Annotated in this window: 48 protein-coding genes, 1 other RNA gene and 2 pseudogenes (1 of these 51 cut by a window edge); 34 read left to right on the plus strand and 17 right to left on the minus strand. The window is 66.3% G+C overall.

What is annotated here, in order from left to right:
* The 3 genes in view from ACFPU0_RS00290 to ACFPU0_RS00300 are tightly spaced (at most 28 nt apart) and all read right to left on the minus strand, a layout consistent with a single transcriptional unit that may run on beyond the window.
* A protein-coding gene (locus ACFPU0_RS00290; protein ID WP_377690799.1) for a phosphoheptose isomerase crosses the window boundary here: on the minus strand, nt 1–366 show its 5' portion. Its footprint begins 228 nt before the window's first position; the window shows 366 of its 594 coding nt (coding positions 1–366); the start codon lies at nt 364–366; its stop codon lies off the left edge, out of view.
* Between the two features lie 28 nt (nt 367–394).
* A complete protein-coding gene (locus ACFPU0_RS00295) occupies nt 395–763 on the minus strand; it encodes a YraN family protein (RefSeq protein ID WP_377690800.1) in 369 nt (122 codons plus the stop codon).
* Entirely contained in the window at nt 760–2,571 is a 1,812-nt protein-coding gene (locus tag ACFPU0_RS00300; RefSeq protein WP_377690801.1) for a penicillin-binding protein activator, read from the minus strand. Before ACFPU0_RS00300 ends, ACFPU0_RS00295 begins: the two co-directional genes overlap by 4 nt.
* A 120-nt stretch (nt 2,572–2,691) precedes the next feature.
* On the opposite strand from ACFPU0_RS00300, the gene rsmI reads away from it, so the two are divergent.
* From rsmI to lpxC, 18 genes are all read left to right on the plus strand, one after another.
* Nucleotides 2,692–3,585, plus strand: a complete 894-nt coding sequence (rsmI, locus tag ACFPU0_RS00305; protein WP_377690802.1) for a 16S rRNA (cytidine(1402)-2'-O)-methyltransferase — start codon at nt 2,692–2,694, stop codon at nt 3,583–3,585.
* Between the two features lie 54 nt (nt 3,586–3,639).
* Nucleotides 3,640–3,998, plus strand: an RNA gene (rnpB, locus tag ACFPU0_RS00310) — RNase P RNA component class A.
* 319 nt (nt 3,999–4,317) lie between these two features.
* On the plus strand, nt 4,318–4,773 hold the full coding sequence (gene mraZ / locus ACFPU0_RS00315; protein ID WP_377690803.1) for a division/cell wall cluster transcriptional repressor MraZ: 456 nt from the start codon (nt 4,318–4,320) through the stop codon (nt 4,771–4,773).
* Nucleotides 4,770–5,717: a 16S rRNA (cytosine(1402)-N(4))-methyltransferase RsmH gene (gene rsmH, locus ACFPU0_RS00320; protein WP_377690804.1), complete on the plus strand. Its 948-nt coding sequence runs from the start codon at nt 4,770–4,772 to the stop codon at nt 5,715–5,717. The genes mraZ and rsmH overlap by 4 nt, the downstream gene beginning before the upstream one ends.
* Complete coding sequence (gene ftsL / locus ACFPU0_RS00325; protein WP_377690805.1) at nt 5,714–6,007, plus strand: cell division protein FtsL; 294 nt, start codon at nt 5,714–5,716, stop codon at nt 6,005–6,007. The genes rsmH and ftsL overlap by 4 nt, the downstream gene beginning before the upstream one ends.
* On the plus strand, nt 6,004–7,734 hold the full coding sequence (locus ACFPU0_RS00330) for a peptidoglycan D,D-transpeptidase FtsI family protein (protein ID WP_377690806.1): 1,731 nt from the start codon (nt 6,004–6,006) through the stop codon (nt 7,732–7,734). The genes ftsL and ACFPU0_RS00330 overlap by 4 nt, the downstream gene beginning before the upstream one ends.
* Nucleotides 7,734–9,197 carry a UDP-N-acetylmuramoyl-L-alanyl-D-glutamate--2,6-diaminopimelate ligase gene (gene murE / locus ACFPU0_RS00335; RefSeq protein WP_377690807.1) on the plus strand — a complete coding sequence of 488 codons (1,464 nt, stop codon included), beginning with the start codon at nt 7,734–7,736 and terminating at the stop codon, nt 9,195–9,197. The genes ACFPU0_RS00330 and murE overlap by 1 nt, the downstream gene beginning before the upstream one ends.
* Nucleotides 9,190–10,554: a UDP-N-acetylmuramoyl-tripeptide--D-alanyl-D-alanine ligase gene (locus ACFPU0_RS00340; protein WP_377690808.1), complete on the plus strand. Its 1,365-nt coding sequence runs from the start codon at nt 9,190–9,192 to the stop codon at nt 10,552–10,554. The genes murE and ACFPU0_RS00340 overlap by 8 nt, the downstream gene beginning before the upstream one ends.
* A 2-nt stretch (nt 10,555–10,556) precedes the next feature.
* Nucleotides 10,557–11,639 carry a phospho-N-acetylmuramoyl-pentapeptide-transferase gene (mraY, locus tag ACFPU0_RS00345; protein WP_377690809.1) on the plus strand — a complete coding sequence of 361 codons (1,083 nt, stop codon included), beginning with the start codon at nt 10,557–10,559 and terminating at the stop codon, nt 11,637–11,639.
* A 6-nt stretch (nt 11,640–11,645) separates the two neighbouring features.
* Complete coding sequence (gene murD, locus ACFPU0_RS00350) at nt 11,646–12,992, plus strand: UDP-N-acetylmuramoyl-L-alanine--D-glutamate ligase (protein WP_377690810.1); 1,347 nt, start codon at nt 11,646–11,648, stop codon at nt 12,990–12,992.
* On the plus strand, nt 12,992–14,200 hold the full coding sequence (gene ftsW, locus ACFPU0_RS00355; protein WP_377690811.1) for a putative lipid II flippase FtsW: 1,209 nt from the start codon (nt 12,992–12,994) through the stop codon (nt 14,198–14,200). Before murD ends, ftsW begins: the two co-directional genes overlap by 1 nt.
* The gene (gene murG, locus ACFPU0_RS00360; RefSeq protein ID WP_377690812.1) at nt 14,197–15,267 is read left to right on the plus strand and encodes an undecaprenyldiphospho-muramoylpentapeptide beta-N-acetylglucosaminyltransferase; all 1,071 of its coding nucleotides are present in this window, start codon (nt 14,197–14,199) and stop codon (nt 15,265–15,267) included. Before ftsW ends, murG begins: the two co-directional genes overlap by 4 nt.
* A gap of 13 nt (nt 15,268–15,280) precedes the next feature.
* The gene (murC, locus tag ACFPU0_RS00365) at nt 15,281–16,720 is read left to right on the plus strand and encodes a UDP-N-acetylmuramate--L-alanine ligase (protein WP_377690889.1); all 1,440 of its coding nucleotides are present in this window, start codon (nt 15,281–15,283) and stop codon (nt 16,718–16,720) included.
* Nucleotides 16,717–17,664 (plus strand): D-alanine--D-alanine ligase, encoded by a 948-nt coding sequence (locus ACFPU0_RS00370; RefSeq protein WP_377690813.1) that lies wholly within the window; start codon nt 16,717–16,719, stop codon nt 17,662–17,664. The genes murC and ACFPU0_RS00370 overlap by 4 nt, the downstream gene beginning before the upstream one ends.
* Nucleotides 17,665–17,668: 4 nt before the next feature.
* On the plus strand, nt 17,669–18,532 hold the full coding sequence (locus tag ACFPU0_RS00375; RefSeq protein ID WP_377690814.1) for a cell division protein FtsQ/DivIB: 864 nt from the start codon (nt 17,669–17,671) through the stop codon (nt 18,530–18,532).
* 21 nt (nt 18,533–18,553) lie between these two features.
* The gene (ftsA, locus tag ACFPU0_RS00380) at nt 18,554–19,804 is read left to right on the plus strand and encodes a cell division protein FtsA (protein ID WP_377690815.1); all 1,251 of its coding nucleotides are present in this window, start codon (nt 18,554–18,556) and stop codon (nt 19,802–19,804) included.
* Between the two features lie 47 nt (nt 19,805–19,851).
* The gene (gene ftsZ / locus ACFPU0_RS00385; protein ID WP_377690816.1) at nt 19,852–21,039 is read left to right on the plus strand and encodes a cell division protein FtsZ; all 1,188 of its coding nucleotides are present in this window, start codon (nt 19,852–19,854) and stop codon (nt 21,037–21,039) included.
* Nucleotides 21,040–21,151: 112 nt separating this feature from the next.
* Entirely contained in the window at nt 21,152–22,063 is a 912-nt protein-coding gene (lpxC, locus tag ACFPU0_RS00390; protein ID WP_377690817.1) for a UDP-3-O-acyl-N-acetylglucosamine deacetylase, read from the plus strand.
* Nucleotides 22,064–22,136: 73 nt separating this feature from the next.
* Here lpxC and ACFPU0_RS00395 read toward each other — a convergent pair whose 3' ends face one another.
* Entirely contained in the window at nt 22,137–22,592 is a 456-nt protein-coding gene (locus ACFPU0_RS00395; RefSeq protein ID WP_377690818.1) for a DUF721 domain-containing protein, read from the minus strand.
* 285 nt (nt 22,593–22,877) lie between these two features.
* On the opposite strand from ACFPU0_RS00395, the gene secA reads away from it, so the two are divergent.
* From secA to ACFPU0_RS00415, 4 genes are all read left to right on the plus strand, one after another.
* Nucleotides 22,878–25,619, plus strand: coding sequence for a preprotein translocase subunit SecA (gene secA, locus ACFPU0_RS00400; RefSeq protein ID WP_377690819.1), 2,742 nt, complete (start codon nt 22,878–22,880; stop codon nt 25,617–25,619).
* 261 nt (nt 25,620–25,880) lie between these two features.
* A complete protein-coding gene (argJ, locus tag ACFPU0_RS00405) occupies nt 25,881–27,098 on the plus strand; it encodes a bifunctional glutamate N-acetyltransferase/amino-acid acetyltransferase ArgJ (protein WP_377690820.1) in 1,218 nt (405 codons plus the stop codon).
* A 118-nt stretch (nt 27,099–27,216) separates the two neighbouring features.
* On the plus strand, nt 27,217–27,855 hold the full coding sequence (locus tag ACFPU0_RS00410; RefSeq protein WP_377690821.1) for a glutathione S-transferase family protein: 639 nt from the start codon (nt 27,217–27,219) through the stop codon (nt 27,853–27,855).
* Nucleotides 27,852–28,796, plus strand: coding sequence for a Nudix family hydrolase (locus ACFPU0_RS00415; RefSeq protein WP_377690822.1), 945 nt, complete (start codon nt 27,852–27,854; stop codon nt 28,794–28,796). Before ACFPU0_RS00410 ends, ACFPU0_RS00415 begins: the two co-directional genes overlap by 4 nt.
* Before the next feature lie 39 nt (nt 28,797–28,835).
* Here ACFPU0_RS00415 and ACFPU0_RS00420 read toward each other — a convergent pair.
* From ACFPU0_RS00420 to ACFPU0_RS00440, 5 genes and pseudogenes are all read right to left on the minus strand, one after another.
* Nucleotides 28,836–29,290, minus strand: a pseudogene (locus tag ACFPU0_RS00420) (REP-associated tyrosine transposase).
* A 67-nt stretch (nt 29,291–29,357) separates the two neighbouring features.
* On the minus strand, nt 29,358–29,933 hold the full coding sequence (locus ACFPU0_RS00425) for a cob(I)yrinic acid a,c-diamide adenosyltransferase (RefSeq protein ID WP_377690823.1): 576 nt from the start codon (nt 29,931–29,933) through the stop codon (nt 29,358–29,360).
* Nucleotide 29,934: 1 nt separating this feature from the next.
* Entirely contained in the window at nt 29,935–31,950 is a 2,016-nt protein-coding gene (locus tag ACFPU0_RS00430; protein ID WP_377690890.1) for a sensor histidine kinase, read from the minus strand.
* Between the two features lie 48 nt (nt 31,951–31,998).
* The gene (locus ACFPU0_RS00435; RefSeq protein WP_377690824.1) at nt 31,999–32,910 is read right to left on the minus strand and encodes a putative 2-dehydropantoate 2-reductase; all 912 of its coding nucleotides are present in this window, start codon (nt 32,908–32,910) and stop codon (nt 31,999–32,001) included.
* Nucleotides 32,907–33,872, minus strand: a pseudogene (locus ACFPU0_RS00440) (response regulator); the annotation flags it as partial. The pseudogene ACFPU0_RS00440 and the gene ACFPU0_RS00435, both read right to left, overlap by 4 nt.
* Before the next feature lie 222 nt (nt 33,873–34,094).
* Here ACFPU0_RS00440 and ACFPU0_RS00445 point away from each other — a divergent pair.
* Nucleotides 34,095–34,574 carry a YajQ family cyclic di-GMP-binding protein gene (locus ACFPU0_RS00445; RefSeq protein WP_377690825.1) on the plus strand — a complete coding sequence of 160 codons (480 nt, stop codon included), beginning with the start codon at nt 34,095–34,097 and terminating at the stop codon, nt 34,572–34,574.
* Between the two features lie 115 nt (nt 34,575–34,689).
* On the plus strand, nt 34,690–35,514 hold the full coding sequence (locus ACFPU0_RS00450) for a mechanosensitive ion channel family protein (RefSeq protein ID WP_377690826.1): 825 nt from the start codon (nt 34,690–34,692) through the stop codon (nt 35,512–35,514).
* A 61-nt stretch (nt 35,515–35,575) separates the two neighbouring features.
* Here the strand turns inward: ACFPU0_RS00450 and ACFPU0_RS00455 are convergent, their stop codons facing one another.
* Together ACFPU0_RS00455 and ACFPU0_RS00460 are read right to left on the minus strand one after the other, a co-directional pair.
* Nucleotides 35,576–37,315: an AmpG family muropeptide MFS transporter gene (locus ACFPU0_RS00455; protein WP_377690827.1), complete on the minus strand. Its 1,740-nt coding sequence runs from the start codon at nt 37,313–37,315 to the stop codon at nt 35,576–35,578.
* Between the two features lie 86 nt (nt 37,316–37,401).
* Nucleotides 37,402–37,788 (minus strand): MGMT family protein, encoded by a 387-nt coding sequence (locus ACFPU0_RS00460; RefSeq protein WP_377690828.1) that lies wholly within the window; start codon nt 37,786–37,788, stop codon nt 37,402–37,404.
* Between ACFPU0_RS00460 and ACFPU0_RS00465 the strand changes: the two genes are divergently transcribed.
* The 8 genes from ACFPU0_RS00465 to ACFPU0_RS00500 all read left to right on the plus strand — a co-directional run bounded on the left by ACFPU0_RS00465 (nt 37,787) and on the right by ACFPU0_RS00500 (nt 44,941).
* On the plus strand, nt 37,787–38,785 hold the full coding sequence (locus ACFPU0_RS00465; RefSeq protein WP_377690829.1) for a DUF481 domain-containing protein: 999 nt from the start codon (nt 37,787–37,789) through the stop codon (nt 38,783–38,785). The two genes, ACFPU0_RS00460 and ACFPU0_RS00465, sit on opposite strands and share 2 nt — an antisense overlap.
* A 131-nt stretch (nt 38,786–38,916) precedes the next feature.
* Complete coding sequence (locus ACFPU0_RS00470) at nt 38,917–39,921, plus strand: DUF481 domain-containing protein (RefSeq protein ID WP_377690830.1); 1,005 nt, start codon at nt 38,917–38,919, stop codon at nt 39,919–39,921.
* 291 nt (nt 39,922–40,212) lie between these two features.
* Nucleotides 40,213–41,169, plus strand: a complete 957-nt coding sequence (locus ACFPU0_RS00475) for an ornithine cyclodeaminase family protein (RefSeq protein WP_377690831.1) — start codon at nt 40,213–40,215, stop codon at nt 41,167–41,169.
* Between the two features lie 10 nt (nt 41,170–41,179).
* Complete coding sequence (locus ACFPU0_RS00480) at nt 41,180–42,304, plus strand: NAD(P)/FAD-dependent oxidoreductase (RefSeq protein WP_377690832.1); 1,125 nt, start codon at nt 41,180–41,182, stop codon at nt 42,302–42,304.
* 79 nt (nt 42,305–42,383) lie between these two features.
* A complete protein-coding gene (locus ACFPU0_RS00485) occupies nt 42,384–43,016 on the plus strand; it encodes a helix-turn-helix transcriptional regulator (RefSeq protein WP_377690833.1) in 633 nt (210 codons plus the stop codon).
* Nucleotides 43,017–43,124: 108 nt separating this feature from the next.
* Complete coding sequence (locus tag ACFPU0_RS00490) at nt 43,125–43,610, plus strand: nuclear transport factor 2 family protein (protein WP_377690834.1); 486 nt, start codon at nt 43,125–43,127, stop codon at nt 43,608–43,610.
* A gap of 44 nt (nt 43,611–43,654) precedes the next feature.
* A complete protein-coding gene (locus ACFPU0_RS00495) occupies nt 43,655–43,969 on the plus strand; it encodes a GIY-YIG nuclease family protein (protein ID WP_377690835.1) in 315 nt (104 codons plus the stop codon).
* A gap of 36 nt (nt 43,970–44,005) precedes the next feature.
* Nucleotides 44,006–44,941, plus strand: coding sequence for a glutathione S-transferase family protein (locus ACFPU0_RS00500; RefSeq protein WP_377690836.1), 936 nt, complete (start codon nt 44,006–44,008; stop codon nt 44,939–44,941).
* A 181-nt stretch (nt 44,942–45,122) separates the two neighbouring features.
* Here the strand turns inward: ACFPU0_RS00500 and yejK are convergent, their stop codons facing one another.
* Together yejK and ACFPU0_RS00510 are read right to left on the minus strand one after the other, a co-directional pair.
* Nucleotides 45,123–46,130: a nucleoid-associated protein YejK gene (yejK, locus tag ACFPU0_RS00505; protein ID WP_377690891.1), complete on the minus strand. Its 1,008-nt coding sequence runs from the start codon at nt 46,128–46,130 to the stop codon at nt 45,123–45,125.
* A 62-nt stretch (nt 46,131–46,192) separates the two neighbouring features.
* Entirely contained in the window at nt 46,193–47,527 is a 1,335-nt protein-coding gene (locus ACFPU0_RS00510) for a TAXI family TRAP transporter solute-binding subunit (RefSeq protein WP_377690837.1), read from the minus strand.
* A gap of 111 nt (nt 47,528–47,638) precedes the next feature.
* Between ACFPU0_RS00510 and sbcD the strand changes: the two genes are divergently transcribed.
* Together sbcD and ACFPU0_RS00520 are read left to right on the plus strand one after the other, a co-directional pair.
* Nucleotides 47,639–48,859 (plus strand): exonuclease subunit SbcD, encoded by a 1,221-nt coding sequence (gene sbcD, locus ACFPU0_RS00515; protein WP_377690838.1) that lies wholly within the window; start codon nt 47,639–47,641, stop codon nt 48,857–48,859.
* A complete protein-coding gene (locus ACFPU0_RS00520) occupies nt 48,856–52,281 on the plus strand; it encodes an AAA family ATPase (protein WP_377690839.1) in 3,426 nt (1,141 codons plus the stop codon). Before sbcD ends, ACFPU0_RS00520 begins: the two co-directional genes overlap by 4 nt.
* A 150-nt stretch (nt 52,282–52,431) precedes the next feature.
* Here ACFPU0_RS00520 and rlmF read toward each other — a convergent pair whose 3' ends face one another.
* From rlmF to ACFPU0_RS00540, 4 genes are all read right to left on the minus strand, one after another.
* Nucleotides 52,432–53,424, minus strand: coding sequence for a 23S rRNA (adenine(1618)-N(6))-methyltransferase RlmF (gene rlmF, locus ACFPU0_RS00525; RefSeq protein ID WP_377690892.1), 993 nt, complete (start codon nt 53,422–53,424; stop codon nt 52,432–52,434).
* 123 nt (nt 53,425–53,547) lie between these two features.
* Nucleotides 53,548–54,108, minus strand: coding sequence for a TVP38/TMEM64 family protein (locus ACFPU0_RS00530; RefSeq protein WP_377690840.1), 561 nt, complete (start codon nt 54,106–54,108; stop codon nt 53,548–53,550).
* 112 nt (nt 54,109–54,220) lie between these two features.
* Nucleotides 54,221–56,047 carry an SLC13 family permease gene (locus tag ACFPU0_RS00535; RefSeq protein ID WP_377690841.1) on the minus strand — a complete coding sequence of 609 codons (1,827 nt, stop codon included), beginning with the start codon at nt 56,045–56,047 and terminating at the stop codon, nt 54,221–54,223.
* Nucleotides 56,048–56,088: 41 nt separating this feature from the next.
* A complete protein-coding gene (locus tag ACFPU0_RS00540) occupies nt 56,089–56,385 on the minus strand; it encodes a winged helix-turn-helix domain-containing protein (protein WP_377690842.1) in 297 nt (98 codons plus the stop codon).
* Nucleotides 56,386–56,464: the final 79 nt, after the last annotated feature.

Raw genomic sequence — 56,464 nt, forward strand, 5'->3', positions numbered from 1 at the left:
GCCGCTGGTGGAAATGGCCAGCAGCACGTCGCCCGGCTGGCCGAGGGCGCGGATCTGCTTGGAAAAGACTTCGTTGTAGCTGTAGTCGTTGGCGATGGAGGTGATGGTCGAGCTGTCGGTGGTCAGTGCGATCGCCGGCAGGCTCGGGCGCTCACGTTCGAAGCGGTTGAGCAATTCCGAGGAGAAGTGCTGGGCGTCGCCGGCCGAGCCGCCGTTGCCGCAGGACAGGATCTTGCCCTCATTGAGCAGCGCGTGGACCATCACCATGCTGCCGTGCTCGATGTGCGGAGCCAGCACTTCCATGGCCTGCAGCTTGGTGTCGATGCTGGCCTGGAAGAGTTGGCGGATACGGGGTTGCATGTCCATCGGGTAAGACCTTCAGTGGGGCGACCGATCAGGTATCGAAGGCGTTCTTCAGCCAGGTCAGTCGCGGGGGCGAAGCGCCGTCCATTGCATCGACGGCGATCACATCAAATCGACAAGGGTATTTTGCCCAGCGCGATTCCTGCTGCAGGAACTGCTGGGCGGCGTATGCCAGTTTTTCGCGCTTGCGGGCGTCGACGCTCTCGAGGGCGCCGCCCCATCCGGCGTGACGCCGGTAGCGGACTTCGGCGAATACTACTGTATCGCCGTCAAGCATGACCAGATCGAGCTCGCCATGCCGGCACAGCCAGTTCTGGGACAGCAGGCGCAGTCCGTGTGCCTCGAGGTGGGCGCGGGCAATGGCTTCCGCCGCCTGCCCGCAGGCGCGTCTGTCGGTCAAGAGCCGCTGTCTTGCAGGCGCTGCACCTGGCCATTGCGGAACTCCGCCCAGGGCAGCTGGCGCTCGATGCGGCGAGCGGGGTTGAGGCTCAGGCGGCCGGACAGGCCGTCCACCTGGGTTTCCGGCAGGGCTTTCAGTTGCGCCAGGCGCGGCGCCAGGCGGTAGGCGTCGGCGCCCATGGCGTAGAGGCGGCCGAGGCTGCCGCCGGCCTGCGGCCATTGGTTGCCCACCTGCTGGCGCAGCGGATCGTTGCTGTCCAGCAGCCAGGGGGTTTCACAGAAGCGGATGCCATTCAGGTCCTGGTACTGGGACGGGTCGTTGCTCGCCGAGTAGAGGTGCGAGGTGGCGTAGACCGGTACGTCGCCCGCGTACTGGAAGGCCAGGGTCGGCTTGATCTGCTGGGCCTGCTGCGGCGTGGCGGCAAGGAAGATGAAGTCGACGTCCTGGCGACGCGCGGGTTGCGCGGCCACCGGTACGCCCAGGGTGTTCTGCAGGCGCTTGGCGCGGGACTCGCTCTGGCGGAGCTGGAAGAGATCGGCGATCTGCTGGGCCAGGGCGACCGGCTGGTCGACATGCTCGGCGGCGATCAGGCGGCCGCCTTCGGCTTGCCAGCTCTGCTGGAATGCGCGCAGGACGCGGTCACCCCACTCGCCGCGCGGCACCAGCGCAACGGCGCTGCGCATGCCGTCGGCCCAGGCGCGACGGGCCACTTCGCGGGCTTCGTCCTCGGCGGCGAGGCCGAACTGGAAGAGTTGCGCCGGCGCTTCCTGGCCGGATTCGCTGTAGTTCAGGGCCAGGGTGGTGATGGGCAGTTGCTCGCGGGCGCTGAGCTGTTTCACCAGCGGCTTCTCCAGCGGGCCGACCACCAGTTGCACACCGTCGGCCTGGGCCTTGCGGTAGAAGTCGTCGATGGAGGTCAGCCTGGAGCTGTCGTAGATCTCGATGGTCGGTTGCGGCTGGCCGGATTGCTTGGCCTGGTAGTGGGCGGCGAGGAAACCGTCACGCAGGGCGCGGGATACCGAGGCCAACTGGCCTTCCTGGGGCAGCAGCAGGGCGATCTTGGTCAGCGGCTGGCCGGCGATTTCCTTGAGCTTGGTCAGCGCGTCCGGCAGTTGCCTGGCGGCCGGGTGGTCCGGATTCTGCGCGCGCCAGTTGTCGATGGCGGCCTGCTGTTGCTCCAGGGTGGAGGCGGTCTTGGTCAGGCGGGCCAGTTCCAGCCAGCCGACCAGGTCCTTGTCGCCGCCGTCATGCAGTTGGTCCAGTGGCAGGCTGGAAACCAGGGCCCAGATGGCTTCGTGGTTGGCCTTGGCGGATTCGTCGCTGAGCAGGGGGGCGATGTACACCCGTTCACGGGCGGCAGCAAGGGTCTGGCCGTCGGCCTCCAGGGCGCGGGCGCGGACAAGCTGGGTGCGCACCTGCTGCTCCACCGGCAGTTCGGCGAGGCGCTCGAAGCTCGGATGATTCAGGGCCTTGAGGGCGCTCTTGGGCTGGTTGCGGGCCATCGCCAGCTCGGCGGTGAGGGTGCTGGCGAAGATCTGTTGCGCAGGTTTCAGGCCGTCCAGCGGAATCTGCTCGAGGATGCGCGCCGAGCGGCCGACGTCCTTCTGCTGGTAGGCGAGGTCGGCGGCGGACAGGCGCAGCAGGACAGCCTCTTCCGGCTCGGCTTCGCTGGCTTGTTGCAGCAATTGCTCGATGCTGGCCTGGGGTGTGCGGGGCAGTTCGCCAAGGCTGGACGAGGGCGAGCTGGCGCAGGCGGCCAGCAAGCCGGCGAGGCAGAGGGCGGAGAGCGGACGCAGGCAAGCGATCATTTATCGGTCCCGATACTCGTTAAAGAAAGTGGCGATTGTACCCAAGCCCTGGTTGGGGCGCGATGTCGGTCCGGTGAATCGGGATACAATGCGCGCTTTCAGCCGTTTCCGAGGTGCCTTGTGACTCTTTCTTCCGCCGCTGGCAGTGCCCCGGGCACGCTTTACGTGGTCGCAACGCCGATCGGCAATCTGGACGACATCAGCGCCAGGGCGCTGCGGGTACTGCGTGAAGCGGCGCTGATCGCGGCCGAGGACACACGGCATTCGGCTCGCCTGTTGCAGCATTTCGGCATAGGAACACCCCTGGCGGCCTGCCACGAGCACAACGAGCGCGACCAGGGGGGGCGTTTCCTCGCGCGCCTGCAGGCGGGCGAGGATGTGGCGCTGATCTCCGATGCCGGTACGCCACTGATCTCCGATCCCGGCTTCCATCTGGTGCGCCAGGCGCGCGCCGCCGGCTTTACCGTGGTGCCGGTGCCCGGTGCCTGCGCATTGATCGCGGCGCTGTCCGCCGCCGGGTTGCCATCGGACCGCTTCATCTTCGAAGGCTTCCTGCCGGCCAAGGCCAATGCCCGTCGTGCGCGCCTGGAGGAAATAAAGGAAGAGCCGCGAACCCTCATTTTCTATGAGGCGCCCCATCGCCTGCTGGAGTCCCTGGAGGATATGCGCGGGGTGTTTGGTGACGACCGCCCAGCGGTGCTGGCTCGGGAGTTGACCAAGACCTTCGAGACCCTGAAGGGTGCTCCCCTGCAGGAGCTGTGCGGCTGGGTCGCGGCCGATGCCAATCAGCAGCGTGGCGAGTGCGTGGTGCTGGTGGGTGGCTGGCAGGCGCCGGAAGGCGAGAGCGCCCTTAGCGCGGAAGCCTTGCGCGTGCTCGACCTGTTGCTGGGCGAAATGCCGGTCAAGCGCGCCGCCGCGCTGGCGGCGGAGATCACCGGTGTGCGCAAGAACCTCCTCTACCAGGCCGCGCTGGACAGGCAGCCGAAAACGGACAGGAACGGAAAGGGCGAGTAACAGCGCTTGAGGCAGCTTGCAGCTTGCAGTCGCCGCCGGTAACCTTGGCGGCGGAGAGTCGATCGGACAGTCGCTGTCTCATATCGTTCAACGATTATGAGAGGGAGGAAAGTCCGGGCTCCACAGGGCGGAGTGCCAGGTAACGCCTGGGAGGCGCGAGCCTACGGAAAGTGCCACAGAAAACAACCGCCTAAGCGCGCAAGCGCCGGTAAGGGTGAAAAGGTGCGGTAAGAGCGCACCGCACGACTGGTAACAGTTCGTGGCTAGGCAAACCCCACTCGGAGCAAGACCAAATAGGAATCCATGGCGTGGCCCGCGTCGGATTCGGGTAGGTTGCTAAAGGCTGTCAGTGATGGCAGCCGTAGATGAATGACTGTCCTCGACAGAACCCGGCTTACAGATCGACTCTCTGCTTTTCCCTTCTCTTCGATATAGCTCTGCTATCCCTTCTTTCCTTACGTCGAAATACCGAAAAGATCTTAATCTTAACAATCCACTTTAAGTTCGAAGTTCAGCTTCCCGTAAGTGCTGGATTTTATTCCTTCTTTATCCCGTCAAAACCGCCCGAAACCCTTCTGAACCCTCGCTAAATTGCCGTCCTGTAAGGAATTTTCCCCTTTTGCCTGCCTTGACGGTGGGGCAGGGCCATTTCTATAGTGTGCGCAAGTGGAGCGAAGTGGGTAGAAGTGGGATTTACTGGCAGGGAAGGCCAATCAAAGGGGAAGCGCAGCCGTGTTTCGCGGAGCCAACGCCATCAGTCTCGACGCAAAGGGGCGACTCGCGATGCCTAGCCGGTATCGTGATGAGCTCATGTCGCGTTGTGGTGGGCAGCTCATCGTCACGATCGATGCCGTGGATCCCTGTCTGACTGTCTACCCCCTGCCTGAATGGGAGCTCATCGAGGCCAAGCTGCGCGAGCTGCCGTCCCTGCGTGAGGAGACTCGCCGCCTGCAACGGCTGTTGATCGGCAATGCCGTGGATCTGGAGCTGGACAGTGCCGGGCGATTCCTGGTCCCGCCGCGTCTGCGCGAACACGCCGGCCTGGACAAGCGGGCGATGCTGGTTGGCCAACTGAACAAATTTCAACTGTGGGATGAGGATGCCTGGAACGCGATTTCCGAGGCCGACCTCATGGCAATCAAACAACCCGGCGGCCTGCCGGACGAACTACGTGACCTTATCCTGTGAGCGCCATCAGCAGCTTCCGCCATATCACCGTACTGCTCGAAGAGGCTGTGGAGGGACTCGCCCTGCGCGCGGACGGCTGTTACCTGGACGGGACCTTCGGGCGCGGCGGGCACAGCCGGCTCGTCCTCGAGCGGCTCGGGCCCGGTGGGCGCTTGCTGGGGTTCGACAAAGACCCGCAAGCGATTGCGGCGGGGCAAGCTCTGGCGGCCGAAGACGGCCGCTTTGTCATTGTGCAGCGCAGCTTTGCCGAGCTCGGGGACGAGGTGCGCCAGCGCAGCCTGGAGGGCAAGGTCGACGGCGTGCTGCTCGACCTGGGGGTGTCGTCGCCGCAGCTGGATGATCCGGAGCGTGGCTTCAGCTTTCTCAATGATGGCCCGCTGGACATGCGCATGAATCCGGACCGCGGCCAGAGCGCGGCGCAGTGGATCGCCAGTGCCAGCGAAGAGGAGATCGCCCGGGTATTCAAGGACTATGGCGAAGAGCGATTCGCCAAGCGCATGGCGCGCGCCGTGGTGCAGCGCCGTGCCGAGAAGCCCTTCGAGCGCACCGCCGACCTGGCCGCCGTGCTGAGCGCCGCCAACCCGGCCTGGGAAAAGGGCAAGAATCCCGCGACCCGCGCCTTCCAGGGCATTCGCATCCATGTGAACAACGAGCTGGGCGACCTGGAGCTGGGGCTGGATGCCGCGCTCGAAGCCCTGGCGGTCGGCGGCCGCCTGGTAGTGATCAGCTTCCATTCCCTGGAAGACCGCATCGTCAAGCAGTTCATGCGCAAGCACGCCAAGGGCGAAGCCGACAAACTGCCCCGCGACCTGCCGGTGCGCCAGGCGGCCTTCGTGCCGCGCCTGAAGCTGCTGGGCAAGCCGCAGTACGCCTCCGAAGCGGAGCTCAAGGCCAACCCGCGCTCGCGCAGTGCGGTCATGCGCGTGGCGGAGAAGCTGCGATGAGCCGCGTCTACGCCAAGCCGCTCCCCCCCGGCAGCACGGTGATGCTGCTGCTGTTCGTGGCGGTGCTGCTGTCCGCTATCGCGGTGTCCTATAGCGCGCACTGGAATCGCAAGTTGCTCAACGAGCTCTATGCCGAGCTCAGCGTGCGCGACAAGGCACAGGCCGAATGGGGGCGACTGATTCTCGAACAGAGCACCTGGACCGCCCATAACCGCATCGAGTCGCTGGCCAGCGAGCAACTGAGGATGCGCATCCCCGATCCGGCGGAAGTACGGATGGTGGCGCCATGATGAAGCTCGAAGGCGCCCTCTATCCCTGGCGCTTCCGCCTTGTGCTGGGGCTGCTCGCCATCATGGTCGGCGCCATTTCCTGGCGCATCGTCGACCTGCATGTGATCGACCATGACTTCCTCAAGGCCCATGGCGATGCGCGCAGCGTCCGCCACATTCCGATTCCCGCCCATCGTGGCCTGATCACGGACCGCAATGGCGAGCCCCTGGCCGTGAGCACCCCGGTGACCACGCTCTGGGCCAACCCCAAGGACCTGATGGGGCTGCGCGACCAGTGGCCGCGCATCGCCCAGGCCCTGGCCCAGGACCCGAAAGCCTTCGCCCAGCGCATCGAGCAGAACGCCAATCGCGAATTCCTCTACCTGGTTCGTGGCCTCACTCCGGAGCAGGGCCAGGCCATCCTCGCCAACAAGCTCCCCGGCGTGTACGGCATCGAGGAGTTCCGCCGCTTCTACCCGGCTGGCGAGGTGACGGCCCATGTGGTGGGTTTCACCGACGTCGACGACCGTGGTCGCGAAGGCGTGGAGCTGTCCTTCGACGAGTGGCTGGCCGGCGTTCCCGGCAAGCGCCAGGTGCTCAAGGACCGTCGCGGCCGCCTGATCAAGGACGTGCAGGTCGCCCGCAATGCCAAGCCCGGCAAGACCCTGGCCCTGTCCATCGACCTGCGCCTGCAGTACCTGGCCCATCGCGAGTTGCGCAACGCCCTGGTGGAGAACGGCGCCAAGGCCGGCAGCCTGGTGATCATGGACGTGAAGACCGGCGAAGTGCTGGCCATGGCCAACCAGCCCACCTACAACCCGAACAACCGCCGCAGCCTGCAGCCGGCGGCCATGCGCAACCGCGCCATGATCGACGTGTTCGAGCCCGGCTCGACGGTCAAGCCGTTCTCCATGAGCGCCGCCCTGGAAAGCGGGCGTTGGAAACCGACGGATGTGGTCGATGTGTACCCCGGCACCCTGCAGATCGGCCGCTACACCATTCGCGACGTCTCGCGCAGCAGCGCCGCGCTTGACCTGACCGGGATCCTGATCAAGTCCAGTAACGTCGGCATCAGCAAGATCGCCTTCGATATCGGGGCCGAGTCCATCTACCGCGTCATGCAGCAGGTGGGCCTGGGCCAGGACACCGGCCTCGGCTTTCCCGGCGAGCGCGTCGGCAATCTGCCCAACCATCGCAAATGGCCCAAGGCCGAAACCGCCACCCTGGCTTATGGCTACGGCCTTTCGGTGACCGCCATCCAGCTGGCCCATGCCTATTCGGTGATCGCCAACAACGGCAAGAGCGTGCCGTTGTCCCTGACCCGTACCGATAGCCGGGTCGACGGTGTCCAGGTGATCGACGAACAAGTCGCCAAGACCCTGCAGGGGATGCTCCAGCAAGTGGTCGAGGCACCCGGCGGCGTCTTCCGCGCCCAGGTACCCGGATACCACGTGTCCGGCAAGAGTGGCACCGCGCGTAAAGCCAGCGTAGGAACCAAGGGCTACACCCAGAACGCCTACCGCTCGCTGTTCGCCGGCTTCGCCCCCTCCACCAACCCGCGCATCGCGATGGTGGTGGTGATCGATGAACCCAGCAAGGCGGGCTATTTCGGCGGCCTGGTCTCGGCCCCGGTATTCGGCAAGGTCATGGCCGGCGCGCTGCGGCTGATGAACATCGCGCCGGACAACCTGCCCACCGAGGAACAACAGACCGCGAACGCGGCCACCGGCAAAGGAGGGCGGATCTGATGCCCATGCCACTGAACCAGCTATTGCCCCAGGCGCAAGGCGCCACCCTGATTCGTGAACTAACCCTGGACAGCCGCAAGGTGCGTCCGGGCGACCTGTTTCTGGCCGTTCCCGGCGCCCAGCAGGACGGCCGCGCCCATATCGCCGATGCCGTCGCCCGTGGCGCCGTCGCCGTGGCCTATGAGGCCGCCGGTGCCGAAGTGGCTGTTGCCGCCGGCGCTGAACTGATTGCCATCAAGGGCCTGGCCGGCCAGCTGTCGGCCATCGCTGGCCGCTTCTATGGCGAGCCGAGCCGCGCCCTGAACCTGGTCGGCGTCACGGGCACCAATGGCAAGACCAGCGTCAGCCAGCTGCTGGCCCAGGCCCTCGACCTGCTCGGCGAGCGCTGCGGCATCGTCGGCACCCTCGGCACCGGGTTCTATGGCGAGCTGGAAAGCGGCCGTCATACCACGCCCGATCCCCTGGCCGTGCAGGCGACCCTGGCGAACCTGAAGCAGGCCGGTGCCCGCGCCGTGGCCATGGAGGTCTCCTCCCATGGCCTGGAGCAGGGTCGTGTCGCCGCGCTGGCGTTCGACGTGGCGGTGTTCACCAACCTGTCCCGCGACCACCTGGACTATCACGGCTCCATGGAGTCCTACGCGCAGGCCAAGGCCCGTCTGTTCCGCTGGCCGGACCTGCGCGCGCGGGTGATCAACCTGGACGACGAGTTCGGTCGCCAGCTCGCAGCCGAGCCGGCCGAATCGCGCCTGCTCAGCTACAGCCTGGAAGATGCCGGTGCCTTCCTTTATTGCCGCGAAGCGCAGTTCGACGACCACGGCGTGCGCGCCCAACTGGTCACCCCGCAAGGCGAGGGCCTGCTGCGCAGCCCGCTGCTGGGCCGCTTCAACCTGAGCAACCTGCTGGCCGTGGTCGGCGCGCTGCTGGCCATGGATTACCCGCTGGATGAAGTGCTGCACGTCCTGCCGTCGCTGCAAGGGCCGGTCGGCCGCATGCAGCGCCTGGGCGGCGGTGAGAAGCCCCTGGTGGTGGTCGACTACGCGCACACCCCGGATGCCCTTGAGAAGGTTCTGCAGGCCCTGCGTCCCCATGTGCGTGGCCGTCTGCTCTGCCTGTTCGGCTGTGGCGGCGACCGCGATCGTGGCAAGCGCCCGCTGATGGCCGAAGTGGCCGAGCGCCTGGCCGACCACGTCCTGGTCACCGATGACAACCCGCGCAGCGAAGAGCCCGGGCAGATCTTCGACGACATCCGCCCGGGTTTCGCCGATGCCGCGGGAGTGGAGTTCGTCGCCGGTCGCGGCCAGGCCATCGCCCGGCTGATCGGTTCCGCCGGCATCGACGATGTGGTGCTGCTGGCTGGCAAGGGCCACGAGGATTACCAGGAGATCTCCGGCGTGCGCCATCCGTTTTCCGATCTGGACGAAGCCGCCAATGCGCTGGACGCCTGGGAGGTGCCCCATGCTTAAGCCCTTCCGCCTGTCCGAACTCCTCGGGCCGCTGCAGGCCGAATTGGTGGGCGCGGACGTCGACTTCACCGGCGTTTCCAGCGACAGCCGCAAGATCGAGCCGGGCCAGCTGTTCATTGCCCTGGTCGGTCCGCGTTTCGACGGTCATGACTACCTGGCCGACGTCGCCGCCAAGGGCGCCGTCGCCGCCCTGGTACAGCGCAAGGTGGCCGATGCGCCGATCCCGCAGCTGCTGGTGGCCGATACCCGCGAAGGCCTGGGCTGCCTGGGCGCCTATAACCGCGACGGTTTCAGCGGCCGCGTGGCGGCGGTCACCGGTTCCAGCGGCAAGACCACGGTCAAGGAAATGCTCGCCAGCATCCTGCGTACCCAGGGTTCGGTGCTGGCCACCCGTGGCAACCTGAACAACGACCTCGGCGTGCCCCTGACCCTGCTGGAACTGGGCGCCGAACACGACAGCGCGGTGATCGAACTGGGCGCCTCGCGGGTCGGCGAGATTCTCTATACCGTCGGCCTGACCCGGCCGCAGGTGGTCATCATCAACAACGCCGGTACCGCCCACGTGGGCGAGTTCGGTGGCCCGGAGAAGATAGTCGAGGCCAAGGGCGAGATTCTCGAGGGCCTGCCCGCCGACGGCGTGGCGGTGCTCAATCGTGACGACCGCGCCTTCGCCGCCTGGCACAAGCGCGCAGCCGGGCGCAAGGTGCTGAGCTTCGCCCTGAGCGATGCCGACGCCGACCTGCGTGCCGAGAACCTGACCCGCGATGCCCGCGGCTGCATGGCCTTCAGCCTACGTGGCGTGGCCGGCGACGCGGACATCCAGCTCAACCTGTTGGGGGCGCACAACGTCGCCAATGCCCTGGCTGCCGCCGCCGCCGCCCATGCCCTGGGTGTGCCGCTGGTCGGGATCAAGGCAGGCCTGGAAAACCTGCAGCCCGTGAAGGGCCGCGCCGTAGCGCAGCTCGCCACCAGCGGCATGCGCGTGATCGACGACAGCTACAACGCCAACCCCGCGTCGATGCTCGCCGCCGTTGATATACTCGCCGGCTTTTCCGGTCGCACCGTCCTGGTGCTCGGGGATATGGGCGAACTCGGCGAATGGGCCGAGCAGGGCCACCGCGAAGTCGGCGAATACGCTCGCGGCAAGGTCAGCGCCTTGTACGCCGTCGGTCCGCTGATGGCGCACGCGGTCGCTGCCTTCGGTGCCCAGGGTCGCCACTTCGCCGACCAGGCCAGCCTGATCGAGGCGCTGGCCGGCGAGCAGGACACAAACACCACAATTCTGATCAAAGGCTCCCGTAGCGCGGCGATGGACAAAGTCGTCGCGGCATTCTGCGGGACGGGGGAGGCTCACTAATCATGCTGCTGCTGCTCGCTGAGTACCTGCAACAGTTCTACAAAGGGTTCGGCGTATTCCAGTACCTGACCCTGCGCGGGATTCTCGGCGTCCTGACAGCCCTGTCGCTGTCGCTCTGGCTCGGTCCCTGGATGATCCGCACCCTGCAGATCCGCCAGATCGGCCAGGCCGTGCGTAATGACGGCCCGCAATCGCACCTGTCGAAGTCCGGCACGCCGACCATGGGCGGCGCGCTGATCCTGACCGCCATCGCCATCAGCACCCTGCTCTGGGCGGACCTGTCCAACCGCTACGTCTGGGTGGTGCTCGCCGTGACCCTGGCCTTCGGCGCCATCGGCTGGGTGGACGACTACCGCAAGGTGATCGAGAAGAACTCCCGCGGCCTGCCGAGCCGCTGGAAGTATTTCTGGCAATCGGTGTTCGGCATCGCCGCGGCGGTCTTCCTTTATATGACCGCCAGCACTCCCGCCGAGACCACCCTGATCCTGCCGCTGGTGAAGAACATCGAGATCCCCCTGGGGATCGGCTTCGTGGTGCTGACCTACTTCGTGATCGTCGGCTCCAGCAACGCGGTGAACCTGACCGACGGCCTCGACGGCCTGGCCATCATGCCCACCGTGATGGTCGGCGGCGCGCTGGGGATCTTCTGCTACCTGTCGGGCAACATCAAATTCGCCGAATACCTGCTGATCCCCTACGTGGCGGGCTCCGGCGAGCTGATCGTGTTCTGCGCCGCCCTGGTGGGCGCCGGCCTCGGCTTCCTCTGGTTCAACACCTACCCGGCCCAGGTCTTCATGGGCGACGTCGGTGCCCTGGCCCTGGGCGCCGCCCTCGGCACCATCGCCGTGATCGTCCGTCAGGAAGTGGTGCTGTTCATCATGGGGGGCGTGTTCGTCATGGAGACCCTGTCGGTGATGATCCAGGTCGCCTCCTTCAAGCTGACCGGCCGTCGTGTTTTCCGCATGGCCCCTATTCACCACCACTTCGAGCTGAAAGGCTGGCCCGAACCCCGGGTGATCGTACGGTTCTGGATCATCACCGTGATCCTGGTACTGATCGGCCTGGCAACCCTGAAATTGAGGTAACCGAGAGTGACGCTGATCGCTTCCGACCAGTTCCGCATCGTTGTCGGCCTCGGCAAGAGCGGCATGTCCCTGGTGCGCTTCCTGGCGCGCCAGGGCGTTCCGTTTGCCGTGGCCGATACCCGCGCGAACCCGCCGGAACTGGCGACGCTCCGCAGCCAGTACCCACAGGTGGACGTGCGTTGTGGTGAGCTCGATCCGGACTTCCTCTGCCGCGCCAGCGAGCTCTATGTGAGCCCCGGCCTCGCCCTGGCCACGCCCGCCCTGCAGGAAGCCGCGCGGCGCGGGACCCGGTTGTCCGGCGATATCGAACTGTTCACCCGCCACGCCAAGGCACCGATAGTCGCCATCACCGGTTCCAACGCCAAGAGCACCGTCACCACCCTGGTGGGCGACATGGCCAAGGCCGCCGGCAAACGTGTCGCCGTAGGCGGTAATCTCGGCACCCCGGCCCTGGACCTGCTGGCCGACGACGTCGAACTCTATGTACTGGAGCTGTCCAGCTTCCAACTCGAAACCACCGATCGGCTGAACGCCGAGGTGGCCACCGTGCTCAATGTCAGCGAAGACCACATGGACCGCTACGCCGACATGCAGGCCTACCACCTGGCCAAGCACCGCATCTTCCGAGGCGCCCGCCAGGTGGTGGTCAACCGTGGCGACGCCCTGTCGCGTCCGCTGGTGGCCGACCAGCTGCCCTGCTGGACCTTCGGCCTGAACAAGCCCGACTTCAAGTCCTTCGGCCTGATCGAGGAGGAGGGCGAGAAGTACCTGGCCTACCAGTTCGACAAGCTGATGCCGGTGCGCGAACTGAGGGTGCGCGGGGCTCACAACCAGGCCAACGCGCTGGCCGCGCTGGCCCTGGGGCATGCCGTGGGCCTGCCGTTCCAGCCCATGCTGGACACCCTGCGGACCTTCGCCGGCCTGGCCCATCGTTGCCAGTGGGTGCGCGAGCTGCGTGGCGTGTCCTACTACGACGATTCCAAGGCCACCAACGTCGGCGCGGCCCTGGCAGCCATCGAAGGCCTCGGTGCCGATATCGACGGCAAGCTGGTGCTGATCGCCGGTGGTGACGGCAAGGGCGCGGATTTTTCCGGCCTCCAGGCGCCGGTGGCGCGCTTCTGCCGCGCGGTGGTGCTGCTGGGGCGCGATGCCGAACTGATCGCCGGAGCCCTGGGCGATGCCGTGCCGCTGGTGCGGGTCGGGACCCTGGACGAAGCGGTGCAGCGCTGTGCCGAACTGGCCGAGGCCGGCGATGCGGTGTTGCTGTCGCCTGCCTGCGCCAGCCTGGACATGTTCAAGAACTTCGAAGAACGCGGGCGCCTGTTCGCCCAGGCCGTGGAGGGGCTCGCCTGATGCTGGCCCGTCTGCTCGACTCCCCGTCGCCGCTGCGCAGTCGCCGCGGCATCGACATCGACTTCCCGCTGCTGGCCGGCTGCCTGACGCTGCTCGGCCTGGGCCTGGTGATGATCACCTCGGCTTCGTCGGAAGTCGCCGCGGCGCAGTCCGGCAATCCGATGTACCACATGATCCGCCACCTGGTTTACCTGGTCATCGGCCTCAGCGCGGGCCTGCTCACCCTGCAGGTGCCCATGGCCTTCTGGCAGCGCCACGGCGCGCGCCTGATGCTGGCCGCTACCGTCCTGCTGATCATGGTGCTGCTGCCCGGCATCGGCCGAGAGATCAATGGCGCCAAGCGCTGGATCGGCTTCGGCCTGTTCAACCTGCAGCCGTCCGAACTGGCCAAGCTGTTCACCGTGATGTTCATCGCCGGCTACATGGTTCGCCGTCAGGACGAAGTGCGCGAGAAACTCACCGGCTTCATCAAGCCGATGCTGGTGCTGGGCCCCATCGCCGTGCTGCTCCTGGCCGAGCCGGACTTCGGCGCCACCGTGGTGCTGGTCGGCTCCTGCATCGCCATGCTGTTCCTCGGCGGCATCAACCTGGTGCGCTTCATCCCGCTGGCCGGCGGGGTCCTCGCCGCCGGCGTGCTGGTGATGACCAGCCAGAGCTACCGGATGCAGCGCCTGACCAACTTCATCGATCCCTGGGCGGACCAGTACGGTGCCGGCTACCAGCTGAGCCAGGCGCTGATCGCCTTCGGCCGTGGCGAATGGTTCGGCGTGGGGCTGGGCAACAGTGTCCAGAAGCAGTTCTACCTGCCGGAAGCGCACACCGACTTCGTCTTCGCCGTGCTGGCCGAAGAGCTGGGCATGATCGGTGCCCTGGCCACCGTCGGCCTGTTCGTCTTCGTCAGCGTCCGTGCCCTGTATATCGGCCTCTGGGCCGAGAAGGCACGCCAGTACTTCGCGGCCTATGTCGCCTATGGCCTGGCCTTCCTCTGGATCGGCCAGGTGCTGATCAACATCGGCGTGAACGTCGGCCTGCTGCCGACCAAGGGCCTGACCCTGCCGTTCCTCAGCTACGGCGGCAGTTCCCTGGTGATCTGCTGCGTCAGCCTCGCGCTGCTGCTGCGTATCGAGTGGGAGCGGCGCACCCAACTGGGCAACGAGGAAGTGGAGTTCGTCGAGAGCGATTTCTTCGACGAGGAGGTGCGCCCATGAGCGGCAATGTGCTGATCATGGCCGGCGGCACCGGCGGCCACGTGTTCCCCGCCCTGGCCTGCGCCCGCGAGTTCCAGGCCCGCGGCTTCAAGGTGCACTGGCTGGGCACGCCGAAAGGCATCGAGAACGAACTGGTACCCCAGGCCGGCCTGCCGCTGCACCTGATCCAGGTCAGTGGCTTGCGCGGCAAGGGCCTGATGTCGTTGCTCAAGGCGCCCTTCGTACTGCTCAAGTCGCTGTTCCAGGCGCGTCGCATCCTGCGCGAACTCAAGCCGGTCTGCGTGCTGGGCATGGGCGGCTACGTCACCGGCCCGGGTGGCCTCGCCGCGCGCCTGTCCGGCGTACCGCTGGTCATCCACGAACAGAACGCCGTGGCCGGTACCGCCAACCGCAGCCTGGTGCCGTTCGCCAGTCGCGTGTGCGAAGCCTTCCCCGACACCTTCGGCAAAAGCGACAAGCGGCGTACCACCGGCAATCCGGTACGCGAGGAACTGTTCCTGGAGACACCGCGGGATGCGTTGGGCGGGCGCAAGCCGCGCCTGCTGGTGCTGGGCGGCAGCCTGGGCGCCGAACCGCTGAACAAGCTGCTGCCGGAAGCCCTGGCCAAGGTGCCCGCGGACCTGCGTCCGGAGGTGTTCCACCAGGCCGGCCGCAAACATGACGAGATCACCGCGGAGCGTTATCGCGAAGCTGCGGTCGAAGCCCAGGTCGCGCCCTTCATCAAGGACATGGCTCGTGCCTATGCCTGGGCCGATCTGGTCATCTGCCGTGCCGGAGCCCTGACCGTGAGCGAACTGGCCGCCGCCGGCCTGCCCTCGTTCCTGGTGCCGCTGCCCCATGCGATCGACGACCACCAGTCGCGCAATGCCCAATACCTGGCGAAGGAGGGCGCGGCTGTCCTTCTTCCGCAACATTCCACTGATGCGGCCAAGCTGGCCGCTCAGCTGACCGAGGTCCTGATGCAGCCCGAAAAACTCAAGGCCATGGGCGCCACCGCCCGCCGTCTGGCCAAGCCCGCCGCTACCCGTACCGTGGTCGAGATCTGCCTGGAGGTGGCCCGTGGTTGAGAGCCAGAAAGCCATGCCCCAGCCCGAAATGCGCCGGATCCGCCGCATCCATTTCGTCGGCATCGGCGGCGTGGGCATGTGCGGGATCGCCGAAGTGCTGCTGAACCTGGGCTACCGGGTGTCCGGTTCCGACCTCAAGACTTCGGCAGTCACCGAGCGCCTGGAAAAGTTCGGTGCGCAGATCTTCATCGGTCACCGTGCCGAGAACGCCGAGCACGCTGATGTGCTGGTGGTATCCAGCGCCGTGAACAAGTCCAATCCCGAGGTGGCCGTCGCCCTCGAACGCCGCATCCCGGTGGTGCCGCGGGCCGAAATGCTCGCCGAGCTGATGCGCTATCGCCATGGCATCGCCGTCGCCGGCACCCACGGCAAGACCACTACCACCAGCCTGATCTCCTCGGTGTTCGCCGCCGGCGGACTGGACCCGACCTTCGTCATCGGCGGCCGCCTGAATGCCGCCGGCACCAACGCCCAGCTGGGCACCAGCCGCTACCTGGTGGCCGAGGCCGACGAGAGCGACGCCAGCTTCCTGCACCTGCAGCCGATGGTGGCCGTGGTCACCAATATCGATGCGGACCACATGAGCACCTACGAAGGCGACTTCAACAAGCTGAAGAAGACCTTCGTCGAGTTCCTCCACAACCTGCCGTTCTACGGCCTGGCGGTGCTCTGCGTGGACGACCCGGTGGTCCGCGATATTCTCCCGCAGGTGGCCCGCCCCACAGTGACCTACGGTTTCGCCGAGGACGCCGACGTACGCGCCATCAACGTGCGCCAGGAAGGCATGCGCACCTGGTTCACCGTCCTGAGAAAGGACCGCGAACCGCTGGACGTCTCGGTGAACATGCCGGGCAACCACAACGTGCTGAACTCCCTGGCCACTATCGCCATCGCCACCGACGAAGGCATCAGCGACGAGGCCATCGTCCAGGGCCTGTCCGGCTTCCAGGGTGTGGGCCGGCGCTTCCAGGTCTATGGCGAGCTGGAAGTGGAAGGCGGCAACGTGATGCTGGTGGACGACTACGGCCACCACCCCCGCGAAGTGGCGGCGGTGATCAAGGCCGTGCGCGGCGGCTGGCCGGAGCGCCGCCTGGTGATGGTCTACCAGCCGCACCGCTACAGCCGCACCCGCGACCTCTACGACGATTTCGTGCAGGTGCTGGGTGAAGCCAACGTCCTGTTGCTGATGGAGGTCTATCCGGCCGGCGAAGAGCCGATTCCCGGTGCCGACAGCCGTCAGCTCTGTCACAGCATCCGCCAGCGCGGCCAGTTGGACCCGATCTACATCGAGCGCGGCGTCGACCTGGCGCCCCTGGTCAAACCGCTGCTGCTCCCCGGCGACATCCTGCTCTGCCAGGGCGCCGGCGACATCGGCGCGCTGGCGCCGCAACTGATCCAGAACCCGTTGTTTGGCGGCCAGTCCGACGACGCCGCCAAGAGGAAGACGAAATGAGCGCGCAACTGAAATCCACCCTCGAGCCCGCCGCATTCGGCCGGGTCGCCGTGCTCTACGGCGGCAAGAGCGCCGAGCGCGAGGTTTCGCTGAAGTCCGGCGCCATGGTGCTGCAGGCCCTGCAGTCGGCCGGTGTGGATGCCTTCGGCATCGATGTCGGCGACGACCTGCTCGAGCGCCTGCAGGCGGAGAAGATCGACCGCGCCTTCATCATCCTCCATGGCCGTGGCGGCGAAGACGGCAGCATGCAGGGCCTGCTGGAGTGCCTGGACATCCCCTACACCGGCAGCGGCATCCTGGCGTCCGCCCTGGCCATGGACAAGCTGCGCACCAAGCAGCTGTGGATCAGCCTCGGCCTGCCGACGCCGCGCCACGCCGTGCTCGCCAGCGAGGACGACTGCCGCAGCGCCGCGGCCGAGATGGGTTTCCCGCTGATCGTCAAGCCGGCCCATGAAGGCTCCAGCATCGGCATGGCCAAGGTGGAGAGCGTCGACGCGCTGGTCGAGGCCTGGCGTGATGCCGCCGTTTACGACCCGCAGGTGCTGGTGGAGCAGTGGATCCAGGGCCCGGAGTTCACCGTCGCCTGGTTGCGCGGCGAGGTGCTGCCGCCCATCCGCCTTGGCACCCCGCACACCTTCTACGACTACGACGCCAAGTACCTGGCCAGTGACACCCGCTACCAGATCCCCTGCGGTCTGGAGGCGGACAAGGAGGAGGAGCTGAAGCGACTCACCGCGCGCGCCTGCGAAACCCTCGGCATCCAGGGCTGGGCCCGTGCCGACGTGATGCAGGACGCCGAAGGGCGTTTCTGGCTCCTCGAAGTCAACACCGCACCGGGCATGACCGACCACAGCCTGGTGCCCATGGCCGCACGCGCTGCGGGCCTGGATTTCCAGCAACTGGTGCTGGCGATCCTCGCCGACAGCGTCGAGGCAAGGGGCTGATCCCATGCGAAGCGCCACTATCCGCCGTCAGGAACCGGTAATCGGCCGCGCCGTCCCGTCGCGCAAGCCGGTGCCGCGTGGCGCCAGCCGGATGGTGGCCAAGGAGCCTCTGTCGCAGCGCCTGCCCAAGCCCAGCTTCGGTTTCCTCAGGAAGCTGATGTGGCCGCTGATGCTGGCAGTGCTCGGCCTCGGCGCCTACGAGGCGGCGCAGCGGCTGTTGCCCTACGCCGACCGGCCGATCGCCAAGGTGAATGTCCAGGGCGACCTGAGCTACGTCAGCCAGCAGGCGGTGCAGCAGCGCATCGCGCCCTACATCGCCGCGAGCTTTTTCAGCATCGACCTGGCGGGCATGCGCCGCGAGCTGGAGCAGATGCCCTGGATCGCCCACGCCGAGGTACGCCGGGTGTGGCCTGACCAGGTGATGGTCCGCCTGGAAGAACAGCTCCCCATCGCCCGCTGGGGCGACGAGGCGCTGCTGAACAACCAGGGCCAGGCCTTCGCCCCGCGCGAACTGGCCCACTACGAACAACTGCCCCAGCTCTGGGGCCCGCAGCGGGCCCAGGAGCAGGTGATGCAGCAATACCAGATGCTCAGCCAGATGCTGCGCCCGCTCGGCTTCTCCATTGCCCGGCTGGAGCTACGTGAACGCGGCAGCTGGTTCCTGTCCACCGGCCAGGGCGTCGAGCTGCTGCTGGGGCGGGATCATCTGGTGGAGAAGATGCGACGTTTCATCTCGATCTACGAGAAAACGCTGAAGGATCAGATAGCGAACATAGAGCGCGTCGACCTGCGCTATCCCAACGGCCTGGCCGTGGCCTGGCGGGCGCCGGTCGAGGCCCCGGCGGCGACCACGGTCGCCGTGCAGTGAATCAGAGAGAAGGTTAGAACCATGGCAAGCGTACAGAGCGGCAAGATGATCGTCGGCCTGGACATCGGCACTTCCAAGGTGGTGGCGCTGGTGGGCGAGATCACCACCGACGGCCAGCTGGAAATCGTCGGCATTGGCACCCATCCGTCGCGCGGCCTGAAGAAGGGCGTGGTGGTGAATATCGAATCCACCGTGCAATCGATCCAGCGCGCGGTGGAAGAAGCCCAGTTGATGGCGGGTTGCCGCATTCACTCGGCTTTCGTCGGCATCGCCGGCAACCATATCCGCAGCCTGAATTCCCACGGCATCGTGGCGATCCGCGACCGCGAGGTCAGCGGCGCCGATATCGAACGGGTGCTGGACGCCGCCCAGGCAGTGGCCATCCCCGCCGACCAGCGCGTGCTGCACACCCTGGCCCAGGACTACGTGATCGACAACCAGGAAGGCGTGCGTGAGCCCCTGGGCATGTCCGGCGTGCGCCTGGAAGCCAAGGTGCACGTGGTGACCTGCGCGGTGAATGCGGCGCAGAACATCGAGAAGTGCGTGCGCCGCTGCGGTCTCGAGGTGGACGACATCATCCTCGAGCAACTGGCCTCGGCCTATTCGGTGCTCACCGATGACGAGAAGGAACTGGGCGTCTGCCTGGTGGACATCGGCGGCGGCACCACGGATATCGCCATCTTCACCGAGGGTGCCATTCGTCACACCGCGGTGATCCCGATCGCCGGCGACCAGGTGACCAACGACATCGCCATGGCCTTGCGTACGCCGACCCAGTACGCCGAAGAGATCAAGATCCGCTACGCCTGCGCCCTGGCCAAGCTGGCCGGCGCCGGCGAGACCATCAAGGTGCCCAGCGTCGGCGACCGTCCGCCGCGGGAGCTGTCGCGCCAGGCCCTGGCCGAGGTGGTGGAGCCGCGCTACGACGAGCTCTTCACCCTGGTCCAGGCGGAACTGCGCCGCAGCGGCTACGAGGACCTGATCCCGGCGGGCATCGTCCTCACCGGCGGCACGGCGAAGATGGAAGGTGCGGTGGAACTGGCCGAGGAAATCTTCCACATGCCGGTGCGCCTGGGCCTGCCACATAGCATCAAGGGGCTCGCCGACGTCGTGCGCAACCCCATCTATTCAACGGGTGTGGGCCTGCTGATGTACGGGCTGCGGAAACAGTCCGATGGCATGCCTTCTTCCGCCGGCAGCTTCGGTTTTGCCGAAGAAGCCAAGGCTCCCGTACTGGAACGGCTCAAGCGCTGGGTCCAGGGCAATTTTTAACCGCGGTACGCAGTAGGCGAAAAACTAAAAAAGGAAGGAGAGGGGATATGTTCGAACTCGTAGATAACGTTCCGCAAACAGCGGTCATCAAGGTGATAGGTGTCGGTGGTGGCGGTGGCAACGCCGTGAACCACATGTCCAAGAGCAACATCGAAGGCGTCGAGTTCATCTGCGCCAACACCGATGCCCAGGCGCTGAAGAACATCGGCGCACGCACCGTGCTGCAACTCGGCCCGGGCGTTACCAAGGGCCTGGGTGCCGGCGCCAATCCGGAAGTCGGCCGCCAGGCCGCGATGGAGGACCGTGAGCGCATCGCCGAAGTGCTGCAGGGCGCAGACATGGTCTTCATCACCACCGGCATGGGTGGTGGCACCGGTACCGGCGCGGCGCCGGTGATCGCCTCGGTAGCCAAGGAAATGGGCATCCTCACCGTGGCGGTGGTGACCCGTCCGTTCCCCTTCGAAGGTCGCAAGCGCATGCAGATCGCCGACGAAGGCATCCGCTCGCTGGCCGAGAGCGTCGACTCGCTGATCACCATCCCCAACGAGAAGCTGCTGACCATCCTCGGCAAGGACGCCAGCCTGCTGGCCGCCTTCGCCAAGGCCGACGATGTGCTCGCCGGCGCTGTCCGCGGCATCTCCGACATCATCAAGCGTCCCGGCATGATCAACGTCGACTTCGCCGACGTGAAGACCGTCATGGGCGAAATGGGCATGGCGATGATGGGCACCGGCTGCGCCAGCGGCCCGAACCGCGCCCGCGAAGCCACCGAGGCGGCCATCCGCAACCCGCTGCTGGACGACGTCAACCTGCAGGGTGCCCGCGGTATCCTGGTGAACATCACCGCAGGTCCCGACCTGTCCCTGGGCGAGTACTCCGACGTGGGTAACATCATCGAGCAGTTCGCCTCCGACCACGCCACCGTCAAGGTGGGCACCGTGATCGATCCGGACATGCGCGACGAGCTGCACGTGACGGTAGTGGCCACTGGCCTTGGCGCACGCATCGAGAAACCGGTGAAGGTGGTCGACAACACCGTTCAGGCAGCCGCAGCGGCCACCTCCACTGTTGCCGCTCGTCCGGAGCAGCCGTCGGTCAACTACCGTGATCTGGATCGCCCGACCGTGATGCGCAACCAGGCACACGCCGGCGCGGCCACCGCGGCCAAGCTGAATACGCAGGATGACCTGGATTACCTGGATATCCCGGCGTTCCTGCGTCGCCAGGCCGATTGATGGACTGTATCAGGAGTATTGGGGTGATTGGTGTTCAGCAAAGGGCGGTTCTGCTATTATCGCCGCCCATTGTTGAAAACAGTTCGCAACTTGCGTACAAGCGGCCAATGCCATGATCAGACAACGCACTCTCAAGAACATTATCCGTGCCACTGGCGTAGGGCTGCATTCCGGGGAAAAGGTCTACCTGACCCTCAAGCCCGCGCCGGTGGATACCGGCATAGTGTTTCGCCGTACCGACCTCGAACCCGCGGTGGATATCCCAGCGCGTGCCGAGAACGTCGGTGAGACCACCATGTCGACCACACTGATCAACGGTGAGGTCAAGGTGGACACCGTGGAGCACCTGCTTTCGGCCATGGCAGGCCTGGGCATCGACAACGCCTACGTCGAACTCTCCGCGTCGGAAGTGCCGATCATGGACGGCAGTGCCGGTCCCTTCGTGTTCCTGATCCAATCCGCCGGCCTGCAGGAGCAGGACGCGCCGAAGAAGTTCATCCGCATCCTGCGCGAAGTGACAGTGGAAGAAGGCGACAAGCGCGCCACTTTCGTGCCCTTCGACGGCTTCAAGGTGAGCTTCGAGATCGATTTCGATCACCCGGTATTCCGCAACCGTACCCAGAGTGCGAGCGTGGATTTTTCCAGCACCTCGTTCGTCAAGGAGGTCAGCCGCGCGCGGACCTTCGGCTTCATGCGTGACATCGAGTTCCTGCGTTCGCAGAACCTGGCACTCGGCGGCAGCGTGGAGAACGCCATCGTGGTTGACGAGAACCAGGTGCTCAACGAAGACGGCCTGCGTTACGAGGACGAGTTCGTCAAGCACAAGATTCTCGATGCGATCGGTGACCTCTACCTGCTCGGCAATAGCCTGATCGGCGAGTTCCGTGGCTTCAAGTCCGGCCACGCGCTGAACAACCGCCTGTTGCGCCAGCTCATCGAGCAGAAGGACGCCTGGGAAGTGGTGACCTTCGAGGATGCCAGGACTGCGCCTATCTCCTACATGCGACCGGTAGCAGCCGTTTAAGCAATACCCTCTTTCCTGACTTCAAAGGCCACCCTCGGGTGGCCTTTTTTTATCTCGGGAAACCGGCGATGCCTCAGTCCGTTTGCTTGCCGTGGCGGGCCAGGCGTTCCAGGGCTTCACGCAGCCTGGGGTCGCTGACGGTTTCCGCGGTGGCTTGCAGGCTCTCGGCCGCGGCGGGGGAGAGGCGACCTTCGGTCACCGCAGGGCCGCTCGTGGTGTAGCTCGGCTGTACCTTGAAAATGATGCGCTCCAGCCCGGCGAAGGCCTCGAAGCCTTTCAGCTGGCGCAGCAGGCGAGCCTGCTGGTAGCGCAGCCGGGTCGCCCAGTGGCCGTCGGTGACGATCAGCAGCAGGCGGCCCTCGCGCCAGGACGCCACATGGCAGTGTTCGCGGGCAGCGGGTTGCAACTGGCTGGCCAGCAGCTGCTGCAGCTGGTCGATACGCTGGGCCTCGTTGAACAGCGCCCGCAAGGGTTTCTCTTCGCGCAACAGCGCGCCAGGGGAACGTGCGGGCAAGGGACGAAACGCCATGATGGGTGCTTGAATAAGGGCTGGGCAGCCCATATTAACAGAGGGCGTCCAGCATCTCGGCGTGTATCCGTCGCTCGAATGTCCGGGGGCCCGATTTTCGATGCGCATCCGCAGCGAGGCCCCATGACCCGGGGGCCGCGGACGCCTTCCTACGGCGCCTGGGAAGTGCGCCCGCTTTCCTCGACAAGGATTCCGAGTAGAATGCCCCCTTCGCAAGCAGCCATGATGGCTGCGCGGGCGACTCCAGGCCGCCCTCCATCCTAATGTGTGGAAGATCCTCTCTATATGTTTGCGCCATTGTTGAAGAAACTCTTTGGAAGCAAGAACGAACGCGAAGTGAAGCGCATGGCCAAGGCCGTGCAGGCCATCAACGCGTTCGAAGAGCAGATGGTGGCCCTGTCCGATGACCAGCTGCGTGCCAAGACCGAAGAGTTCAAGGCGCGCCTGGCCAAGGGCGAGACCCTCGACCAGTTGCTGCCGGAAGCCTTCGCCGTGGCGCGTGAGGCCGGCAAGCGCGTCATGGGCATGCGCCACTTCGACGTCCAGCTGATCGGCGGCATGACCCTGCACGAGGGCAAGATCGCCGAGATGCGTACCGGCGAGGGCAAGACCCTGGTGGGCACCCTGGCGGTCTACCTCAACGCACTGTCCGGCAAGGGCGTGCACGTGGTCACGGTGAACGACTACCTGGCCCGCCGCGACGCCAACTGGATGCGTCCGCTCTATGAATTCCTCGGCCTGTCCGTCGGCATCGTCACCCCCTTCCAGCCGCCGGAAGAGAAGCGCGCCGCCTACGCCGCCGACATTACCTACGGCACCAACAACGAATTCGGCTTCGACTACCTGCGCGACAACATGGCCTTCAGCCTGGACGACAAGTTCCAGCGTGAGCTGAACTTCGCCGTGATCGACGAAGTGGACTCCATCCTCATCGACGAGGCGCGTACCCCGCTGATCATCTCCGGCCAGGCCGAGGACAGCTCCAAGCTCTACATCCAGATCAACAAGCTGATCCCGCGCCTCAGGCAGCACATCGAAGAGGTGGAAGGCCAGGTCACCCAGGAAGGTCACTACTCGGTCGACGAGAAGACCCGCCAGGTCGAGCTCAACGAGATGGGCCACCAGTTCATCGAGGACATGCTCACCCAGGCCGGCCTGCTGGCCGAGGGCGAGAGCCTCTACTCGGCGCACAACCTCAGCCTGCTGACCCACGTCTACGCCGCGCTGCGCGCCCACACCCTGTTCCACCGCAACATCGAATACATCGTGCAGAACGACCAGGTCCTGCTGATCGACGAGCACACCGGCCGCACCATGCCCGGCCGTCGCCTGTCCGAAGGCCTGCACCAGGCCATCGAAGCCAAGGAAAACCTGCCGATCCAGGCGGAGAGCCAGACCCTGGCCTCCACCACCTTCCAGAACTACTTCCGCCTCTACAAGAAGCTGTCCGGCATGACCGGTACCGCCGATACCGAGGCCTTCGAGTTCCGCCAGATCTACGGCCTGGACGTGGTGGTCATCCCCACCCACCGCCCGGTCGCCCGCAAGGACTTCAACGACCTGGTCTACCTGACCCAGGAAGAGAAGTTCGGCGCCATCATCGCCGACATCAAGGAATGCCAGGCCAGCGGCCGCCCGGCGCTGGTGGGTACCGCCTCCATCGAGAGCTCCGAGTACGTTTCCCAGCTGCTGGCCAAGGCCGGCATCGAGCACAAGGTGCTCAACGCCAAGTACCACGAGAAGGAAGCCGAGATCATCGCCCAGGCCGGCCGTCCGGGCGCAGTGACCATCGCTACCAACATGGCCGGCCGGGGTACCGACATCCTCCTCGGCGGCAACTGGGAAGCCGAGGTGGCCGCCCTGGAAGCGCCGACCGACGAGCAGGTCGCGCAGATCAAGGCCGAGTGGCAGAAGCGCCACCAGCAGGTGATCGAGGCCGGCGGCCTGCACGTGGTCGCCTCCGAGCGCCACGAATCCCGCCGTATCGACAACCAGCTGCGCGGCCGCTCCGGTCGCCAGGGCGACCCGGGCTCCAGCCGCTTCTACCTGTCGCTGGAAGACAACCTGATGCGCATCTTCGCCTCCGACCGGGTGAAGAACTTCATGAAGGCCCTGGGGATGCAGTCCGGCGAGGCCATCGAGCACCGCATGGTGACCAACGCCATCGAGAAGGCCCAGCGCAAGGTCGAAGGTCGCAACTTCGACATCCGCAAGCAGCTCCTCGAATACGACGACGTGGCCAACGAGCAGCGCAAGGTGATCTACCACATGCGCAACAGCCTGCTGGCCGCCGAAGACATCGGCGACACCATAGTCGAGTTCCGCGAGGAAGTGCTGAGCAGCACCATCGATGCACACATTCCGCCGCAGTCCATGCCGGAGCAGTGGGACATCGCCGGCCTGGAGGCCGCCCTGTACAGCGACTTCGGCCTGAAACTGCCGATCCAGCAGTGGCTCGACGAAGACGACAAGCTCTACGAGGAAACCCTGCGCGAGAAGATCATGGCGCAGCTGCTGGCCGCCTATAACGAGAAGGAAGACCTCGCCGGCGCCGAAGCCCTGCGTGCCTTCGAGAAGCAGATGCTGCTGCGCGTGCTGGACGACCTGTGGAAGGACCACCTGTCCACCATGGACCACCTGCGCCATGGCATCCACCTGCGCGGCTACGCCCAGAAGAACCCGAAGCAGGAGTACAAGCGCGAGTCCTTCACCCTGTTCCAGGAGCTGCTCGACTCCATCAAGCGCGACACCATCCGCGTCCTTTCCCATGTCCAGGTGCGTCGCGAAGACCCGGCCGAGGAAGAGGCCCGCCTGCGCCGCGAAGCCGAGGAAATGGCCCGCCGCATGCAGTTCCAGCATGCCGCAGCGCCCAGCCTCGACGAGCCCGAAGTGGCCGAGGAGCAAGGTGACGTGGCCGTCGCCACCGCAACCGCCCCGGTGCGCACCGAACCCAAGGTCGGCCGCAACGAGCCCTGCCCCTGCGGTTCCGGCAAGAAGTACAAGCACTGCCACGGCCAGATCAGCTAGGAATCGGTCCACGATCTGCTGCGCGTCGGCCATACGGCGTTGAAAATGGCCTCGGGATGCTCATTTACATCTGTAAACTCCGCTCCCTCGGTCATTTTCGCCTTGTCTGGCTCTAGCTCGCGAGATCGTGCACAGATTCCACGGCACTGCTGTAATTCCCCACGCCGCGACCGGCCCTGCCGCTCGCGGCGTTTTTCCAGCTAACCCCAGGCCGTCTGCGCCGAGCGCAAGCGGCCACCCGATGACAAAGGAGCGCTTCCCATGGCTGTTGGTCTTGGCCCTCTGCCCACCCTGCACCCGGTACCCGGTTTCGAACTCGGCATCGCCTCTGCCGGCATCAAGCGCCCCGGGCGCAAGGATGTCGTGGTGATGCGCTGTGCCGAGGGCTCCACCGTGGCCGGGGTGACCACCACCAACGCCTTCTGCGCCGCACCGGTGCTGATCACCCGTGAGCGCCTCGAAGGCGAAGTGCGCTACCTGCTGACCAACACCGGCAACGCCAATGCCGGCACCGGTCCCGATGGCCTGGTCCGTGCCCGCCGTGCCTGCGCCAGGCTGGCTGAACTGGCTGGCGTGGCCGAAGGCGCCGTGCTGCCGTTCTCCACCGGCGTGATCGGCGAACCGCTGCCGGTGGAGAAGATCGAAGGCGCCCTGGCCGCCGCCCTGGACGACCTCAAGGTGGATAACTGGGCCCAGGCCGCCGAAGGCATCATGACCACCGACACCCAGCCCAAGGGTGCCAGCCGCCAGTTCCAGCACGACGGCGTGACCATCACCATCACCGGCATCAGCAAGGGCGCCGGGATGATCCGTCCGAACATGGCCACCATGCTCGGCTACATCGCCACCGACGCCAAGGTCGCCCGTGACGTGCTGCAGGCCCTGGTGCGTGACGCGGCGAACAAATCCTTCAACCGCATCACCATCGACGGTGACACCTCCACCAACGACTGCTGCATGCTGATCGCCACTGGCCAGGCCGCCCTGCCGGAGATCACCGCCGCCAGCGGCGAACTGTTCGCCAAGCTCAAGCAGGCGGTGTTCGAGGTGTTCATGGAGATCGCCCAGGCCATCGTCCGCGACGGTGAAGGCGCCACCAAGTTCGTCACCGTGCAGGTCAACGGCGGCGGCAACCACCAGGAATGCCTGGACGTGGCCTACGCCGTGGCCCACTCGCCGCTGATCAAGACCGCACTGTTCGCCTCCGATCCCAACTGGGGCCGTATCCTCGCCGCCGTGGGTTACGCCGGCGTGCCGGACCTGGACGTGAGCAAGATCGACGTGTTCCTCGGCGAAGTCTGCATCGCCAGCCAGGGCGGCCGCGCCGCCACCTACACCGAGGCGCAGGGCGCGGCGGTGATGGCCCGTGAGGAAATCACCATCCGTATCGAGCTGGGCCGCGGTGACTGCAGCGAAACCATCTGGACCACCGACCTGTCCCACGAGTATGTGAAGATCAATGCCGAGTACCGAACTTAAGCGATAGGCCAGGCATTCCCGATATTCATGCCCCGATGAATATCGGGAATTTGCCATGGGCGCAGGCGGCTTCCATGATCCAGCGACACCCTGAGGAACTGGAACGAAGGAGCTAGGCATGTCCCTGATACTGGTAATAGGCAACAAGAACTACTCGTCCTGGTCGCTGCGGGCCTGGCTGGCCATGGAGCTGACCGGCTCGCCCTACGACGAAGTCCGTGTCCCCCTGTACCAGGCCGACAGCCACAAGCGCCTGCAGGCCTGGTCGCCCACCGCCAAGGTTCCGGTCCTCAAGTGCGAGGACGGCGTCATCTGGGATTCCCTGGCGATCGCCGAATACCTCGCCGAACGCTTTCCCGAGGCGCATCTCTGGCCCTTCGGCCAGGCCGCCCGAGCCACGGCCCGGGCGGTCTGCGCGGAGATGCACAGCGGCTTCGTGCCCCTGCGCAGCCATATGCCGATGGACATGCGGCGCAACCAGCCGCTCGCCGAAGTGCCCGAGGAGGTGCGCGAGGACATCCGACGCATCTGCGCCCTGTGGGTCGATTGCCGGTCGCGTTTCGGCCAGGACGGGCCCTTCCTCTTCGGCCATGCGAGCATCGCCGACGCTTTCTACGCGCCGGTGGCCAGCCGCCTGCGCAGCTATGCCGTGGAGCTGCCGGCGGACGCCGCGGCCTACGTCGACACCATTTTCAGGTGGCCTGCCTTCCAGCGCTGGTACCAGGCCGCCCTGCAGGAAACGGAGATCATCGAATGAAACGAGTGCATGTGGCCGCCGCCGTGATTCGTGGCGCCGACGGACGGGTGCTGATCGCCAGGCGCCCGGACGACAAGCACCAGGGCGGCCTCTGGGAGTTTCCCGGCGGCAAGGTGGAGGAGGGCGAGGCCGTTGAGGCCGCGCTTTCCCGCGAGCTGGAGGAGGAACTGGGCATCCGCGTCAGCGCCGCTCGCCCGCTGATCCAGATCCACCACGATTACCCGGACAAGCATGTGCTGCTGGATGTCTGGGAGGTCGGCGGATTCGCCGGCGAACCTCATGGAGCCGAGGGCCAGCCCCTGGCCTGGGCCTCGCCCCGGGAGCTGGGGGATTACGAGTTTCCAGCGGCCAACAGGCCCATAGTGGCCGCCGCGCGCCTTCCGGATCGCTACCTGATCACCCCTGATGACCTGGAGCCCCAGGCGCTGCTGGCGGGGCTCAGGGCGGCCCTGGCCGCTGGCGTGCGCCTGGTGCAGCTGCGTGCGCCGAAGATGTTCGATGCCCAGTACCGCGACCTCGCGGTGGACGTGCAGGGCCTCTGTGCGGGCAAGGCGCAGCTGATGCTCAAGGGACCGCTGGAGTGGCTGGGCGATTTTCCCGCCGCCGGATGGCACCTGACGGCCGAGCAGCTGCGCAAGTACGCCCCCAATGGCCGTCCCTTCCCCCGCGAGCGCTGGCTGGCGGCGTCCTGCCACAGCATCGAGGAATTGCAGCTGGCGGCGGCCATGGAAGTGGATTTCATCACCCTGTCGCCGCTGCAGGCGACCCAGACCCATCCCGAGGCCCGGCCCCTGGGCTGGGAGCTGGCGGAAGAACTGCTGCGCGGCTTCAACCAGCCGGCCTACCTGCTGGGCGGCGTCGGGCCGGGCGATCTGGAGCGCGCCTGGATGATCGGCGCCCAGGGCGTGGCGGGTATCCGGGCGTTCTGGCCCGTAGCCTGAGAGGAGAGGTTCGCGAGCAGAGCTCGCTCCTACGCAGCGTTACAGCCAGATGGCGTCCCATAGGGGATAGTCCCCTACGCGCCGGACCAGGCCGGCGCGAAGTGGATTGGCCACGACGTAGCGCGCCAACTGACGGATATCCTCTTCGGCGCGCACGGCGCGGTCGTGATAGCCCTTCTGCCAGATTTGGCCATGTTTACCCAGGTATGCATTTACCTGCTTGGCGCTTCGCGACTTGAACCGCTGCACCAGTCGATCCAGTGATCCCGCTTCCAGCTGGATCATCCAGTGCAAATGTCCGGCATCAGCACCCAGCAGAGTGTGTGAGCCAGGCCTGTTTCTTGACTTTCGCGCAACTGTTCGACGACCCGACGGCCGAGCGCGAGGTCTCGAAACAGAGCGCGACGTTCGTGGGTGACCGTTGTCAGCAGGTAAATACGGCCGGTCTCTGAAAACCGGCCTCGACGCAGGGCGTTGCCCCGGAAGTGTTGCACCTCGAATTCCCTCTCATGTTTGCGCTCCTGTCCGTAGGAGCGAGCTCTGCTCGCGAATGGATCGTCCTTACCCCTTGCTCGCCGCCTGCCACAGCACCTCGTCCACCCCCTGCCGCCGGGCGATCAGGCGGGCGGCGACGAAGAGGAGGTCGGAGAGGCGGTTGAGGTAGGCCAGCAGTTCCCCGCGCAGGGGCTCCTCGCCGTTCAGCGTCTGCGCCCGGCGTTCGGCGCCGCGGGCGAAGCTGCGGCAGACGTGGGCCTGGGCCACCAGGCGCGAGCCGCCAGGCAGGATGAAGTTCTTCAGCGGCCCCAGTTCATCGTTCCAGCGGTCGATGGCCGCTTCCAGTCGCTCGATCTCCACGCAATCCACCACCTGGTACTCGGGCATGGCCAGTTCGCCGCCGAGGTCGAACAGGCGATGCTGGCAGGGCGTCAGCACCTCGATCACTTCGCCCAGCCCGGGCCGGCGCTCCACATGCTCGACGAGTTCGGCCAGCAACAGGCCCAGCTGGCTGTTGAGGGTATCCACCTCGCCGATGACCTCGATCCGCGGGTGGTCCTTGGGCACGCGGCGGCCGCTGGAGAGGCCTGTTTCGCCCTTGTCGCCGGTGCGGGTGTAGATCTTCGAGAGGCGGTTTCCCATATCAGGTTCCCGTGTTCGCGGCATTGGCGGTCAGCGGCAGGCGCAAGGTGAAGCAGGTACCCTGGCCGGGCTTGGACTGCACTTCCATCTGCCCCTTGTGGTTGTTGGTGATGATGAAGTAGGAAACCGACAGCCCGAGCCCTGTGCCCTGGCCCACTTCCTTGGTGGTGAAGAAGGGTTCGAAGATGCGCTTGCGCACGCTCTCCGGAATGCCCACGCCGTTGTCCTCCACCTGGATCTCCGCCCAGGGCGGGCTCAGGCGGGTGCGCAGGGCTATCCTGCCTTCCTCGTCGTTCTCACGCAGGTGAATGGCCTGGGCGGCGTTCTTCAGCAGGTTGAGCAGCACCTGTTCCAGTTCGTTGGCGGTTCCTGGTATCGGGCCCAGCTCCGGATCGAATTCCCGGGTGACCTGCAGCCCCTTGAAGTCGAACCCCTCGGTCAGGTCGAAGTCGTTGCTGGCGATCTCCAGCGCCTGGTCTATCAGCACGGGTAGCTGGCACGGCGCCATCTGACGGTTGCTGCGGCGGCTGAAGGCGAGCATGTGGGTGACGATCTTGGCCGCTCGGGCGCCGGCCTGGTGAATGTCGTCGAGCAGCTTGGGCACTTCGCGTGCCTCCAGATACTGGTTGACCGACTCCAGGCTGATGCCGTTGATGGTGGCCTGCTCCTGGTTGCGGTCCAGCTCCGGCGACAGGCGTCGACGGATGTTCTGCACGTTGTGCAGGATCGCGCCCAGGGGGTTGTTGATCTCATGGGCCATGCCGGCCGCCAGGCCGCCCACGGAGAGCATCTTCTCCGATTGCACCATCAGCTCTTCCATCGACAGCCGTTGGGTGATGTCGTCGATACGGATCACCACGCCGCGCCCGGTACCGCCCATCAGCGGGTAGAAGGTCAGGGCATAGTGGTGGACATCCTCGCCCGCCAGCCAGCTGACCCGCTCCACCTTCTCCACCTTGTGCTTCTCGGCGGTCAGGCGGATCTGCGGCAGGAAGGGCTTGAGCGAGGGGAAGGCGAGGAACACCGGCTGGTTCAGCGCGTCGTCCATGGGCGTGCCGGAAAGGGCACTGGCTTCCTGGTTCCACTGGGTGACGTAAAGCTGCTCGTCCAGGGCGATGAGCGCGGAGGGCATGGAGTCGATGATGCTGTTGAGGTAGTTCTGGAAGCCGGTGAGCTTCTTCTCGATCTTGCTGCGCACCTGCACTTCCAGCTCCAGCTTGCGGTTGGAGTGGCGGGTCTCCTCCGCCAGTTCATGGGCCTGGTCGAAAGCCGCCTGGGCGTCGTCACGGGCACGCTTGAGCTGCTGCTCGCGGGCTTCGATACGGCTGAGCATGGTGTTGAAGGCGTCGGCCAGGCCGCCGATTTCGTCGCGGTTGCCGCGCGGCGCGCGCAGTGCATAGTTCTCCTCGCGGGTGACCTGGCGCGACAGCTCTTCCAGCCGGCGGATGGGGCGGGTGACCATGCGCTTGATCTGCCGCGCCACCAGCAGCCAGAGCAGCACACTGCAGGCGAGGATCGCCAGGCTGGCGGTCAGGGTACCGGTGTAGAACACCCCGGGCAGTTCGCTGGAGGCCACCAGCAGCAGGTGGCCGGGCTTCTTGCCGGGCATCGGCAGTTCCGCGAGGTGGGTGGTGCGGAACTCCCGCAGGCGCCAGTTGGGCAGTTCGTCGGCCTTCAGCGGCAGGTCCAGCTGTTCGCCCCGTTGCAGCTGGGCCAGCAGGCGGCCGTCGCTGTCGTAGAGGGCGGCGGCGCGCAGCGGTGTGTAACTGTCCAGGCGCTCCAGCATCAGCTTGGCGTTTTCTTCCGAGGACAGCGCATCGGGACCGAGTGCGGAGGTGGCGAAGAGCCGGCCCAGGGTCACCAGGCCCTGGGGCGCCACGCTTTCCTGGGAGATCCAGTAGGCAGCGCTGATGAAGGCCAGGTTGGCGATGAGCAGGACGGTGGCGAGCAGGACCAGCAGGGCGGCGAGCAATTTGCGGCCGACCGACAGGTTCTCGAGGCGCTGACGCAGGCTGATCAAGGGGTAGACATCCGCAGCTGGGCTGAGAGGCAGGTTAGCGCGGGGTCAGGTGACGGGCAATCCGTGCAGCTCGAGGTGGGCCTTGAGGCGTTGGTGCAGGCCGTCCAGGTGCGGCAGGCTGAGCTGGTGACGGGCGGCGGTGGTGCAGGCGTGGCCAAGCAGGTAGCTGACCTCGGTACGCCGGCCGTTGGCGACATCCTGGTACATGGAGGAGTAGTTCGCCGCGGTGGCCTGGATCACCCGCAGCACTTCCTCGTGCAGGCCTTCGGCGGCGTCCGGCTGGCCGCAACGCCGCAGCAGCTCGGCCAGCTCCTCGCAGAGCACGGCGACTTCGGCCGGATGTTCGGAAAGGCCGCCGTTGCGGCAGTCGTGCAGCACGGTAAGGGGGTTGATGGCGCAATTCAGCGCCAGCTTGCGCCACAGGCGCGAGAGGATGTCCGGCGTCCAGCCATGGGGGATGCCGGCCTGCTCCAGTTCGTTCAGCCAGGCGGGAGCGGCGGGTTGCAGCGGGTCGCCCAGCCAGGTGTAGCCGTGGCCGGCGAAGACCACGCGGAAATCCACCTCACGGAAGGCGCCTTCGGTGCTGGAGGCCAGAATGGCACGGGCATGGGGCAAACGCCTGGCCACGGCGTCCTGGCTGCCCAGGCCGTTCTGCAGCAGGATCAGTTCGGCGCCGGGGGCCAGGCGTGGCAGCAGGGGCTGCACCGCGGCCTCGGCGTCGTAGGCCTTGCAGGCCACCAGCAGGCGGCCGATGGGGCCGGAACTGCCGGGCAGCTCGGCGGGAATGGGGTAGCGCTGGGCCTGGCCATTTTCCACCAGGGTCAGGCCGCCGGCTTCTTCAAAGGCCTTGAGTCGCGCGCGATCGCGCAGGAGCAGGCGCACCGGCAGGCCGGCACGCGCCAGGCGTGCCGCCCAGAGGCTGCCGAGGCTGCCGGCGCCGAGGATGTGCCAGGTCATGGTTGCGGCAGGCGCATGGCGGTGACCCGGCCGCTGGCGTAGGCCTCGGGGAGCATGGCGACGGCCTTGCCCAGCAGCTCTTCGACATCCAGGGGCAGGGCCTTGGTGTCCAGGCCGACCAGGGCGATGCCGGCCTTGAGGGTGATGAAGCCTTCGCTGGTCTTGAAGGCCTTCAGGTTCAGCCCTTCATGCAGGCGGCGGAAACTGCTCGGCGAGCATTCGTGGAGGTCGTCGAGGAGGGTGATCAGGCCGAAGTGGCTGTCATCCACGCGGGTCAGCACATCCAGCGGTCGCACCAGCTGCTGCAGGCGCCGGGCGACGCCGTGCAGCAGCTCGTTGTAGAAGCCATCGCCGTACTGCTGGCGCAGTTGCGGTGCGTCCAGCAGGCCGATCAGCAGGTAACAGAGGGCGCCACCGCGGGACTCCACCTGGCGCAGGCTGTCGGTCAGTTTCTGGCGCAGGTAGCGCGGGTTGCCGAGGCCGGTGAGGGAATCCACCAGGTTGCGCTGTTCCAGGCTGGCGATGTTCTGGGTCAGCAGGCGGTTTTCCTGCAGCAGGCGCTGCAAGGTATTGCACAGGCGGTCGGCGGCGTAGACCCGCGGCACCAGTTGCTCGCTCATGGCCGCCTTGCTGATGAAGTCATCCACGCCGCGGTCGAAGGCTTCGCCCAGGACATTCTCGCCCTCCTTGCCGGTCAGCAGGATGATGTAGCTGTAGTGATCGGTCATCTCATCCAGCTGGCGTACGCGCGCGGTCAGTTCCAATCCGTCGATCTCGGGCATCAGCCAGTCGGCGAGGATGACGTTCGCCGGCTTGTGCTCCAGCAGCTGCAACGCCTCGCTGGCACTGCTGGCGAAACGCAGGTCCTGGTAACCGGCCTGGCTCAGGGTACGGCCGATCATGGCGCTGGAGAACTTGGCGTCGTCCACCACCAGGATGCTGAGATGAGGGTTGGGCATGTGGCAGGCTCGCAAGGATGGGGGAGCGGGGTATGGCGTTATGATATCAAGCTTCGTTCGGGTTGCCGTGTCGCCCTACCGTTCTGCCGGTTGCGGACTGCTGGGGACGGCTTCGAAAAAGTCGGCTTGTCGCTCGGTTATAATGGGTGCGCATTTTTTACCGTCAAGCCAGGCGCTTTCATATCCGTGATGCAGATCGCGCCGTCTATCATCTGGAGGAATCCCATGCCCTCGTTCGACGTGGTGTCCGAACTGGACAAGCACGAAGTCACCAACGCCGTCGACAACGCCATCAAGGAGCTCGATCGCCGCTACGACCTGCGCGGCAAGGGCAGTTTCGAGTTCAAGGAGCTGACGGTCACCCTGACGGCCGAAGCCGATTTCCAGCTGGAGCAGATGCTGGAAATCCTCAAGCTGGCCCTGGTCAAGCGCAAGATCGATGTCCAGTGCCTGGAAATCAAGGATTCCTACGCCTCCGGCAAGGTCGTGAAGCAGGAAGCCGTGCTCCGCGAAGGTATCGACAAGGAACTGGCGAAGAAGATCGTCGCCCACATCAAGGAAAGCAAACTCAAGGTCCAGGCCGCGATCCAGGGCGAGCAGGTGCGCGTCACCGGCAAGAAACGCGACGACCTGCAGGAAGCCATCGCCGCCCTGCGTGCCAAGGAGTTCGGCATGCCGCTGCAGTTCAACAACTTCCGCGACTGAGCGGAACCTTCGCGACCGATTCGCGTCGCAACCCTAGTGTCCTTTGAACCTTTGCCGCTGTGGCTTGTCCATGGCGGCTTGGTTTTGCATTGCTGAAATACCGCGGAGAACGCCCATGGAGATGAACGTCGACCAACTGGTGAAGGTATCCGAAGCCTGGCTGCCCATTGTGCTGGAGTACAGCGGCAAGCTGGCGCTGGCGCTTCTGACCCTGCTGATCGGCTGGTGGCTGATCAACCTGCTGACCGGCAAGGTTGGCGCGCTGATGCAGCACCGCCGGGTGGACCGCACCCTGCAGGGCTTCATCGGCAGCCTGGCCAACATCATCCTGAAGATACTGCTGATGGTCAGCGTGGCCTCGATGATCGGCATCGAGACCACTTCCTTTGTCGCCGCCATCGGTGCCGCCGGCCTGGCCATCGGCCTGGCCCTGCAGGGCAGCCTGGCGAATTTCGCCGGTGGCGTGCTGATCCTGCTGTTCCGCCCCTTCAAGGTGGGTGATTTCATCGAGGCCCAGGGTGTTTCCGGCACCGTGGACCATATCCAGATCTTCCACACCGTGTTGCGCACCGGCGACAACAAGACGGTGATCATGCCCAACGGCAGCCTGTCCAACGGCATCATCACCAACTACTCCAAGCAGGCCAACCGTCAGGTCCTGTACGACGTGAAGGTGGACTACTCCACCGACCTGTCCAGGGCCCGTGACGTGCTGCTCGAGCTGGCCCGGGACCCGCGCGTGCACAAGGATCCGGAACCGGTGGTGGTGGTTTCCGCCCTGGGCGATACCTCCATCAACCTGTCCCTGCGCCTGTGGACCTCGAATGCCGACTACTGGAGCGTGATCTTCATGCTCAACGAGAACGTGCGCGACAGCCTGAGCACCGCCGGCGTCGAACTGGCGCAGCCGCCTCGCCTGGTGCAGGTGGTGCCGGGCTGAGTCCTGGCGGGAAACGAAAAGGCCGGTCTGTCATGCCGGCCTTTTTCATGCCTGAACGAAATCAGGGTTGCTCGGTGGAGCCGGGCGCCGCAGGGGAGTCGGACGAACCGTTCTCCTTGGGCTGCTGGCGGTCACGGCCCCACTGGATGGCGATCAGCACCAGGGTCGGGATGCCCAGCAGGGCGGTGAGCATGAAGAAGTTGTGGTAGCCCAGGCTTTCCACCATCACGCCCGAGTAGCCACCGATCAGGCGCGGCAGCAGCAGCATGATGGAGCTGAGCAGGGCGTACTGGGTGGCGGAGAACTTCAGGTTGGTGAGGCTCGACAGGTAGGCGACGAAGGCCGAGGTGGCCAGGCCTGCGCTGAAGTTGTCGCAGGAGATGGTCAGGATCAGCATGTTCAGGTGCGGCCCCATGTCGCTCAGGGCCACGAACATGAGGTTGGTGGCCGCCGAGCTGATGCCGCCGATGAAGAGGATCGGCAGGATGCCGAAGCGCACGATGAGCACGCCTCCGGCCGCCGCGCCGAGCAGGGTCATCACCAGGCCGAAGAGCTTGCTGACGCTGGCGATCTGTTCCTTGGTGAAGCCCTGGTCGATGTAGAAGACGTTGGCCATCACCCCCATCACGGTGTCGGACATCCGGTAGGTGGCGATCAGGCCCAGCAGCAGCAGGGCCTGCCAGCGGTAGCGCTGGACGAACTCGCTGATGGGGGTCAGCACCGGCGCCATCAGCAGGCGGCCGGCGGCGGAGAAGCAGGCCAGGGTGATCAGCAGGAACAGCGTGCCGCGCGGCCAGGCGCCGGAGGAGAAGGCCTTCACCGCGGCGGCGATGGTCACCAGGATCACGATCAGCACGATGATCGATACCGCCTGGTGGACGAAATCGAAGTTCGGCATCACCTTGCCCCGCGCCGCCACCAGCAGTTGGCGGCGCTGCTGGCTGAGCAGCTCGCGCACCGGCAGGATCTGGCGCATGCCCCAGGGCGACAGGCAGGTGATCAGGAAGATGGCGTAGAGCGCGGCGCGCGGCCAGGCGCGGTCGAGCAGGCCGGTGATCATTGCCGGCAGGGAAATCAGCATCACCAGCAGGATCAGCACCGACGACAGCTGGTGCTTGAGCTTGAAGCGCGAGTTGTTGCTCTGGGTCGGCAGGTCCACCAGCGGTTCGCGCATCCACAGGCTGGTGATCAGCCCCGGCAGCATCAGCAGGGCGAACAGCAGGTAGGTGCTGGCCCAGGCGCCGTATTCGTAGATCTTGGCGGTGGAACCGAACCACTCGGCGAAGTAGAGCGCACCGGCTGTGGCGAGCAGCGCGGAGATCCGGTATCCGGTCATGTAGCTGGCGGCCAGGGCCGCCTGGCGGCTGTCTTCGGCGATCTCCAGGCGGTAGGCGTCGATGGCGATGTCCTGGGTGGCCGAAGCGAAGGCCACCACCACCGCCAGGGCGATCAGCCAGGTGAGGTTGGTCTGCGGGTCGCACAGGGCCATGCCCACCAGTCCGACGGCCACCAGGGCCTGGGACAACACCAGCCAGGAGCGACGGCGGCCGAGCCGGCCGAGGAATGGCAGGCGCCACTGGTCGAGCAGCGGCGACCAGATCCATTTGAAGGCATAGGCCAGGCCGATCAGGCTGGCGAAGCCTATGGTCTCGCGGGATACCCCGGCCTCGCGCAGCCAGACGGAAAGCGTGGAAAACACCAGCATGTAGGGCAGGCCGGCGGCGAAGCCCAGGAGCAAGAGCGACAGGGTGGCCGGCGTGGCGTAGGCGGCGATGGCGGCGCGCCAGGAACGTTGGGACATCAGTGGTGGGGTCCGAAAGGCGTGGTGCTGGGCATGGGAGTGCTCACGGCGTCCAGGCTGGGGCTGAAAACAGGGCAGGGCGCACTCTACCCCTTGGGCGGCATGGGATGCCAGCCGTGCCGACGCATGTCCACCCTATCGTTCTGGATACTGACCCCCTCGGCGCGCAATCGTGCTCGTTGTTCGTTGCCGGACGGCGTGCCCGGGGCCAGGCTGAAGCGCCCTCCGGCCCCCAGTACGCGGTGCCAGGGCAGCTGGGTGCCGGCGGGCAACTGGCTGAGGGTGCGCCCGACCCAGCGCGCGGCGCGGCCGAGGCCCGCCAGCTCGGCCAACTGGCCGTAGGTGACCACCTTGCCTTCCGGTACCTGGCCCAGGGTCAGGTAGAGCGCCTCGCGGCGCACGTCCAGGCTTGCCGTGGGCAAGTCCGCCCATGCATCCTCTGCCGCCCTTTCAGTCTTCTTCTTGCCGACCATGCTGCTCCGTAGCCTGTGTGCCCTGTTCTGTTCGATCCTGTGTGCGCCGCTCTGGGCCGATACCGTATGGCTCAACAACGGTGATCGCCTGAGTGGCGAGATCATCCTGCTGGACGGCGGCAAGCTGGCCCTGAAGACCAAGTATGCCGGCCAGGTGCTGATCGACTGGAAGGATATCGACACCCTCAGCGCCGAGAAACCGCTACTGATCAAGCGCAACGATCTCGACAGCCAGCATAGCCATAGCCTCAAGGCGGCCGGCAAGGGCATGGTGCGACTGGAGAACGGCAGGAGCCAAGCCGTGCCGCTGGCCAGTATCCGCCAGATGGTCCCGCCGCGCCCGCTGCTCGAGGACCGCATCTGGGAAGGCAACCTCGACGCCAAGCTGGATCTGGAGCGCAACGAGGACAAGACCGACGAGTGGAAGCTCAAGGGCGATACCCGCATCGAACACGGGCGCTGGCGCCATGTGCTGAGCGGCCAGTTCGAGAAGGAAACGACCAACGATGTGCGTACCGAGGACAACTGGGAGCTGGAGTACGACCTCGACCGTTTCCTCACCGACCACTGGTTCGTGCGTGGCAGCCACGACCAGGACAACGACGACTTCGAGTTCTTCGAGCGCCAGCGCTCCTTCGGCATCGGTCCGGGCTACCGCTTCTGGGACAGCGAACTGGGCCGTTTCGACCTGGTGGCGCAGCTCTCCCGCTTCCATCTGGAGAGCGCCGAAGGCGACCTGGACTTCAACGCCTATTCCTTCGAGTGGGACTTCAAGCGGCTGATCTGGGGCACTCGTTTCGAGCTCTACTCCAAGGCCCAGCTGCAGGTGCCGCGGATCGAAGAGGTCGACTACGTGCTCGACAGCGAGTTCGGCCTGCGTTACCGCCTCAACGACTGGGCTCGACTGTCGCTGCTCTATGAGCTGGACCAGCTGCGCGGGCTCGGCGAAACCTCTTCGGATCGCCACTACCTCATCGGGCTGGGTGTCGGCTGGTAGCCCCGCCTTCGCGGCACGCTCATCGATTTTCTGGAACTCGGGGCGCTCGGGCCGGTCAGTCCTTGCTCCGCTGTCGGTCATAGGGATAATGCCCGGCTTTTTTTGCGATCCAGAAACAAAGAAGCCGCTTTATGTTGTACAGATCCCTGTTTTGCATGGCGCTCGCCGCCGCCTCCACCGCCACGCTCGCCGACACCGTCTGGCTGAAGAACGGCGATCGACTCACAGGCACCATCCGCGTCTTCGACGGTGGCAGGCTGGTGCTGGAAACCGACTATGGCGGCACTATCCCGCTGGACTGGAAGAAGATCGCCACCCTGGAAAGCGACCGCGAACTGCTGATCAAGCAGGGCGACCTGGACGGCGAGCGCGCCAAGTCCCTGCACCGCGCCGAAGATGGCAAGGTCATCCTCGCCAACGGCGAGGCGCCCAAGGAAGTGGAACTGGCCAGCATCGAGCAGATCATGAAACCCAAGCCCCTGGTCGAGGACCTGACCTGGAGCGGTAACGTCGATCTCTCCCTGGACTACAAGCGCGCCGAGAAAGACACCGACGACTACGACGTCGACTTCAAGACCAAGGCCCGCCATGGTCGCTGGCGTCATAACGCCTCGGGCGAGTACAACCGCGAATTCACCGACGACGAGAAGACCACGGACAACTGGGAAGCCGAGTACGCCCTCGATCGCTTCATCACCGACAAGTTCTTCTGGCAGGGCCGTGGCGAGTACAAGCGCGACAAGATCGAGGACCTCGAACGCCAGCGCACCCTGGGTACCGGCCCCGGTTACCAGTTCTGGGATGACGAGTTGGGCGCCTTCTCCCTCGCCGGCCTGGTCAACCGCAGCGATTACCAGTTCGCCAACGGCGAAGAGGAAAACTTCTACGCCATCAGCATGAAGTGGGACTACAACCGCTACCTGGTGGGCAAGACGGTGGAGCTCTTCACCAGCGGCGAGGTCGGCCGTCCGCTGGACAACACCGCGGACTACGCGTTGGATGCCGAAGCGGGCCTGCGCTACAAGCTCACCGACTGGGCCTCGCTCAACGTGAAGGCCGAGAAGGACCAGGTCAGCGGCGCCAAGGAAAGTCTCGACGAAACCCGCTACACGGTGGGCTTCGGCGTCGGCTGGTAACGCCAGGCGCGATGGCCCCTAGAGAATTCATTGTGGGAGCGAATTCATTCGCGATTGAAATCGCTCCCACGGGACTCCCCCCTTGTGCGGCCCGTAAGGGGGCGAGCCCCCGATACCCATCACCCGAGGTACTGCTTTCCTTCCTCATTCCTATCCCTGCTCCGCTTCAGGAGGGGAATCGCTTTATACCCAGGCGCCATTCCCGTACATCGCGTCCGCCTTCCTCTTGCTGGTGTAAACTTAAAAGTCCAATATGGACAAATTGTTTATTTCCAGCTCCGGGAGCGTCCCATGTCCAGCACCCAGCCCCTCGTCCTCCAGCAAGCCGAAGCCCACCGCCTGCTCCAGCAGGTGGATGTGCACCAGGCCATGCGCCGCATGTTCCTCGACCTCGCCGCAGGCGAGGCGGTGCAGCCGGCCCAACAGCTGGTGGAGTTCCCCAATGCCGCCGGCGATTTCATCAACTACCTGGGGGTGCTGGCCAAGGAAGGGGTCTACGGGGTCAAGACCTCGCCTTATATCAAGAGGCCCGATGGCGCACTGGTCACCGCCTGGACCCTGCTGATGTCCATGGACAGCGGCCAGCCGCTGCTGCTCTGCGATGCCGGCGAGCTCACCACCGCCCGCACCGCCGCCACGACGGCGGTGGCAGTGGAGGTACTGGCCCCTGCGCAGGCGCATCGCCTCGCGATCATCGGCAGCGGCCCGGTGGCACGTGCCCACCTGCACTACGTGAAGGGGCTGCGTGACTGGCAGCGCATCGCCCTGTTCTCGCCGGCCCTGGCTGGAAACGCCGAGGCCCGGGCGCAGGTGCGGGCCCAGGATCCGCGCGTCGAAGTCTGTGCCACCCTGGAGGCAGCCGTGGCCGATGCCGACGTGGTGATGCTCTGCACGTCCTCCGCCGGCCCGGTGCTGGACCCGCGCAGCCTTGGCAGGCCGGCCCTGGTCACCTCCATCAGCACCAACGCCCCGCGTGCCCACGAAGTGCCGCCGCAAGCCCTGGCGGAAATGGATGTCTATTGCGACTACCGCGCCACCACGCCGGGTTCCGCGGGTGAAATGCTGCTGGCTGCCGAGCGCCACGGCTGGAGCCGCGAGTCCATCCTTGGCGACCTGCCGGAGCTGCTCAGCGGCAAGGCGGCGCGCCCGGACTACCGCCGCCCGGTGTTCTTCCGCTCAATCGGCCTCGGCCTGGAAGACATGGCCCTGGCCAATGCCCTCTATCGCCTGCAGCAAGAAGGCCAGTGAGGTGAATCCAATGAATCAGGCCGACTACATCATCATCGGCGCCGGTATCGCCGGTGCCTCCACCGGCTACTGGCTGTCCCGTCACGGCCGTGTGCTGGTGCTGGAGCGCGAGGAACACGCCGGTTACCACTCCACCGGCCGTTCCGCCGCGCTCTACACCGTCGCCTACGGCACGCCGCAGGTGCGTGCCCTGACCGCCGCCAGCCGCGCCTTCTTCGATGCGCCACCGGAAGGCTTCAGCGAGCACCCCTTGCTCACCCCCCGGGGCGAAATGGTGGTCGACTTCACGGGCGACCCCGCGGAACTGCAGCGCCAGTTCGACAGCGCCCTGGAGAACGTGCCGGACATGCAGATGCTCACTGCCGACCAGGCCTGCGCGCTGGTGCCGGTGCTGCTGCGCGACAAGGTGCACGGCGCCATGCTCGACCCCGGTGCCGCCGATATCGATACCGATGCCCTGCACCAGGGCTACCTTCGCGGCATTCGCCGCAACGGTGGCGAAGTACGGCTCGGCTGTGAAGTGACCGCCGCGCGGCGTGAAGGTGAACAGTGGGTGGTGGACACCTGCCAGGGCAGCTTCCAGGCCCCGATCCTGGTCAATGCCGCTGGCGCCTGGTGCGATCGCCTGGCCACCCTCGCCGGCGTCCAACCCCTGGGCCTGCAACCCAAGCGCCGCGCCGCCTTCGTCTTCGCGCCCCCGGACGGCGTGGACGCCCACCGCTGGCCGGCCCTGGTGAGCCTGGACGAATCCTTCTACTTCAAACCCGACGCCGGCATGCTGCTGGGCTCGCCGGCCAACGCCGACCCGGTGGACCCGCACGACGTGCAGCCCGAGGAGCTGGACATCGCCCTGGGCATCTACCAGATCGAAGAGCACACCAGCCTGCGCATCCGTCGTCCCGTGCGCATCTGGGCCGGGCTGCGTTCCTTCTTCCCCGATGGCGACCTGGTCTCCGGCTACGACCCGCGCATGCCGGGCTTCTACTGGGTGGCGGGGCAGGGCGGCTATGGCATCCAGACTTCGGCGGCCATGGGCGAGGCCAGTGCCTGCCTGATCCTGCGCAGATCGCTGCCGGAACACCTGGCCCGCTTCGGCCTGACCGAAGCCATGCTTTCCCCCGCGCGGCTGGGGTGACGAAGCTGGCGCTTTGCGCCACACTCGCAGCGCCGGGCTCCGCGCCCGGCGCTGATCTTTCCGCTCCAGGAGCCGCACCATGACGCCCCGCCCAGACCTTTCCCTGGACAATTACCGGGCCATCGCCGACGCCATCGCCACCCTGTTCTTCCCCCATGCCGAGGTGGTGCTGCACGATCTGCGCACGCAAAAGATCGACTACATCGCCAACAACATCTCCAAGCGCTGCGTCGGCGATGATGCGGCCCTGGAAGACATGCTCAGCGAGGAGACGGACGAGCGGAACATCGGCCCCTACGAGAAGCTCAACTGGGATGGCCAGAAGATCCGCTCCGTGAGCACCGTGCTGCGCGATGCCCAGGGCGCCCCGCTGGCCGTGCTTTGCATCAACCTGAACATCTCCATGTTCGAGGCGGCCAAGGCTGCCCTCGACCTGTTCCTCTCCTCCAGCAAACTGATCCCCCAGCCGGATGCCCTGTTCCGCGACGACTGGCAGGAGCGCATCAATACCTTCCTGCACAACTGGCTGCGCCAGCGCCAGCTGGGCCTCAACCTGCTGACCCGCGAGCACAAGCGCGAACTGGTGCTGGCCCTGCACGCCGAAGGCGCTTTCAAGGGCAAGAGCGCAGCCAACTACGTGGCCAACGTCCTCAACATGGGGCGTGCCACCGTCTACAAGCACCTCAAGGAACTGAAGGAAGAGTCGGTGTAGCCTGGCGCATCGTTGCGGAGGCGGATGCATTCGCCACGTCGATGGGGCTGGAGCAACCGGCGCGACCGGGTCAATACTTTCGCTCTGACCCTTGAGCCGGAGCTGCCCATGGCCCACCCCAACGCCGAACTCATCACGCGCTTCTACCAGGCCTTCCAGCGCCTGGATGCCGAAACCATGGCGTCCTGCTACAGCGCCGACGTGCACTTCAGCGATCCGGTGTTCCCCGACCTCAACGGCCAGGAGGCCGCCGACATGTGGCGCATGCTCGCCAGCCGCGCCCAGCAATTCCGCCTGACCTTCGACGGTGTCGAGGCCGACGACCTCACCGGCCGCGCCAACTGGGTGGCCACCTACCTGTTCAGCCAGACCGGGCGCATGGTGGAGAACCGTATCCAGGCGCGATTCCTCTTCTGCGACGGCAAGATCATCGAGCACCACGACAGTTTCGATCTCTGGCGCTGGGCACGGCAGGCCCTGGGCGCCAAAGGCCTGCTGCTGGGCTGGCTGCCGGCGGTGCAGAACGCCATTCGCAAGCAGGCCGCGCAGGGCCTGGCCGCTTACCGGTCAAGTGCCCGGGGGCTTGTGCCCTGACGCGCAGACGGGCCTAATCGCGGCGCCGCCCCGAGGTCCCGAGCATGCCCGAACACCCCGAAGTCCCCGTTGCCAAGCCCTGGTTCGTCTATCTGGTGCGTGCCGAGAACGGCGCGCTCTATTGCGGCATCAGCGACGACCCGCAGCGGCGCTTCGCCCAGCACCGGAGTGGCAAGGGCGCGCGTTTCTTCCATTCCAGCCCGGCCCAGGCGCTGGTTTTCATGGAGGGCTGCGCCGACAAGGGGGAGGCCCTGCGCCGGGAGATCGCCATCAAGCGCATGAAGAAGGCGGCCAAAGAGGCGTTGATACAAGCCTGGGAGCGCACCGGAAGGATAGGCCTCGTCGAAGTGGCAGGCTAAGCTGCGGGCTCATCCCAACCGCAGCGGAGCCCTGCCATGTCCGAACTCATCCTGCACCACTACGATGCCTCGCCCTTCGCCAAGAAGGCGCGGTTGATGCTCGGCTACAAGCAGCTGTCGTGGCGTTCGGTGGAAATCCCGCGGATCATGCCCAAGCCCGACCTGATGGCGCTGACCGGCGGCTATCGCAAGACCCCGGTGTTGCAGGTGGGCGCCGACATCTATTGCGACACCGCGCTGATCGCCCGCCGCCTGGAAGCGGAAAAGGCCGGCCCGGCACTCTTCCCGGAAGGCCAGGAATTCAATGTCGCCAGCTTCGCCCAGTGGGTGGACTCGGTGATCTTCCAGCACGCCGTGACCCTGGTATTCCAGCCCGAATCCATCGCCGTGCGCATGGGGCAGCTGCCGCCCGCCGCGCAGCAGGCCTTTCTCGCCGACCGTGCCAGGCTGTTCTCCGGCGGCAGCGCTTGCCGCCTGCCGCTGGAACAGGCCCGCAACAACTGGCCGGTGCTGATGGGGCGCCTGCAGCAACAACTGGAGCGCAGCGAAGCGGACTTCCTCTTCGGCGAGCCCTCGGTGGCCGACTTTTCCCTGGCCCACTGCCTCTGGTTCCTCAAGGCCACCCCGGTGACCGCGCCGCTGGTGGACGACTACCCGGAAGTGGCGGCCTGGCTGGGACGGGTGCTGGGGTTCGGCGAGGGTTCGTTCAGTCCGCTGTCCGCCACCGAGGCGTTGGAAATCGCCCGCAATGCCAGCCCCGCGGCATTGCCCAGCGAGGACTTCATCGATCCCAACGGCTTCGCCCCCGGTCAGAAGGTGCTGGTGGCGGCGACCGACTATGGCGTCGATCCGGTGGAAGGCGAGCTGGTGTTCGCCGGCCTTGAGGAGATCATCCTGCGCCGCGAGGACGAGCGTGCCGGCCTGGTGCATGTGCACTTCCCGCGGCTGGGGTTCCGCATCGAGGCAATCTAAGAATGCGCTCTTCTTGTGGGGGCGAATTCATTCGCTAAGCAGGCCGAAGGGCTGCCATCGGGACCGATCGGGGCTGCTGCGCAGCCCATAGCGAATGAATTCGCCCCCACAGGTTCGTGCCCTAACGGAATTCCTACCGAACAGAAATACCAGGCCCGGCATTAGCCGGGCCTGGTCGTCTTCAGTCCTTGCGCCGTTTCAGCTGATCCTTCAGCTGGGTCGGCAGCTGGCGGATGATCAGCATGTCGCGGCCTTCGTCGTACTCGACCTTGGAACCCAGCAGGTGGGCTTCGAAGCTGATGGACAGGCCCTCGGCGCGGCCGGTGAAGCGCTGGAACTGGCTGAGGGTGCGCTTGTCCGGCGGGATCTCCGGGGACAGGCCGTAGTCCTTGTTGCGGATGTGCTCGTAGAAGGCGCGCGGGCGGTCTTCGTCGATCAGCCCGGAGAGCTCGTCGAGGGTGATCGGCTCGCCCAGCTTGGCCTGGGTGTTGGCGTAGTCCACCAGGGTCCTGGTCTTCTCGCGGGCCTGTTCTTCGGCCAGGTCCTCGCTTTCCACGAAGTCGCTGAACGCCTTGAGCAGGGTGCGGGTCTCGCTCGGCGGGTCGACGCCTTCCTGGCAGCCGATGAAGTCGCGGAAGTAGTCCGAGACCTTCTTGCCGTTCTTGCCCTTGATGAAGGAGATGTACTGCTTCGACTGCTGGTTGTTCTTCCATTCGGACAGGTTGATGCGGGCCGCGAGGTGCAGTTGGCCCAGGTCCAGATGCTTGGCCGGTGCCACTTCCAGGGCATCGGTCACGGTCACGCCTTCGCTGTGGTGCAGCAGGGCGATGGCCAGGTAGTCGGTCATGCCCTGCTGGTAGTGGGCGAAGAGCACATGGCCGCCGGTGGACAGGTTGGATTCCTCCATCAGCTTCTGCAGGTGCTCGACGGCCTGACGGCTGAAGGCGGTGAAGTCGCGGGCGCCCTCCTGGTACTCCTTCAGCCAGCCGCTGAAAGGGTAGGCACCGGATTCTTCGTGGAAGAAGCCCCAGCCCTTGCCCTGCTTGGCGTTGTAACTCTCGTTGAGGTCGGCCAGCAGGTTTTCCATGGCCTGGGACTCGCCCAGTACGCTATCCCGGGCATGCAGCACGGCGGCGCTGCCGTCGGGCTTCTTGTCGATGAGGTGGACGATGCAGTGGCGGATGGGCATGGGCATTGGCTCTCATGGGCGCATCCGGCGCGCGGGCGCGCCGGCAGGAAAAGGGCGCCAGTTTACCCGACCTGTTCCTCGCCTGCCTGTCGACTCTGCACGGCCTGCAGGCGCCCGATCACATAGCGCAGGTGCAGGTGCAGGTCGTACAGCTCGTTGGAGTAGGACAGCGGCACCTCCACCTTGGCCAGCCGCTGTTCGAGCTGCTCCAGGTGTTCGATCTCGGCCGCCAGCTGCTTCGGCGGGGTCCCGGCGTCCAGCTTGCGGTCGATTTCGCGCAGGTGCTTGTACCAGCGGTAGATGCGTGCGCGGATGCGCCAGCGGTAAATGGGGCCGACCGCCTTGGACAGCGGGATCATGATTACCACCAGCGGAATCAGCAGGATGATGTAGCGGTCGGCCAGGGAGGCGATGCGGAAGGGCAGATAGCGCTGCAGGATCGGCAGGCCCTTCTCGTAGAAATAGTCGGCCTCGTCCAGCGTCTGCAGGGTTTGCGGCTTGGCGGCGGGATAGGCGCCGGGCGGATCGAGCAGGGTGCCGTTCTTCATCACCTCGCGGGCGGCTTCGAGGATCAGCGGGGTGAGGGAAGGGTGGAAGCCGTCGCTGGCCACCAGGGTGGCCACCGGCGCCAGGGTGCGGATGTCCTGCGAAGGGCTGTTGCTGGCCAGGTTGAGCAGCCCCTCGCCGACCTCCAGCTTGGCCAGGTACGGCAGGCGCGCTCGGTAGGCGGCGCTGCGGCGCAGGCTGACCAGGTCCAGTTCGGCGCTGGCGGCCAGGCGTTGCACCACGGCATTCTCCGCCGGGCCGAGGAAGAAGCCGGCGTCCAGCTCGCCGGCGAGCAGGGCACTGGCTGCGGGGCTGCCGCTGATGGCCTGCCACTGGGGCGCATAGCGCTCCGCGGTGATCCGGTTGGCTTCGAGGATCGCCTCGCTGACCGCGCGCGTGCCGCTGTTCGGCGCGCCGATGGCCACCCGCAGCTGCAGCAGGTCGGCCATGCTGTCGATCTCCAGCTCCTTGCGTTTGAACAGCCAGATCGGCTCCTGGTACATCACCCCGAGCCCGAACAGATGCTTGCGCTGCTTCTCGCTCAGGGTGAGTTCCTGGCCGCTCTGCACCAGGGCGATTTCCACCTCGCCGTTCTGCAGCTTGGCCAGGTTGTCCAGGGAGCCGGCGCTGCGCACCAGTTCCAGTTCGAAGCCCTGCTTGGCCAGTTCTTCCTTCAGTTTCTCGCCGAAGGCGTGGTAGCCACCTGCAGGACCGCCGGTGGCCAGCCTTGCATGCATGGGCGGCGGCGGCGCGACGAAGTAGAAGAGGGCGCCCACCAGCGCGGCCAGCACCGGAATCAGCCAGAGGTTGGCCAGGAGCATGATCTTGATGTCACGGAAAATGCGTTGCATGTCGGTCCTTGTCTGCAGCGGATGCTGGGAAGGATAGCGGTTCGGCGGTTGCCAGGCCTTCAAGGAAATGACAGGGTTGCCGGCATTTCCGTTCCGCCACAGTGGTTTCCGATGCGCATCCTCCATACCTCCGACTGGCACCTGGGCCAGCACTTCATGGGCAAGACCCGCCAGGCCGAGCACCAGGCCTTCTGCCGCTGGCTGATCGAGCAGGTGCGCGAGCGAGCGGTGGATGCGCTGCTGATCGCCGGGGATGTGTTCGACACCGGCGCGCCGCCCAGCTACGCCCGCGAGCAGTACAACCAGTTCATCGTCGAACTGCGTGATACCGGCGCCAGCCTGGTGGTACTGGGCGGCAACCATGATTCGGTGGCCATGCTCGGCGAAAGCCGTACCCTGCTGGCCCAGCTGGACACCCGCGTGATTCCGGCGGTGGGCACCGACCTGGCAGAGCAGGTGCTGGTGCTCCGGCGCCGCAGCGGCGAGCCGGGCGCCATCCTCTGCGCCATTCCCTTCATCCGTCCGCGGGATGTGCTGCAGAGCCAGGCGGGGCAGAGCGCGACGGACAAGCAGCTGTCCCTGCAACAGGCCATCCAGGACCACTACCAGCAGCTCTTCGCCCTGGCCGAACAGCGCCGCGCGGAACTGGGCGGCGGGCTGCCCATCGTCGCCACCGGCCATCTGGCCACGGTGGGCGCCAGTGCCAGCGAGTCGGTGCGGGAAATCTACGTTGGTGCCCTGGAGGCCTTCCCCACCAATGCCTTCCCGGCGGCGGACTACATTGCCCTGGGACATATCCACAGGCCGCAGAAGGTCGGCGGCCTGGAACACATCCGCTACTGCGGCTCGCCCATTGCGTTGTCCTTCGACGAGGCACGGCAGCAGAAGGAAGTGCTGCTGGTGGAGCTGGACAGCATCGGCCTGCACAAGGTGGAAGCCTTGCCGGTGCCGCGCTTCCAGGCCTTGCACTCCCTGCGCGGCAGCCTGGCGGACCTGCCTGCGCAGATTGCCGAAGTGGCCCGCGAGGGTACGCCGGAGCGTCCGGTGTGGCTGGAGGTGCTGATCAGCGCCGACGACTATCTCAGCGACCTGCAGGCGCGCCTGGCGAGCCTCTGCGAAGGCCTGCCGGTGGAAGTGCTGCGCATCCGTCGCGAGCGCGGCAATGCCACGGCCGGCCTGCAGCGCGAAGCACGGGAAACCCTCGATGAGCTGAACCCGGAGGAGGTCTTCGACAAGCGCCTGGAAAGCGAGGAGCTGGACGAACCCCTGCGCGCCGGCCTGCTGGGGCTGCACCGCGAAGTACTGGTCGAACTGCGGGAGGACCAGGCATGAAGATCCTCAGCCTGCGCCTGAAGAACCTCAACTCGCTGAAGGGCGAGTGGAAGATCGACTTCACCGGTGAACCCTTCGCCGGCAACGGCCTGTTCGCCATCACCGGCCCCACCGGTGCCGGCAAGACCACCCTGCTGGACGCCATCTGCCTCGCCCTCTACCACCGCACGCCGCGCATGGGCACGGTGTCCGCCAGCATCAACGAGCTGATGACCCGGCACACCGCCGACTGCCTGGCCGAGGTGGAGTTCGAGGTCAAGGGCGTGGCCTACCGCGCCTTCTGGAGCCAGCGCCGCGCCCGCGACAAGGCCGACGGCGGCCTGCAGCCGCCCAGGGTCGAACTGGCGCGGGTGCTGGACGGGGAAATCCTCACCGACAAGATCAACGACAAGCTCAGGCTCACCGAAAGCCTGACCGGCCTGGATTTCGAGCGTTTCACCAAATCCATGCTGCTGGCCCAGGGCGGTTTCGCCGCCTTCCTCGAGGCCAACGCCAACCAGCGCGCCGAACTGCTGGAAGAACTCACCGGTACGGAGATCTACGGACGTATCTCCCAGCGGGTGTTCGAGCGCACGCGCGAGGTGAAGATCGGGCTGGACCAGCTGCGCGCCCGCGCCGAGGGCGTGGAGCTGCTGAGTGACGAGGCCCGTGCCGCCCTGCAGGAGGAAGCCGCCACCCTGGCCGGCGAAGAACAGCAGCTGCAGAGCCGCCAGGCCGACCTGCAACGCCAGCGCCAGTGGCGGGACGAGCTGGACAAGGCGCTGGCCCGCCAGCAGCTTGCCGAACAGCAGGGCGAGGCCGCGCACCAGGCCCTGGAGCAGGCGCGGCCGCAGCTCGCCCGCCTGGCCGCCAGTGAACCCGCCAGCCAGTTGCTGCCCCTGCACCGCGAATGGCAGCGGGCGCAGCAGCAGATGAACCAGGGCGAGAGCGACCTGCGGGTCACCCGCCACGACCTGCAGACCCTCGCCGAACGTATCCTCGAGTTGCTCTGGCAGGGCGCCCAGCGCGGCGAGGAGTGGGTCCAGGCCCGCCAGAAAACCTTCGACGGCCTCCGGGCCGAGCGTGAAGCCTTGCAGAGGCGCCTGGCCGAACAACCCCAGCGGGCCCGATTGGGCGAGCACCTGGGGGCCTGGCGCGCCGAGTTCGGCGCCCTGGCCCGGCGCCAGGACGAACTGGCCGCCCTGCAAGGTGCGCAGGCCGAACTGCAGCGGCAGTCCGCCGAACTGGCGGAGCGCCTTGGCCAGGCCCGTGCCGCCCTGGAGAGCGCCCGGGCTGCCCAGGGCCAGGCCGTGCAAGGCGAGGCCACGGCCCAGGCGCGGCTCGATGAGCTGCTGGCCGGGCAGGACGACGCCGCCCTGCGCGAGCAGTGGCAGCAACTGCTGGAGCGTGGCCGTCAGCTGGAGCGCCTGGAGCAGCTGTCCCAGCAGCGCCGGCAGCTGGCCGAGCGGCAGACGCGCGCCCGCGAGCAGCTGCAGCCGCTACTGGCTGAGCAGACGGCACTGGCGGAGCAGCGTGACGCCCTGCGCCGGCGTTTCAGCGAGCTCAAGCAGCAGATCGCCGACAAGGAAAAGCTCCTCGAACAGGAACAGCGCATCCAGCAACTGGAGGCCTACCGTGCCGCGCTGCAGCCGGGGGAAGCCTGCCCCCTGTGTGGCTCCCACGAGCACCCGGCGATCGCCGAATACCAGGCGCTCAACCTGTCGGCCACCCAGCAGGCCTTGCAGGCATGCAAGGCGGCCCAGGACGAGGTGCGCCAGCAGGGCGAGACCGTGAGCAGCCGCCTCGCCACCCTGGAGGCACAGGCCAATCAGCTCAACGACACCCTGCAGGGCTGTGAGGCCGAGCAGCGCGAGTGCGTCGAGCGCTGGCGCCAGCTGTGCCAGGCCCTGGACCTGCAACTGGCGGACCTTGCTGCCCTGCAGGCCGAACTGCAGGGCCAGGCCGAACGGCTGCAGGCGCTGCAGCAGCGGCTGGCGCAACTGGATGGGCTCAAGGCGGACCTTGCCGCCGCCCGCGAGCTGCGCCAGCAGCGGGACAAGGCGCTGCACGAAAGTGGCAGCCAGCTCGCCCTGCTGGAAAAGGACCAGGGCGGCCTGGGCCAGCAGGAGCAAGCCAACGCGCGGCGCCTGGAGCAACTGACCAGCCAGCAGCGGGAGGCCCGTGAGCAACTGGGCGCCAGCCTGGCACAACTCGGTTATGTCCTTCCGGAAGCGGGCCCCCGCTGGCTGGCCGAGCGCGAAGCCGAATGGCAACAGTGGCAGCTTGACCAGAGCATCAGCCAGCAGCTTGAGGGCCAGTTGCGCGACCTGCAGCATGCCCTGGGCGTGGCCCACGACCAGGCGCGCCTCTGGCAGGGGCGCTGGCAGGCGTCCGGCCACACCGGGCAGGCGCCTCTGGCGCCGGTGCCGGACCCTCAGGCCGCGCTGGCCGCGATTCAGGCCGAGCTGGACGCCGCCCAGCAGCGGCTCAACCAGCTCAAGGGCAGCGAACGTAACCAGGACCAGCGGGTGCAGGAAGCGCGGCATCAATTGCACCTGCATCTGGATGCCTGGCGCCAGGGGCTGGCGGCCAGTCCCTTCGCCGACGAGGAAGCCTTCCGCGCCGCCCTGCTGGAGCCGGCCGAGCGTGCAGCCCTGCAGGACCTGCAGCAGCGCCTGAATCGAGAGCGGGGGAATGCCGAAGCCCTGCTGGCCGATGCCCGCGCCCAGGTGGAACGCCTCCAGGCCGAGCCTCGCAGCGAGCTGGACAGCGAACGACTGGAGGCGGAGTGGCAGGCGCTGGGCGAGCGGATGCGCGAACTCAGCCAGCGCCAGGGCGAGATCCGCGCCCAGCTCCTCGGCGATGAACAGCGCCGGCAGAACCAGCAGGCACTGTTCGCCGAAATCGCCCGCCAGGAGGCCGAGTGCGATCTCTGGCAGCGTCTCAACGGCCTGGTGGGTTCGGCCGATGGCGCCAAGTACCGCAAGTTCGCCCAGGGCCTGACCCTGGACCACCTGGTGCACCTGGCCAACCTGCAGCTGCAGCGCCTGCACGGCCGCTATCAGCTGGCCCGACGCCAGGGGGGAGAACTCGAACTGGAAGTGGTGGACACCTGGCAGGGCGATGTCGTCCGCGACTGCAAGACCCTCTCCGGCGGCGAGAGCTTCCTGGTCAGCCTGGCCCTGGCCCTGGCGCTGTCCGACCTGGTCAGCCACAAGACCAGCATCGACTCGCTGTTCCTCGACGAAGGCTTCGGCACCCTGGACGGCGAAACCCTGGAAGTCGCCCTCGACGCCCTGGATGCACTGAACGCCAGCGGCAAGATGATCGGCGTGATCAGCCATGTGGAGGCGCTGAAGGAGCGCATCCCGGTGCAGCTCAAGGTGCACAAGGGCGTGGGCATGGGCTACAGCCGGCTGGATGCCTGCTTCGCGGTGGGCTGATCGGGGCAGCTTCTCTGCCCTTGGCGAATGAATTCGCCCCCACAGGAAAAGCACGACGGTTCAACGGGCACGGCCTGCTTGCTCCCCTCTCCCTCCGGGAGAGGGGCTGGGGGAGAGGGCATGGCCGAGTTATGGCGAATGAATTCGCCCCTACAGCCAGCGCGCCTTGCGCCAGGCCTCGCGCTGGCCGGCGTCAAGGAAGGTCCAGGCCACGAAGCGGCTCTGCTTCTGGCCCTGGGCCATTTCCACGATCTGCATTTCCACGGCGCCACTGCGGCGCAGGCGGGCTTCCATGCCGGGCAGGTTGCCGCCCTTGGACACCAGGCTGCTGAACCAGAGCACCTGCTCCTTGAACTGCAGGCTCTCATCCACCATGCGCTGCAGGAAGCCGGCCTCGCCACCTTCGCACCAGAGCTCGGCGCCCTGGCCGCCGAAGTTCAGCACCGGCAGCTTGCGTTTCGGGTCGAGCTTGCCGAGATTCTTCCACTTGCGTCGGCTGCCATGGGTGGCTTCCTCCAGGGAGCTGTGGAACGGCGGATTGCACAGGGTGACGTCGAAGCGCTCGCCCGGCGCGATCAGGCCCTTGAAGATGTGTTTCGGCTCGGGCTGCTGGCGTAGTTCGATGGCGCCACCCAGCTGGTTGGACTGGACGATGGCCCGGGCCGAGCCCAGCGCCGTGCCGTCGATATCGGCGCCGGTGAAGTGCCAGCCGTATTCGCTGTGGCCGATCAGCGGGTAGATGCAGTTGGCGCCGACGCCCACATCCAGCGCCTGGATGCCCATGCCGCGGGGTATCTGTCCGCCATTGTCCGCGGCCAGCAGGTCGGCCAGGCCGTGCAGGTAGTCGGCGCGGCCCGGGATGGGCGGGCAGAGATAGCCGGCGGGGATGTCCCAGTGGCGGATGCCGTAGAACTGCCGCAGCAGGGCGCGGTTGAACACCTTCACCGCCTCCGGATCGGCGAAGTCGATGCTTTCCTTGCCGTAGGGATTGGTGATGACGAAGCGCGCCAGCTCCGGGCTGCCCTGGATCAGCCGGGGAAAGTCATAGCGGCCCTGGTGGCGGTTGCGCGGGTGCAGCTGGCCCTTGGCGGGAGGAGCGGCCTTGGCAGGAGCGGGACGGGGGCGCTTGGGCGGTTGCGGCATGGTGGCGGGCGTCGACAGGTGAAAGCGCGGCATTTTCCCACAGCCCGGGCGATTGGTGTGGGCAGGTTTCGTAGGTTGGTGCGGGCCACGCTGGTCAGAGCGCAGCGAAGCCCAACGCCCAATCTACGAAAGGTGCAGGATGCGGCCCAGGTAGTCGAAGAACAGGCAATAGACCGCGATGGGCAGCGGCAGGCCCAGCAGGGTACCGGCCAGGTAGTGGCGAAAACGCACGCCGCTGAGGCTCAACGCATAGTTCAGCGCGGGCACCGTCTGGAACAGCACCCGCAGCAGGGTGATCACCAGCACCGGGCGTTCGTCGAGGTGGGCGATGATCCGCCTGGCCAGGCGGTTGTCCAGTTCGCGCAGGGCGTTGCCGCCGAGCAGGCGGATCAGCACGAAGGTGCAGCAGCAGGAGAAAGTCGCCGCCAGGTAGGTGGCCAGCCCGCCCCAGGCGCGTCCCAGGGCCAGTACCGCGGCGGCGAGGAAGATCCAGCCGGGAATCTGGATCAGGTTGCCCAGGGCGAACAGCAGGGCGAACAACGCCAGGCCCCAGCCCTTGTGGGCCAGCAGGGTGTCGCGCAGGTACTCCAGGCTCATGTCCTCGCGCAGTCCGCTGAGCTGGAACGCCGCCAGCAGCAGGCCGAGGAACAGGGCCACCAGCAGAAGGCGGCGGTACTTGCGCATGGTAAAGGCTCCGACGCTGTCCCTTACATTGAAGCCCAATGGGGTAGGGTGCGCCGTGCGCACCGGGCAAGAGCGATGGTGCGCGCAGTGCACCCTGCGTGAATGTCTTTGTTCAGAGCGGGAACACCAGCGGCACCAGCAGTACGCTGACGATCATTACCAGAATGGTGAAGGGCACGCCCACTTTCACGAAGTCGCCGAAGCGGTATTGGCCGGGGCCCAGCACCAGGGTGTTCACAGGCGAAGAAATGGGCGTCATGAAGGCCGCCGAGGCCGCCAGGGCGACGATCATCGCGAAGGGGTAGGGCGACATGCCCAGTTGCTGCGCCGTGGCGATGGCCACCGGAGCCATGAGCACGGCGGTGGCGGTGTTGGAGATGAACAGGCCGATCAGCGCCGTGACGATGAACAGGCTGGCAAGCATGGCGTAGGGGCCGGCATTGCCTAGCAGGGCCACCAGCCCCTGCACCGCCAGGTCGATGCCGCCGGTCTGCTGCAGGGCCTGGGCGAAGGGCAGCATGCCGACGATAAGGATCAGGGTGGGCCAGTGGATGGAGCGGTAGGCACTGTCCAGGTCGATGCAGCGGAAGGCTCCCATCAGCAGGCAGCCGATCAGCGCGGCCATGACGTTGGGCACCAGGCCGCTGACCATGAGGATGATCATCACCGCCAGGCTGAGCAGGGCGTAGGGCGCCTTGCGTGCGGTGGGCGCCACTTCGTCCACTTCGGCGGGCAGGCTGAGCACCAGGAAGTCGCGGCCCTGGCCCTGCAGCTGGTGGATGCACTTCCACTCGCCGGCCACCAGCAGCATGTCGGAGGCCTTGAGCTTCTCATCCACCAGTACCCCCTCCAGCGCCTCGCCATTGCGGCGCAGGCCCACCACATTGAGCTTGTGCCGGGTGCGGAAGCCCAGTTCCTGGATGGTCTTGCCAGGCAGCTTGGACTCCGGCGGCAGGGCCACCTCGGCCAGCCCCAGCTGGTGGGCGTGCAGGCTGTAGTAGGAAGCCGGCAGCGGCAGGGGTTCCAGGCCCAGCTCCTGGTAGGCGCCGAGCAGGCCGATGGCCGGGCTGGCCAGATCCACCAGCAGCACGTCGCCGGGCTCCAGCAGGGTGTTGCCGGTGGCCATCAGCAGCAGGGTGCGGAAGCGCTGCTGGCGCTCCACCGCTATCACGTTGATGCCGTACTGCTTGCGCAATTCCAGCTCGTTGAGGGCCTGGCGCACCAGGGGCGAGTCGGCGCGTACCTTGAGGCGTCGTTCCCGTTCGTTGAGTGCATAGGCCGTGGCCAGGTCGGCGAGGGTCAGGCGCGAGGCGGCAGTTTCGTCGTTGTTTCTCGGCGTCAGCCAGTGCCGGGTCAGCAGCATGTAGACGACACCCAGGGCCAGCACGGCGAGGCCCACCGGAGTCAGGCTGAAGAAGCCGAAGCCCTCCAGGCCGGCACGGCGCAGTTCGCTGTGGACCACCAGGTTGGGGGCGGTGGCGACCAGGGTGAGCATGCCGCTGATCAGTCCGGCGAAGGCCAGCGGCATCATCAGCCGAGCCGGGGCGATCTTCAGCCGCGCGGCCACGCCCAGGGCGACGGGAATGAAGATGGCGACCACCCCGGTGGAGCTCATCACCGAGCCCAGGCCGGCGGCGGCCAGCATCAGCAGCACCAGCAGACGGGTTTCGCTGCTGCCGGCGCGGGCCACCAGCCAGTCGCCGAGGCGATAGGCGATGCCGGTGCGCACCAGGCCGTCGCCGATGACGAAGAGCGCGGCGATCAGCACCACGCTGGGGTCGCTGAAACCGGCCAGGGTCTGCTGGATGTCGAGCACGCCGATGAGGGGCAGGGCGACCAGCACCAGCAGGGCCACCACGTCCATGCGCGGCTTGTTGAGGACGAACAGGGTGACGGCGGCCAGCAGCAGGGCCAGGACCCATAGCAATTGGTGGTTCAAGCAGGACTCCCGGTGGTTCCTTGACGGGGAGCGGCAGTCTGTCAGGGGTAGCCCAGCACGGCCTTGATCTGATGCAGGTTAGCGGCGATCCAGCGCTTGTCGATGGCGCCCCAGTCGCGGATGACGTAGTGGCCGGCATTGTTGCGCTCGCCGGCCTGCTGCTCGAAATGGCAGTCGATATCCAGTTCGGCCAGGGCCGCCAAGGTGTCCTGGGCGGTGCGCCGGGGCATGCCGGTGGCGTCCATGATCGCCGGGACGCTGGTGGCCGCGCCGCTGTCGATCAGCCAGGCGACGTAGAGGCGGCGGTAGAAGCTGGTCTTGGTTTTGCTGGGTTCCATGGGCGGTCCTTGCGTGAGGGGCGCAGGTGGAAATCGCTTCGCGATTTCCACCCTACCCGATGGCACAAAGCACAAGGCC

The organism is Pseudomonas sp. GCM10022186 (assembly GCF_042656385.1).
GTDB lineage: Bacteria > Pseudomonadota > Gammaproteobacteria > Pseudomonadales > Pseudomonadaceae > Metapseudomonas.

What these genes read in the sequence shown, in the direction of transcription:
- lpxC (WP_377690817.1), top strand. Translation starts at nt 21,152, where the DNA reads ATGATCAGACAACGCACTCTCAAGAACATTATCCGTGCCACTGGCGTA.
- murE (WP_377690807.1), top strand. Translation starts at nt 7,734, where the DNA reads ATGCCCATGCCACTGAACCAGCTATTGCCCCAGGCGCAAGGCGCCACC.
- murG (WP_377690812.1), top strand. Translation starts at nt 14,197, where the DNA reads ATGAGCGGCAATGTGCTGATCATGGCCGGCGGCACCGGCGGCCACGTG.
- ftsW (WP_377690811.1), top strand. Translation starts at nt 12,992, where the DNA reads ATGCTGGCCCGTCTGCTCGACTCCCCGTCGCCGCTGCGCAGTCGCCGC.
- ACFPU0_RS00520 (WP_377690839.1), top strand. Translation starts at nt 48,856, where the DNA reads ATGAAGATCCTCAGCCTGCGCCTGAAGAACCTCAACTCGCTGAAGGGC.
- ACFPU0_RS00445 (WP_377690825.1), top strand. Translation starts at nt 34,095, where the DNA reads ATGCCCTCGTTCGACGTGGTGTCCGAACTGGACAAGCACGAAGTCACC.
- ACFPU0_RS00475 (WP_377690831.1), top strand. Translation starts at nt 40,213, where the DNA reads ATGTCCAGCACCCAGCCCCTCGTCCTCCAGCAAGCCGAAGCCCACCGC.
- ACFPU0_RS00375 (WP_377690814.1), top strand. Translation starts at nt 17,669, where the DNA reads ATGCGAAGCGCCACTATCCGCCGTCAGGAACCGGTAATCGGCCGCGCC.
- secA (WP_377690819.1), top strand. Translation starts at nt 22,878, where the DNA reads ATGTTTGCGCCATTGTTGAAGAAACTCTTTGGAAGCAAGAACGAACGC.
- ACFPU0_RS00395 (WP_377690818.1), bottom strand. Translation starts at nt 22,592, where the DNA reads ATGGCGTTTCGTCCCTTGCCCGCACGTTCCCCTGGCGCGCTGTTGCGC.
- ACFPU0_RS00495 (WP_377690835.1), top strand. Translation starts at nt 43,655, where the DNA reads ATGCCCGAACACCCCGAAGTCCCCGTTGCCAAGCCCTGGTTCGTCTAT.
- ACFPU0_RS00330 (WP_377690806.1), top strand. Translation starts at nt 6,004, where the DNA reads ATGATGAAGCTCGAAGGCGCCCTCTATCCCTGGCGCTTCCGCCTTGTG.
- ACFPU0_RS00465 (WP_377690829.1), top strand. Translation starts at nt 37,787, where the DNA reads ATGCTGCTCCGTAGCCTGTGTGCCCTGTTCTGTTCGATCCTGTGTGCG.
- ACFPU0_RS00480 (WP_377690832.1), top strand. Translation starts at nt 41,180, where the DNA reads ATGAATCAGGCCGACTACATCATCATCGGCGCCGGTATCGCCGGTGCC.
- ACFPU0_RS00500 (WP_377690836.1), top strand. Translation starts at nt 44,006, where the DNA reads ATGTCCGAACTCATCCTGCACCACTACGATGCCTCGCCCTTCGCCAAG.
- ACFPU0_RS00300 (WP_377690801.1), bottom strand. Translation starts at nt 2,571, where the DNA reads ATGATCGCTTGCCTGCGTCCGCTCTCCGCCCTCTGCCTCGCCGGCTTG.
- mraY (WP_377690809.1), top strand. Translation starts at nt 10,557, where the DNA reads ATGCTGCTGCTGCTCGCTGAGTACCTGCAACAGTTCTACAAAGGGTTC.
- ACFPU0_RS00410 (WP_377690821.1), top strand. Translation starts at nt 27,217, where the DNA reads ATGTCCCTGATACTGGTAATAGGCAACAAGAACTACTCGTCCTGGTCG.
- ftsZ (WP_377690816.1), top strand. Translation starts at nt 19,852, where the DNA reads ATGTTCGAACTCGTAGATAACGTTCCGCAAACAGCGGTCATCAAGGTG.
- ACFPU0_RS00340 (WP_377690808.1), top strand. Translation starts at nt 9,190, where the DNA reads ATGCTTAAGCCCTTCCGCCTGTCCGAACTCCTCGGGCCGCTGCAGGCC.
- ACFPU0_RS00455 (WP_377690827.1), bottom strand. Translation starts at nt 37,315, where the DNA reads ATGTCCCAACGTTCCTGGCGCGCCGCCATCGCCGCCTACGCCACGCCG.
- yejK (WP_377690891.1), bottom strand. Translation starts at nt 46,130, where the DNA reads ATGCCCATCCGCCACTGCATCGTCCACCTCATCGACAAGAAGCCCGAC.
- rlmF (WP_377690892.1), bottom strand. Translation starts at nt 53,424, where the DNA reads ATGCCGCAACCGCCCAAGCGCCCCCGTCCCGCTCCTGCCAAGGCCGCT.
- ACFPU0_RS00540 (WP_377690842.1), bottom strand. Translation starts at nt 56,385, where the DNA reads ATGGAACCCAGCAAAACCAAGACCAGCTTCTACCGCCGCCTCTACGTC.
- ACFPU0_RS00435 (WP_377690824.1), bottom strand. Translation starts at nt 32,910, where the DNA reads ATGACCTGGCACATCCTCGGCGCCGGCAGCCTCGGCAGCCTCTGGGCG.
- murC (WP_377690889.1), top strand. Translation starts at nt 15,281, where the DNA reads ATGCCCCAGCCCGAAATGCGCCGGATCCGCCGCATCCATTTCGTCGGC.
- ACFPU0_RS00370 (WP_377690813.1), top strand. Translation starts at nt 16,717, where the DNA reads ATGAGCGCGCAACTGAAATCCACCCTCGAGCCCGCCGCATTCGGCCGG.
- ACFPU0_RS00425 (WP_377690823.1), bottom strand. Translation starts at nt 29,933, where the DNA reads ATGGGAAACCGCCTCTCGAAGATCTACACCCGCACCGGCGACAAGGGC.
- ACFPU0_RS00415 (WP_377690822.1), top strand. Translation starts at nt 27,852, where the DNA reads ATGAAACGAGTGCATGTGGCCGCCGCCGTGATTCGTGGCGCCGACGGA.
- ACFPU0_RS00470 (WP_377690830.1), top strand. Translation starts at nt 38,917, where the DNA reads ATGTTGTACAGATCCCTGTTTTGCATGGCGCTCGCCGCCGCCTCCACC.
- ACFPU0_RS00485 (WP_377690833.1), top strand. Translation starts at nt 42,384, where the DNA reads ATGACGCCCCGCCCAGACCTTTCCCTGGACAATTACCGGGCCATCGCC.
- sbcD (WP_377690838.1), top strand. Translation starts at nt 47,639, where the DNA reads ATGCGCATCCTCCATACCTCCGACTGGCACCTGGGCCAGCACTTCATG.
- ACFPU0_RS00450 (WP_377690826.1), top strand. Translation starts at nt 34,690, where the DNA reads ATGGAGATGAACGTCGACCAACTGGTGAAGGTATCCGAAGCCTGGCTG.
- ftsA (WP_377690815.1), top strand. Translation starts at nt 18,554, where the DNA reads ATGGCAAGCGTACAGAGCGGCAAGATGATCGTCGGCCTGGACATCGGC.
- ACFPU0_RS00510 (WP_377690837.1), bottom strand. Translation starts at nt 47,527, where the DNA reads ATGCAACGCATTTTCCGTGACATCAAGATCATGCTCCTGGCCAACCTC.
- ftsL (WP_377690805.1), top strand. Translation starts at nt 5,714, where the DNA reads ATGAGCCGCGTCTACGCCAAGCCGCTCCCCCCCGGCAGCACGGTGATG.
- ACFPU0_RS00530 (WP_377690840.1), bottom strand. Translation starts at nt 54,108, where the DNA reads ATGCGCAAGTACCGCCGCCTTCTGCTGGTGGCCCTGTTCCTCGGCCTG.
- argJ (WP_377690820.1), top strand. Translation starts at nt 25,881, where the DNA reads ATGGCTGTTGGTCTTGGCCCTCTGCCCACCCTGCACCCGGTACCCGGT.
- ACFPU0_RS00460 (WP_377690828.1), bottom strand. Translation starts at nt 37,788, where the DNA reads ATGGTCGGCAAGAAGAAGACTGAAAGGGCGGCAGAGGATGCATGGGCG.
- ACFPU0_RS00490 (WP_377690834.1), top strand. Translation starts at nt 43,125, where the DNA reads ATGGCCCACCCCAACGCCGAACTCATCACGCGCTTCTACCAGGCCTTC.